The 57,671-nt window shown below is 69.2% G+C and carries 42 protein-coding genes (1 of these 42 running past the window's edge); 22 read left to right on the forward strand and 20 right to left on the reverse strand.

Annotation, left to right across the window (positions count from 1 at the left end; all coding sequences use genetic code 11):
• Positions 1-216: 216 nt before the first annotated feature.
• A protein-coding gene (locus JFB92_RS11715; protein WP_199038514.1) for an IS3 family transposase occupies positions 217-1,382 on the forward strand; the annotation gives its coding sequence in 2 pieces (ribosomal slippage) (positions 217-475 and positions 475-1,382; 1,167 coding nt in all).
• A 530-nt stretch (positions 1,383-1,912) separates the two neighbouring features.
• On the opposite strand, the gene JFB92_RS11720 is transcribed toward JFB92_RS11715, so the two are convergent.
• The 6 genes from JFB92_RS11720 to JFB92_RS11745 are packed head-to-tail and all read right to left on the reverse strand — an operon-like array spanning position 1,913 to position 7,958.
• Positions 1,913-3,697: an ABC transporter substrate-binding protein gene (locus JFB92_RS11720; RefSeq protein WP_199038372.1), complete on the reverse strand. Its 1,785-nt coding sequence runs from the start codon at positions 3,695-3,697 to the stop codon at positions 1,913-1,915.
• The gene (locus tag JFB92_RS11725; protein ID WP_199038374.1) at positions 3,694-3,882 is read right to left on the reverse strand and encodes a hypothetical protein; all 189 of its coding nucleotides are present in this window, start codon (positions 3,880-3,882) and stop codon (positions 3,694-3,696) included. The genes JFB92_RS11720 and JFB92_RS11725 overlap by 4 nt, the downstream gene beginning before the upstream one ends.
• Positions 3,870-4,922 carry an ABC transporter ATP-binding protein gene (locus JFB92_RS11730; protein WP_199038376.1) on the reverse strand — a complete coding sequence of 351 codons (1,053 nt, stop codon included), beginning with the start codon at positions 4,920-4,922 and terminating at the stop codon, positions 3,870-3,872. The genes JFB92_RS11725 and JFB92_RS11730 overlap by 13 nt, the downstream gene beginning before the upstream one ends.
• Positions 4,915-5,979, reverse strand: coding sequence for an ABC transporter ATP-binding protein (locus JFB92_RS26585; protein WP_199038379.1), 1,065 nt, complete (start codon positions 5,977-5,979; stop codon positions 4,915-4,917). The genes JFB92_RS11730 and JFB92_RS26585 overlap by 8 nt, the downstream gene beginning before the upstream one ends.
• 4 nt (positions 5,980-5,983) lie before the next feature.
• A complete protein-coding gene (locus JFB92_RS11740; protein WP_199038382.1) occupies positions 5,984-6,862 on the reverse strand; it encodes an ABC transporter permease in 879 nt (292 codons plus the stop codon).
• 1 nt (position 6,863) lies between these two features.
• Positions 6,864-7,958 carry an ABC transporter permease gene (locus tag JFB92_RS11745; RefSeq protein ID WP_199038385.1) on the reverse strand — a complete coding sequence of 365 codons (1,095 nt, stop codon included), beginning with the start codon at positions 7,956-7,958 and terminating at the stop codon, positions 6,864-6,866.
• Between the two features lie 252 nt (positions 7,959-8,210).
• On the opposite strand from JFB92_RS11745, the gene JFB92_RS11750 reads away from it, so the two are divergent.
• From JFB92_RS11750 to JFB92_RS11775, 6 genes are all read left to right on the forward strand, one after another.
• Positions 8,211-9,434, forward strand: coding sequence for an NADP-dependent isocitrate dehydrogenase (locus tag JFB92_RS11750; RefSeq protein WP_199038388.1), 1,224 nt, complete (start codon positions 8,211-8,213; stop codon positions 9,432-9,434).
• Positions 9,435-9,614: 180 nt separating this feature from the next.
• A complete protein-coding gene (locus JFB92_RS11755; RefSeq protein WP_199038391.1) occupies positions 9,615-10,355 on the forward strand; it encodes a phosphocholine cytidylyltransferase family protein in 741 nt (246 codons plus the stop codon).
• Positions 10,355-11,404 (forward strand): iron-containing alcohol dehydrogenase family protein, encoded by a 1,050-nt coding sequence (locus JFB92_RS11760; protein ID WP_199038394.1) that lies wholly within the window; start codon positions 10,355-10,357, stop codon positions 11,402-11,404. The genes JFB92_RS11755 and JFB92_RS11760 overlap by 1 nt, the downstream gene beginning before the upstream one ends.
• Positions 11,391-12,833 (forward strand): ABC transporter permease, encoded by a 1,443-nt coding sequence (locus JFB92_RS25510; protein WP_233163000.1) that lies wholly within the window; start codon positions 11,391-11,393, stop codon positions 12,831-12,833. The genes JFB92_RS11760 and JFB92_RS25510 overlap by 14 nt, the downstream gene beginning before the upstream one ends.
• Positions 12,834-13,043: 210 nt before the next feature.
• Entirely contained in the window at positions 13,044-15,299 is a 2,256-nt protein-coding gene (locus JFB92_RS11770; RefSeq protein ID WP_199038397.1) for an acyltransferase family protein, read from the forward strand.
• Between the two features lie 92 nt (positions 15,300-15,391).
• Positions 15,392-16,027 (forward strand): hypothetical protein, encoded by a 636-nt coding sequence (locus JFB92_RS11775; protein ID WP_199038401.1) that lies wholly within the window; start codon positions 15,392-15,394, stop codon positions 16,025-16,027.
• A gap of 22 nt (positions 16,028-16,049) precedes the next feature.
• Here JFB92_RS11775 and JFB92_RS11780 read toward each other — a convergent pair whose 3' ends face one another.
• The 3 genes from JFB92_RS11780 to JFB92_RS11790 all read right to left on the reverse strand — a co-directional run bounded on the left by JFB92_RS11780 (position 16,050) and on the right by JFB92_RS11790 (position 20,978).
• Positions 16,050-17,573, reverse strand: a complete 1,524-nt coding sequence (locus JFB92_RS11780) for a glycosyltransferase family protein (protein ID WP_199038404.1) — start codon at positions 17,571-17,573, stop codon at positions 16,050-16,052.
• Positions 17,573-19,588: a glycosyltransferase family 2 protein gene (locus JFB92_RS11785; protein WP_199038407.1), complete on the reverse strand. Its 2,016-nt coding sequence runs from the start codon at positions 19,586-19,588 to the stop codon at positions 17,573-17,575. Before JFB92_RS11785 ends, JFB92_RS11780 begins: the two co-directional genes overlap by 1 nt.
• 271 nt (positions 19,589-19,859) lie before the next feature.
• Positions 19,860-20,978: a glycosyltransferase gene (locus tag JFB92_RS11790; protein ID WP_199038410.1), complete on the reverse strand. Its 1,119-nt coding sequence runs from the start codon at positions 20,976-20,978 to the stop codon at positions 19,860-19,862.
• Between the two features lie 392 nt (positions 20,979-21,370).
• Between JFB92_RS11790 and JFB92_RS11795 the strand changes: the two genes are divergently transcribed.
• The 3 genes from JFB92_RS11795 to JFB92_RS11805 all read left to right on the forward strand — a co-directional run bounded on the left by JFB92_RS11795 (position 21,371) and on the right by JFB92_RS11805 (position 30,416).
• Positions 21,371-25,699, forward strand: a complete 4,329-nt coding sequence (locus tag JFB92_RS11795) for an alginate lyase family protein (protein WP_199038413.1) — start codon at positions 21,371-21,373, stop codon at positions 25,697-25,699.
• A 233-nt stretch (positions 25,700-25,932) separates the two neighbouring features.
• Positions 25,933-27,462, forward strand: a complete 1,530-nt coding sequence (locus tag JFB92_RS11800; RefSeq protein ID WP_199038417.1) for a glycosyltransferase — start codon at positions 25,933-25,935, stop codon at positions 27,460-27,462.
• The gene (locus tag JFB92_RS11805) at positions 27,459-30,416 is read left to right on the forward strand and encodes a DUF6395 domain-containing protein (protein ID WP_199038421.1); all 2,958 of its coding nucleotides are present in this window, start codon (positions 27,459-27,461) and stop codon (positions 30,414-30,416) included. The genes JFB92_RS11800 and JFB92_RS11805 overlap by 4 nt, the downstream gene beginning before the upstream one ends.
• On the opposite strand, the gene JFB92_RS11810 is transcribed toward JFB92_RS11805, so the two are convergent.
• From JFB92_RS11810 to glnII, 3 genes are all read right to left on the reverse strand, one after another.
• Positions 30,397-32,034 (reverse strand): asparagine synthase-related protein, encoded by a 1,638-nt coding sequence (locus JFB92_RS11810; protein ID WP_199038423.1) that lies wholly within the window; start codon positions 32,032-32,034, stop codon positions 30,397-30,399. The two genes, JFB92_RS11805 and JFB92_RS11810, sit on opposite strands and share 20 nt — an antisense overlap.
• A complete protein-coding gene (locus JFB92_RS11815) occupies positions 32,031-32,726 on the reverse strand; it encodes a hypothetical protein (protein WP_199038426.1) in 696 nt (231 codons plus the stop codon). Before JFB92_RS11815 ends, JFB92_RS11810 begins: the two co-directional genes overlap by 4 nt.
• A gap of 96 nt (positions 32,727-32,822) precedes the next feature.
• Complete coding sequence (gene glnII, locus JFB92_RS11820) at positions 32,823-33,839, reverse strand: glutamine synthetase GlnII (RefSeq protein ID WP_199038429.1); 1,017 nt, start codon at positions 33,837-33,839, stop codon at positions 32,823-32,825.
• Between the two features lie 265 nt (positions 33,840-34,104).
• Between glnII and JFB92_RS11825 the strand changes: the two genes are divergently transcribed.
• The 5 genes from JFB92_RS11825 (at position 34,105) to JFB92_RS11845 (ending at position 37,745) form a co-directional block, all read left to right on the forward strand.
• Positions 34,105-35,106 (forward strand): hypothetical protein, encoded by a 1,002-nt coding sequence (locus tag JFB92_RS11825; protein WP_199038432.1) that lies wholly within the window; start codon positions 34,105-34,107, stop codon positions 35,104-35,106.
• Positions 35,107-35,312: 206 nt separating this feature from the next.
• Positions 35,313-35,693, forward strand: coding sequence for a hypothetical protein (locus JFB92_RS11830; RefSeq protein ID WP_199038437.1), 381 nt, complete (start codon positions 35,313-35,315; stop codon positions 35,691-35,693).
• Between the two features lie 69 nt (positions 35,694-35,762).
• Complete coding sequence (locus JFB92_RS11835; RefSeq protein ID WP_199038440.1) at positions 35,763-36,431, forward strand: hypothetical protein; 669 nt, start codon at positions 35,763-35,765, stop codon at positions 36,429-36,431.
• Between the two features lie 74 nt (positions 36,432-36,505).
• The gene (locus tag JFB92_RS11840) at positions 36,506-37,210 is read left to right on the forward strand and encodes a hypothetical protein (protein ID WP_199038442.1); all 705 of its coding nucleotides are present in this window, start codon (positions 36,506-36,508) and stop codon (positions 37,208-37,210) included.
• 40 nt (positions 37,211-37,250) lie between these two features.
• Positions 37,251-37,745, forward strand: coding sequence for a hypothetical protein (locus JFB92_RS11845; protein WP_199038445.1), 495 nt, complete (start codon positions 37,251-37,253; stop codon positions 37,743-37,745).
• Between the two features lie 65 nt (positions 37,746-37,810).
• On the opposite strand, the gene JFB92_RS11850 is transcribed toward JFB92_RS11845, so the two are convergent.
• On the reverse strand, positions 37,811-40,087 hold the full coding sequence (locus JFB92_RS11850) for a glycosyl hydrolase family 95 catalytic domain-containing protein (RefSeq protein ID WP_199038448.1): 2,277 nt from the start codon (positions 40,085-40,087) through the stop codon (positions 37,811-37,813).
• A gap of 157 nt (positions 40,088-40,244) precedes the next feature.
• Here JFB92_RS11850 and JFB92_RS26590 point away from each other — a divergent pair, with 157 nt between their 5' ends.
• Positions 40,245-40,952 carry a hypothetical protein gene (locus JFB92_RS26590; RefSeq protein WP_199038451.1) on the forward strand — a complete coding sequence of 236 codons (708 nt, stop codon included), beginning with the start codon at positions 40,245-40,247 and terminating at the stop codon, positions 40,950-40,952.
• A 349-nt stretch (positions 40,953-41,301) separates the two neighbouring features.
• Complete coding sequence (locus JFB92_RS11860; RefSeq protein WP_199038454.1) at positions 41,302-42,633, forward strand: NCS2 family permease; 1,332 nt, start codon at positions 41,302-41,304, stop codon at positions 42,631-42,633.
• Positions 42,634-42,675: 42 nt separating this feature from the next.
• Here JFB92_RS11860 and JFB92_RS11865 read toward each other — a convergent pair whose 3' ends face one another.
• The 3 genes from JFB92_RS11865 to JFB92_RS11875 form a co-directional block, all read right to left on the reverse strand.
• Positions 42,676-43,833, reverse strand: a complete 1,158-nt coding sequence (locus JFB92_RS11865; protein ID WP_199038457.1) for a radical SAM protein — start codon at positions 43,831-43,833, stop codon at positions 42,676-42,678.
• 420 nt (positions 43,834-44,253) lie between these two features.
• On the reverse strand, positions 44,254-45,408 hold the full coding sequence (locus tag JFB92_RS11870; protein WP_199038460.1) for an ABC transporter permease: 1,155 nt from the start codon (positions 45,406-45,408) through the stop codon (positions 44,254-44,256).
• Positions 45,409-45,434: 26 nt separating this feature from the next.
• Positions 45,435-46,304, reverse strand: a complete 870-nt coding sequence (locus JFB92_RS11875; protein WP_199038463.1) for an ABC transporter ATP-binding protein — start codon at positions 46,302-46,304, stop codon at positions 45,435-45,437.
• 307 nt (positions 46,305-46,611) lie between these two features.
• Between JFB92_RS11875 and JFB92_RS11880 the strand changes: the two genes are divergently transcribed.
• The 5 genes from JFB92_RS11880 (at position 46,612) to JFB92_RS11900 (ending at position 52,498) form a co-directional block, all read left to right on the forward strand.
• Positions 46,612-47,868, forward strand: coding sequence for an ABC transporter substrate-binding protein (locus tag JFB92_RS11880; RefSeq protein WP_199038467.1), 1,257 nt, complete (start codon positions 46,612-46,614; stop codon positions 47,866-47,868).
• A gap of 3 nt (positions 47,869-47,871) precedes the next feature.
• The gene (locus JFB92_RS11885; protein WP_199038470.1) at positions 47,872-48,813 is read left to right on the forward strand and encodes a carbohydrate ABC transporter permease; all 942 of its coding nucleotides are present in this window, start codon (positions 47,872-47,874) and stop codon (positions 48,811-48,813) included.
• 86 nt (positions 48,814-48,899) lie between these two features.
• The gene (locus JFB92_RS11890; protein ID WP_372451627.1) at positions 48,900-49,697 is read left to right on the forward strand and encodes a carbohydrate ABC transporter permease; all 798 of its coding nucleotides are present in this window, start codon (positions 48,900-48,902) and stop codon (positions 49,695-49,697) included.
• Positions 49,678-51,333 carry a hypothetical protein gene (locus tag JFB92_RS11895; protein WP_199038476.1) on the forward strand — a complete coding sequence of 552 codons (1,656 nt, stop codon included), beginning with the start codon at positions 49,678-49,680 and terminating at the stop codon, positions 51,331-51,333. Before JFB92_RS11890 ends, JFB92_RS11895 begins: the two co-directional genes overlap by 20 nt.
• A complete protein-coding gene (locus tag JFB92_RS11900; RefSeq protein ID WP_199038479.1) occupies positions 51,326-52,498 on the forward strand; it encodes an ROK family transcriptional regulator in 1,173 nt (390 codons plus the stop codon). The genes JFB92_RS11895 and JFB92_RS11900 overlap by 8 nt, the downstream gene beginning before the upstream one ends.
• Before the next feature lie 349 nt (positions 52,499-52,847).
• On the opposite strand, the gene xynC is transcribed toward JFB92_RS11900, so the two are convergent.
• The 4 genes from xynC to JFB92_RS11920 form a co-directional block, all read right to left on the reverse strand.
• Positions 52,848-54,425 (reverse strand): glucuronoarabinoxylan endo-1,4-beta-xylanase XynC, encoded by a 1,578-nt coding sequence (gene xynC, locus JFB92_RS11905; RefSeq protein ID WP_199038482.1) that lies wholly within the window; start codon positions 54,423-54,425, stop codon positions 52,848-52,850.
• Between the two features lie 422 nt (positions 54,426-54,847).
• A complete protein-coding gene (locus JFB92_RS26595) occupies positions 54,848-55,534 on the reverse strand; it encodes a response regulator (RefSeq protein WP_199038486.1) in 687 nt (228 codons plus the stop codon).
• Between the two features lie 13 nt (positions 55,535-55,547).
• Positions 55,548-56,786, reverse strand: coding sequence for a sensor histidine kinase (locus JFB92_RS26155; RefSeq protein WP_199038489.1), 1,239 nt, complete (start codon positions 56,784-56,786; stop codon positions 55,548-55,550).
• Positions 56,787-57,005: 219 nt separating this feature from the next.
• Positions 57,006-57,671: the 3' portion of a phosphoglyceromutase gene (locus JFB92_RS11920; RefSeq protein ID WP_199038492.1), read on the reverse strand. Its footprint extends 87 nt past the window's final position; the window shows 666 of its 753 coding nt (coding positions 88-753); its start codon lies off the right edge, out of view; the stop codon is at positions 57,006-57,008.

Genomic DNA, 57,671 nt, shown 5'->3' on the forward strand with positions numbered 1-57,671 from the left:
CCTTGGACACGCTCGCCCCGTAGACCTCGGCCAGGTGCGCCTGGAGGTCGGCATAGGTCGCGTGCTGGCAGTACTGGGCGACCAGGTGGGGGCTTGATCCCTTGGTGTTGACACCCTGATCTCCCGGGCCGGTAGGGTCCGGGGTGCAAGGAGTGTTCAGTGACTTCGAAGTATCACCGTCGGTTCCCTGAGGAGTTCAAGGCCGAAGCGGTCAGGATGTACCTCGACGACCCCGCCACGACCTACGCCGCGGTCGCGAAAAATCTGGGCGTCTCATCCGAGACGTTGCGCAACTGGGTGAAGCAGGCCCGCAAGCAGCAAGGCGAATCACCCCAGTACCAGGCGCCGAACAGCGAGAACGAGGGCCTCGTAGGCTACGACGCCGTGATCGCCGAAGAGAACCGCCGCCTCCGCGCCGAGCTGGACAAGGTCAAAGCCGAGCGGGACATCCTGCGCAAAGCCGCGAAATATTTCGCGGGCGAGACGAACTGGTGAGCCGTTTCCAGTTCGTCCACGAGCACCGCACGCGCTGGAGCGTCAAACGGCTCTGCGCTGCCCTGGAATTCTCCAGGCAGGGCTACTACCAGTGGAGGGACCGCGCCCCGGCCAGGGCGGCGAAAACCGCCTCGGACGCGGCCGCGACAGTGCGGATCAAGGCGTTCCATGCCCGCAGCAAGGGCACGTACGGGTCGCCGCGGATCACCGTCGACCTGCGCGAGGCCGGCGAGAAGATCAACCGCAAACGGGTCGCCCGTTTGATGCGCCTCGCCGGAATCGAGGGCGTGCGCTTGCGCCGCAAGCGCCCTGCCCCGCCACCCAAAGACGACGACGCAGCCGCCGTACCCGACCACATCAAACGCGAGTTCACCGCCGAGGAGCCCAACACGCGCTACGTCGGTGACATCACCTATCTCCCGATCGGGGACGGCTCGTTCCTATACCTGGCCACGGTCATCGACTTGTTCAGCCGCCGCCTGGTCGGGTGGGCGATCGCCGACCATATGCGGACCGATCTGGTCGAGACCGCGCTGCGCCGTGCCCACGTCATCCGCGGCTCCATCAAGGGCGCGCTGATGCACACTGACCGCGGCTCGCAGTACGTGTCCGTCCAGTTCGCCAAGTGCTGCAACGAACTCGGGGTGCTGCAGTCCCGGGCCCGGGTCGGCTCCTCGGCTGACAACGCCCTCGCGGAGTCGTTCAACGCCAGCCTCAAACGCGAAGTCCTGCAAGGACGCCCGACCTTCACCAACGCTTTGGAGGCCCGCTTCCAGGTCGAAGCCTGGATCACCGACTACAACACGATCCGGAGACACTCGTCTCTCGGCCAGATCTCACCCATCGACTACGAACAGCGGCACGCTAGCCTCGCTCTCGCCGCATAAGACGGTGTCAACACCAAAGGTGTAAGCCCCGGTTCACCTTCCCTGCCATGCCCTGCACCTCCTCGGTTTCGATCGTCCGATCTGTTTCGGTCCGGTTGTTCTACATCAATGGTGGCAGCTGAACCGGGCTTTGCCATCACCCACAGGGTTGGAGAGTACTCATGTTCGGCGCCCGGTCGCCCTGCGTCTCAGGCGATACGGGCTCGGCGCCGTGCGTGCTTGACATGCGGCGAGCCGCATTCGCAGCAACCCGGGGTCACTTGGCCCGAGGACCGACGCCGACCTCGACCATCCACTCACCTCACCGTCGCCGCCCGCCTGAAGTAGGGTCCAGCTCGGCCCGGCCCCGGAATCAGATCCAGGAGTCATTCCGCCCCGTCTCCGCTCATCGGATGAACCGGCGCGGGCCGGTCACCACCAGAGAAATGCCGCAGGAGGCAGAAGAGAAGGAGGTCCCCGGCCCAAACGGGCCGGGGACCTCCTTCTTCGCTGCCGCGCTCGACCCGCCTCGGTCATGCGCGGCTCGTCATTCAGGCCGGTTCGATGTTGCCTTCCAGGATCTGGACCATGACCGGGTTGTCGAAGTAGATGTCGTTGAGCTCGTACTGGCCCGGGTCGACCTCGCTCACTCGGACGCCTTCGATCGCGTAGCTGACGCGCTGGTTGAGGAACAGCGGCAGTCGCGGCAGGGTCTCGTTGAACACGATCCCGAGCTGCCGGTTGGCGTCGGCCTGCTCCTCCTCGGTGCCCTGCTGCGATTGCAGGTACAGGTCGTCGATGTTGACCGTGCCGAGCGCGTCCGACTCGTACTCGCCGGTCGGGACGCCCATGCCGGGGGCGTCCTCGGTGCCGCTGTTGTCGGTGAACCAGTTCATCTGCCACGAGCCCCAGGCGTAGGGCACGAACGGGTTCGCCCACTGGCGGACGGCGATGTCGAAGTCTCCTGCGCCCCAGGCGCCCCACTGGTTGCCGTCGTCGGGCATGTTCCGGTAGGTGACGTTGATGCCGAACTCGGAGAGCTGGCTCGTTGCCTGCTCACCGGTCAGCGAGAAGTCCGTCCAGCCCTCGACCCCGACGATCTCGTACTCGGCCGGGTCGCCGTTCGGCTTGTGCCAGCCGTCGTCCTCATTGGTCCAGCCGGCCTCTTCCAGCAGGGTGGCCGCCTGGTCGTGGTCGGCCGTGAAGTACTCGAGGTCGGCGTCGTCGAACAGGCCCTCCGCGTGGGGGTCGGGCAGGCCCGAGTAGGTGGCCGGGACGTAGTAGCCGCCCGAGCCCTTGGCGATCTCCCCGATGATCTCGGTGTCGAAGATGTACATGAAGGCCCGCCTCACCCGCGGGTCGGCGAACTCCTCGAAGCGGTTCTGGTTGAGCATCAGGCCGATGCCGTCGAAACCGGGAGTGGAGATCTCCTTCAGCCCCTCGACGTCCGAGAGGGTCTCCCGGTCGGTCGCGCCCAGGACCTGCGTGGAGTAGTCGACCTCCTGGTTGAGCAGCATCTGCACGCTCTCGGGGTTGCCGCCCTGCTGGACCTCGATCGTGTCGAACCGGACCTGGTCGGCGAACAGGCCCTTGTCGTGGACGCTGAAGGTCACGACCGTCTCGCCGATCTCCTCGAACTTGTAGGCGCCGCAGGTGATGAAGTCCTCGTCGAGGAAGTCCTCGGCGGCGATCTGCTCGGAGAGCGAGGACTGCTCGTCGTCGCCCTGCACGACCCCGGCCGCGACCAGGTCGGCCGCCTGGTCCATCCAGTCGCCGTAGCGTGCCCGCGGCAGCACCTGCGTCTTCAGCGCGCCGTGCTCCACGCCGGGGAAGGTCGAGGAGTACTCCACGGTCACGGTCGTCTCGTCGGAGGCGGTGACGGCCGTCATCTGGTCCCAGCCGACCGTGCCCTGAGCGGCGTTGAGCTTCTGCAGCAGGATCGAGCCGGCGACGTCCTCGGCGGTCACCGGGTTGCCGTCAGTCCACTCCAGGCCCCCGCGCAGCGCGATCGTGAGCATGTCCCCGTCCCAGTCGATCGACTCGGCCAGCTGCGGGATCCACTCGTTGGTGGACCAGTCCAGGATCGCCGGGCGGGGGATGAACAGCTCCGCGACCGGCGCGGCCGTCAGCAGCGCGCCGTTGTTGATGGCGGCGTTGTAGGTCTCCGAGGTCGTGTCGAAGGGGTAGACGTAGACGAACTTGCCGTCCCCGCCCTCCCCTTCGGAGCTGTCGGCCTGGCAGGCGCCCAGCACTCCGGCGGCCGCGACGCCTCCGGCACCGATGCCGACGGTCTGCATGAGCCGGCGCCGGCTCAGCTCGAAATTGTGAGAGGTCATTGCCTCTTCCTTTCCGTGTAAAGGGCAACTAGAGAGATGAGCACGAGGAACACCGCGATCCCGGCCGTGAATACGGTCACGGCCGACTCGGCGCTCCCCGAGGGGAGGTAGAGCAGGAGCAGGACGGCGCTCAGACCCAGGAACACCCCGAACCCGAGACCGAACCTGGCCATCAGCCCGACCATGAGGCCACCTGCCCGCCTCCGTCGCGGCGAGCCGGGACGCCGCGACCTCCGGTCCGGCCCTGGTCGCGGGCGACCACATGGCAGGCCAGACGCCGCCCGTGCAGCGGCTGGAGCGGCGGGAACCGGCCGTCGCACAGGCCCGGTTCGTACAGCGGGCAGCGCGGATGGAACGTGCAGCCGGACGGCAGGTCCGTCAGGCTGGGGATGTCGGCCTCCCGGAGCTCGTCCACGGCCCGGTTGGCTCTGGCCAGGTCGGGGTCGGGTTCGCAGACGGCGCCGATGAGCGCCTTGGTGTAGGGGTGCTGCGGGTCGCCGATGACCTGCGGGGTCGGGCCGTGCTCGACGACCTTGCCCAGGTACATGACCGCGATCTCGCCCTCCCAGGCGAAGTACTTGGCCACCGCCAGGTCGTGGGTGATGAACAGGAACCCGACGTCGAGTTCGTCGCGGAGCCGCCCGAGGGTGTTGAGCAGGCTGACCCGGATCGACACGTCCAGCATGGAGGTCGACTCGTCGCAGATGAGCACCTCGGGGGTCATCGCCAGGGAGCGGGCGACGTTGACCCGCTGGCGCTGCCCGCCGGAGAGCTGGTGCGGATACGAGTCCAGGTACGACTCCGGCGGCGTGAGGTCGACCAGCCGCAGCAGCTCGGCGGCCTTGTCCCGGGACTCGGCCTTGGAGGAGACCTTCCGGTGGCGCCGCAGTCCCGCCGTCAGCGTCGAGTAGACGGTGCGGGTCGGGTTGAGCGCCGCGTAGGGGTCCTGGTGGATGTACTGGACGGCCCGCCGGAACTCCTGGCGCTCGGCCGCGCTCATCGCGGCGGTGTCCTTGCCGCGGAAGGCGACCGTGCCGCCGGTGGGCCGGGTGAGTCCGGCGGCGGCGCGGGCGGTGGTGGTCTTGCCGCACCCGGACTCGCCGACCAGGCACAGCACCTTGCCGGGGCCGACCTCGAGGTCGACGCCGCCGACGGCGGGCACCTTGCCCCTCTTGGTGTCGAAGACCTGCTCCAGGCCGGAGAGCTTGAGGATCGGATCAGACATCGCTGGTCTCCTTCCCCGACTCGGGGGATCGCGCGGGCCGGGCCAGGCCGACCCGCTCGTGGTGGAGGCACGCCGCGGCGTGCGTCATGCCCTGGGGCCGTTCGGCCAGGACGTCGAGCGCGACCGGGTCGAGCTTGCATTCGGCGGTCGCGAATGCGCACCTGGGATGGAAGGCGCAGCCGCCCGGCATGGCCTTGAGGCTCGGCGGGTAGCCGGGGATCGACTCCAGGGCGGGCCGGTCGCCGGCCACGGGCATGACCGCGTTGATCAGCCCGGCCGTGTAGGGATGCTTCGGGCCCTTGAAGATGTCGCGGGCCGAGCCGGTCTCGACCACGCGCCCGGCGTACATCGTGGCGACCCGGTCGGCCAGCTCGGCGGCCAGGCCCAGGTCGTGGGTGATGAACACCATCGTGAAACCGAACCGCTGCCGCAGCTCGTGGAGCTGCTGGACGATCTGCCGCTGGGTCAGCAGGTCCAGGGCGGTGGTGGGCTCGTCGAGGACGAGCACCTGCGGGTCGAGCGCGATCGCCAGGGCGATCAGGGCGCGCTGCTTCATCCCGCCCGACAGCTCGTGCGGGAACGACGGCAGCACCCGGTCGGGGTCGAGCCTGACCGTCTCCAGCAGCTCGCCGGCCCTGGCCTCGACCGCGCGCTTGGTCCAGCGCTTGCCGTCGGCGTGGTCTCTGAGGGTGTCGGCGAAGTGGTCGACGATCCGGGCGACGGGGTTGAAGGCGTTCATCGCGCCCTGGAAGACCATGGCGGCCTCGTTCCAGCGGAAGCGCCGCAGCGGTTCCTTGCCCATGGTCAGCAGGTCGGCGTGGGTCCCGTCCTTGAGCCGGTACCGCAGGCTCCCGGAGGTGATCTCGCCGAGCTTCGGCAGCAGCCGCAGCAGGCCCAGGCCGAGGGTGGTCTTGCCGCAGCCGGACTCGCCGACCAGCGCCAGCGACTGGCCCTGGTACAGGTCGAGGTCCACTCCGGAGACGGCGGTGACCTTCTCCTTGCGGCCGGTGCGGTAGGCGATCTCGAGGTCGCGCACGCTGAGAATCGGGTCGGTCACGGTCTCACCTTTCGCGGAGCCTGGGGTTGAGGGCCTGGTCGAGTCCGCGGCCCATGGTGACCAGTCCGATCGTGAACAGCACGATCATGATCAGCGGGGCCAGGACGTAGGGCAGGGCGTCGGAGTTGAGGTAGTAGTTCTCCTGCCAGGACTTGTGGATCATCAGGCCCCAGTTGGGGGTGCCCGAGGGCATCAGGCCCAGGACGTAGAGGCCGACGATGGCGTAGATGGCCTGGTTGACCGAGATGACGAAGTTGACGAAGATGAACCCGGCCATGTTCGGCAGGATCTCCCGGAGGACGATCCGGGGGGCCCCGAGGTCCTGGAGCCTGGCGGCCTCGACGAACTCGCGCTCCTTGAGGCTCATGACCTGGGCCCGGATGGACCGGAACAGGAAGGCCCACATGGTCGAGCCGACCACGACGGCGATGCCCCAGGGCGGGATGTCCTCGAAGAAGGCCACGACGGCGAGCATGAGCAGGAACTGCGGGATGGTGACGGTGACGTCGGTGAGCTGCAGCAGGGCCGAGTCGAGGCGGCCGCGGAAGTAGCCGGCGGCCGAGCCGAGGGTCACGGCCACGATCACGGCCATGGAGGCGGCCAGGGCGCCCACCCAGATCGGTTCGGCCCCGGAGTTGACCAGGATCGTGAAGGTGTCCTTGCCCTCGTTCTGGGTGCCGAGCCAGTGCTCCGCCGATGGCGGCTGCCAGATCCGCGTGATGTCGGTGGGGTTGTGCTGGTCGATCAGGAGCGGTCCGACGAAGGAGAACAGGACGATCGCCAGCACCAGGACGGTCCCGGCGAAGCCGGCGGGGGAGCGGGTCAGGCCGGTCCAGATCTGGGAGGCCAGTCCCTGGCCTCGGGCGGTGGTGGGTGCGGTCATCTCAGGCCTCCTCGTCGGCGGACTTGATTCGGGGGTCGACCTTGACCAGCACCAGGTCGACGATGAGGCTGGCGATGACCACCGAGGTCGCCAGGATCACCACGGCCGCCTGGACGACGGGGTAGTCCTGCTCGATGATGGCCTTCATGAGCATCTGGCCGACGCCCGGATAGTTGAGGATCTGCTCGATGACGATCGAGCCGCCAACGAGGGTGCCCAGCTGGAGGGCGATCTGGGGGATGATCGGCAGCAGCGCGTTGCGGCCCACGTAGGCGCGGCTGATGCGGCCGGGCTTGAGGCCGCGGGCGCGGGCGACGGTCACGTAGTCCTCGGTGAGGACTTCGGTGGTGGCGGCCTTCATGTTGAGCATGAACGAGCCGGTGGCGGTGAACGCGAAGGCGATGATCGGCAGGATCGCGTGGTAGAGGGCGTCTCCGAGGAAGACGAGGTTGAAGCCCGGCTCGACCCCGGCGGTGATGCGGCCGCGCATCTGGAGGAACGGCAGAACCGACAGGACGGTGTAGCCGATCACGACCACGGCGGCGATGAGGATGTAGTTGGGGACGCCGGTCAGGAAGGAGCCGATCGAGGTCATGACGTGGTCGAAGGCCGATCCGCGGCGGTAGGCCATGATCATGCCGACCGACAGGCCGACGACGATGGCGATGGTGACTCCGGCGCCGACGGCGAACAGCGTCCAGGGCAGGTACTCCATGACGTGCTCGAAAACGGTCTTGCTGGGGTTGGTCAGGGAGTTGCCCAGGTCGAAGGTCACCAGTCCGCGCAGGTATTCGAGGTACTGGGACCACAGCGGCGCGTCGGGGTCGTAGCTGATGATGCTCTCGGCGGTCGCCAGCGCCTGGGCGCGGGTCATACCCGCGCTCGAGAGGCGGCCGGCCATGATCTCGATCGGGTCGCCCGGCATGAACCGCATGAGCAGGAAGACGATGGTCGAGACCAGCCAGATCACGAACACCGACTGGCGGATGCGGCGGAAGGCGTAAGAAGTCCAGACCCGACCGAGCAGGCGAGTGCGGGTGGACTGGCTTCGGGCACCGCTCGCCGTCTCCGGAGGGGGAGAGGTGGACGTGCTCACCTGGGGACTCCTCAGTAACTGGAAAGAATGTTTCTAGTTAAAGAACTTACCTGTGGCCGACATCGCATGCCAGCCCTGAGACGGAATCGTTATGCGTCGGGCCCGGCGCCCCGCCCGGCCACGGGTGCTGTGACGATCGCCTCCGGGTCCGGTCTGTCCGCGGCCGAGCTCACCCAGTACGCTCGTACTGTTAGTGCGTTGAAGCCATCCGCAACCGGCGCCACGCGCGGCGCGAGGAGAGGTATCAGTCCCATGGCCAAGATCAGAGTCCAGGGCCCGGTCGTCGAGCTCGACGGCGACGAGATGACCCGCATCATCTGGCAGAAGATCAAAGACGAACTCATCCACCCCTACTTGGACGTGGACCTGAAGTACTACGACCTCTCCATCCAGCACCGCGACGCCACCGACGACCAGGTCACCGTCGACGCCGCGAACGCGATCGCCGAGCACCACGTCGGCGTCAAGTGCGCCACCATCACCCCCGACGAGGCCCGCGTCGAGGAGTTCGGCCTCAAGAAGATGTGGCGCAGCCCCAACGGCACCATCCGAAACATCCTCGGCGGCGTGGTCTTCCGCGAGCCGATCATCATGGACAACGTCCCGCGCCTGGTCCCCGGCTGGACCAAGCCGATCATCATCGGCCGCCACGCCCACGGCGACCAGTACAAGGCCACCGACTTCAAGGTCGACCGCCCCGGCACGCTGACGGTCACCTTCACCCCCGAGGACGGCTCCGAGCCGATGGAGTTCGAGGTCGCCCGCTACCCCGAGGGCGGCGGCGTGGCCATGAGCATGTACAACTTCAAGAAGTCCATCGAGGACTTCGCCCGCGCCTCGTTCCGCTACGGCCTGAACCGGAACTACCCGGTCTACATGTCCACCAAGAACACCATCCTCAAAGCCTACGACGGGATGTTCAAGGACGTCTTCCAGGAGGTCTTCGACGCCGAGTTCAAGGCCGACTTCGAGGCCGCGGGCCTGACCTACGAGCACCGCCTCATCGACGACATGGTCGCCGCCGCGCTCAAGTGGGAGGGCGGCTACGTGTGGGCCTGCAAGAACTACGACGGCGACGTCCAGTCCGACACCGTCGCCCAGGGCTTCGGCTCCCTCGGCCTGATGACCTCGGTCCTGATGACCCCCGACGGCAAGACCGTCGAGGCCGAGGCCGCCCACGGCACCGTCACCCGCCACTACCGCCAGCACCAGGCCGGCAAGCCGACCTCGACCAACCCGATCGCCTCGATCTTCGCCTGGACCCGGGGCCTGGCCCACCGCGGCAAGCTCGACTCGACCCCCGAGGTCACCGCCTTCGCCGACAGCCTGGAGAAGGTCGTCATCGACACCGTCCAGGGCGGCCGGATGACCAAGGACCTGGCCCTGCTGGTCGGTCCCGAGCAGGAATGGCAGACCACCGACGAGTTCCTCGACACCCTCTCGGAGAACCTCGCCAAGAAGGTGGCCTCGTCCTGAAGCGGCCGTAACTCGACCGGGGGACGGTCGTTAAGCAGGTAGCGGTACGCGTAAGCGCACCGTCCCTTCCCAGTTGGAGGCCCCAGCCGACGTGCCACACGGCACACTCGGCCGGGGCCTCCCCCCTTGGAGGGCCTGTAAACTGGGCGCGCCAGCTGAGACGAGCGGAAGGCCAAGCCAGTGAGAGGTGTCATCCTCGCCGCCGGACAAGGGCAGCGCCTGCGCCCCGACACCGACGACCTGCCCAAGACCCTGCTGCCGCTGAACGAGACCGAGACCATCCTCGACACCATCGTGTCCGGGCTCGCCGAGGTCGCCGTCACCGACATCGCCGTGACCGTCGGCCACGCCGCCGACCGCATCCGCGAGCGGGCCGGCGAGCTCGAGTCCCGCTACGGCGTCGACATCACGATCGTCGACAACGACCGCCCGCACTGGAACAACGCCTACTCCCTGTGGACGGCCCGTGACCACTACGCCGAGGGCGCCCTGCTGGTCAACGGCGACACTGTCCACCCGGCCGACGTCGAACGCAGCCTCCTGGCCGCCGCGGCCGAGACCTCGCGGCTCCTGCTCGCCCTCGACGACGCCAAGGAACTCACCGACGAGGCTATGAAGGTCCGCATCGGCGAGACCGGCGTCGAACGGATCCACAAAGAGCAGCCGGTCGAGACCGCCGCCGGGGAGTACATCGGCGTCAGCCTCATCCCCGAGGCCGTCGCGGACGACCTCACCAAGGCCCTCGAGGACACCTACGGGCGCGACCCGAACCTCTACTACGAGGACGCCTACCAGATCCTGGCCGAGCGCGGCCAGGTCGACTGCGTGTCCGTGGGCGGCGCGGTCTGGACCGAGGTCGACGACCACGCCGACTGGGACGCGGCCAAGGCCATCGCCGCCGACCGGGACCAGGAGCGGTAGTGCCGCTCCTCGCCCGCACCGTCCTGGCGCCCCTGGCCGTCGAAGTCGCCGCCGGGGCCCTCGGCCGGCTCCCCGAGCTGCTGTACGACACCCGCATCTCCTCGGGCGGGCGCGTCTCGGTGGCCCTCGGACCCGGCCTCGGCACCGAGATCGCCACCCGGCTCTCCCTGCCCGACGCCACCGTCCACACCATCAAGCCCGGCACCCTCGCCAGCGCCCGCGACCTGGCCTCGCGCCTGCGAGACGACCGCGTCGACGCCCTGGTCGGCATCGGCGGCGGCCGCCTGATCGACACCGCCAAGTACGCCGCGACCGAACTGGGCCTGCCCATGGTCGCCGTCGCCACCAGCCTCGCCCACGACGGCCTGGCCTCCCCGGTGGCCTCCCTCGAACGCGAGGGCGCCAGCATCTCCTACGGCGTCCACACGCCCCTGGCCGTCCTCGCCGACCTCGACTACATCGCGCGCGCCCCCGCCGCGCAGCTGCGCTCGGGCGTCGGCGACGCCCTCACCAACCTCTCGGCCACCGCCGACTGGCAGCTGTCCCACGAGGTCAACGGCGAAGCGATCGACGGCCTGGCCCTGGCCATCGCCCGCACCGGCGCCGAAGCGGTGCTGCGTCACCCCGGCTCGATCGCCGACGAGGACTTCCTGGCCACCCTCGCGAACGCGCTCGTCCAAGGCGGCCTGGCGATGGGCATGGCCGGGTCCTCCCGGCCCTGCTCGGGCGGGTGCCACGAGATCGCGCACGCCCTCCAGGCCCTCCACCCCGGCTCTGTCACGCACGGCGAGCAGGGCGCGTTCGGCGCCCTCGTCTGCACCTGGCTGCGCGGCGACCGGAGACTGTTCGGCGACCTGGCCGCGGCCATGGCCCGGCACGGCCTGCCGCGGACGGCCGAAGAGCTCGGTCTCGGCGTCCCCGAGCTCGTCAGGGCCGTCGACTACGCTCCGAGGACCCGGCCGGGCCGTTATACGATTCTCGAACATCGTGAACTGGATTCGGTGGCGATAGAACGCCACCTCACGGAGATGATGCATGAGCTCGATTAGCCCGTACCCCGAGGGAGTCTCCGGAGGAAACCCCGGAGATCGAGACGGGGACCGACCGGAGGCCCCGAACCCGGCCGAATACGGCTCCGGGTCCACCGGTTCCCCGGACGGCCACCCGCCGGGGGCCACGAGCTCAGGCTCGGCGGCGTTCGCCGCCCCGCCCCCGGGCGCGCAGCCGGCCTACGGCGGCCCCGCCCCGCAGCCCGGCCAGGCCGCCCCCGGATACGGCGCGCCGCCGCCGAACCCCGGCTACGGCCAGCCGAACCCCGGCTACGGGCAGCAGCCCCAGAGCCCGCCGCCCGGATACCCGCAGGCACCGCCGCCGCCAGCCCCCACGCCGCCGGCGGCACCCGCCGGACCGCCGTACCCGGGCCAGTCCCCCCAGCGGCCACCGCAGCCGCCGCAGGGCCCGCAGCAGCAGGTGCCGACCGCGCCGTACGCGTCCGGTCCCGAGCCGGTCCGCGACATGCCGATGGCCGGGCGCAGCCCGATCCGCCGCAACATCGACGACACCGCCGAACTCCCGGCGTTCCTCGACTCGGCGATGAGCGACGAGAGCCCGAACCGCGACCTCAAGGTGCCCGAGCGGAAGGGCGCGACCCGCAAGTTCCCCCTGACCACCGGCTTCACCGCGCTGCTGCGCCACCGCCACGCCATGTCGGTCCTGGTCCGCCGCGACCTGGCGGTGAAGTACCAGGCGACGGCCATGGGCTACCTGTGGTCGCTGATCGAGCCGCTGGGCCTGGCGCTGATCTACTGGCTGATCTTCGGCGTGATCTTCGGCCGCAGCTCCGACCTCCCGCCCGGTGTCGGGTTCGCCCTCTACATCATCCCCGGCGTCTTCGCCTGGCAGTGGTTCTCCTCGGCCATGAACGAGGGCGCCAAGTCCCTGGGCGGGCAGTCCAGCCTCATCACGGTCATGAAGGTGCCCAGAGAGGTCTTCCCGCTCTCGAAGGTCTTCGCCCGCTTCGCCGAGTACGCCGCCGGCTTCCCGATCGTGCTCCTGATCGCGATCCTGTTCGGCGGGACGTTCAACTGGAACCTGCTCTGGCTGTTCCCGACCATCCTGCTGCAGGCGGTCATGCTCACCGGCGTCGTATTCATGCTCTCGGCGGGGAACGTGCTCTACAAGGACGTGCAGCGGTTCCTGTCGCTGTTCATGCGAGTGCTGTTCTACAGCTCGGCCATCATCTACCCGCTGAGCCGAGTCTCCGACGCCATGGAGCACCACCACCTCGAATGGGTCTACACGGCCTTCACCTACAGCCCCCTGGTGGTGCTGTTCCAGCTGCACCGCGCGGTGTGGATCCCGGAACTCGCCCCCGGTTGGGACCAGATCGCCGGCGCGTTCGGATTCTCGATCATCCTGATGTTCTTCGGCCGCTGGATCTTCTACCGGCTCGAACCGCGGGTCCTCAAGGCCCTCTAAGGAACCGGGCCCACAAGGTGTCTCGGGCCATGGCGTCGCGGGCGAAGCGCGCCGTCGTGGCCCGAACTCGGTACGATGGCAGACACGGCTCGACTTGCGGCTCAAGCTGCACCGCCGCCCCTCGGCGCGTGTACCGCGGGTCGGCGCCCGGCGCGACGCGGCAGGCCGCGCGCTCCTCCCGACGCCCCAGTTGATGGAGATAGTTGCTTTATGACCGCCCCCGAGCCCCCGAGGCCCCGATCCAGGACCGCTTCGGGGACCGGCGTCGACGAGGAGACCCTGCACCTGCCCCTGGCCGCCCCGGGGGCCACCGCCAGGCCGACCGCGCCCAGCCCCTACCCGCCGCGCGCCCCGTTCCAGCCGCCCCCGGCGCCCTCGGCCGCGCCCCGCCCTCCCCGGCAGATGCTCGAACGCTGGGAGGGCACCGGGTTCCGGCCCGACATCCAGGGCCTGCGGGCCGTGGCCGTCATGCTGGTCCTGCTGTCCCACGCGGGCTTCGCGTTCGCCTCCGGCGGCTACGTCGGCGTCGACGTCTTCTTCGTCATCTCCGGCTTCCTCATCACCTCCCTGCTGGTCAAGGAGCTGTTCGACACCGGCAGGATCTCGCTGGCCGGGTTCTTCTCCCGCCGCGCCCGCCGCATCCTCCCGGCGGCCACCGTCGTCACCATCGCCACCGTCGTCGGCGTGTGGCTGTGGTTCCCGATCACCCGCTTCGAAGAGGTCATGCGCGACGCGTTCACCGTCGTGACCTACGTGGTGAACTACCGGTTCGTCGTCGAGAGCAACGAGTACCTCAACGCCGACCAGATGCCCTCGCCGTTCCAGCAGTACTGGTCCCTGGCCGTCGAGGAGCAGTTCTACCTGATCTGGCCGCTGCTCCTGCTGGCCCTGCTGATCTGGTGCAAACGCGTCCCGCGCAAAGCCCTGAACGCCGCGATCGCGCTGACCGTCGCGGTCTTCGTGCTGTCCCTGATCGCCTCGGTCCTGGTCACCGAGTCCAGCCGCCCCACCGCCTATTACGCCACCCACACGCGCGCCTGGGAACTGGCCGGCGGCGCCCTCCTGGCACTGACGCTGCCGACCTGGAAGAAGATCCCGCAGGCGGTAGCCTTTCTCCTCGGCCTCGCGGGACTGGCCGCGATCGCGGCGGCCGCCTACACCTACGACGACCAGACCGCCTTCCCCGGTTACACCGCCCTGCTGCCGGTGGCCGGCACCATGCTGCTCATCGTCGCCGGCACGGGGAAGGGCGCCAACCACATCTCGGCCCTGCTGTCGACCGGCCCGTTCCAGTTCGTCGGCAAGCTCTCCTACAGCCTCTACCTGTGGCACTGGCCGGTCCTGATCCTCGCCCCCCTCGCCCTGGGCATCGAGTCGTCCCTACTGCTCAACGTGATCCTCCTGGCCGGCACCTTCGCCCTGGCCCAACTGTCCTACCAATACATAGAAACCCCGATCCGCACCGCGAAACCCCTGAAGACCAACCACTTCTGGGGCCTGGCCACCGGCGTAGCGTGCTCGCTCCTCGCCATCGCCACTGTCATCACCGTCACGGTCACCGTCTCCCGGTCCCCGGACGCGACCGGGCCGGTCGACCTTGCCGACGTCCAGGAGGCCGAGGACCTCTCCGCGATCGAACTGGCCTTGAGCGACGGGCTCGAAATCCAGAAGGTCCCGGACGACCTGACGCCGCCGCTGGCAGGCGTCGCGGACGATGTGCCGCGGATCTATTCGGACGGCTGCCATCTCGACTTCGGCGACGTCGAACTATCGGACGGCTGCGTCTACGGCGACCCGGATTCCGAGACGGAAGTGGTGCTCGTCGGCGACTCGCACGCGGCGCAATGGTTCCCGGCCCTCGACACGATCGCGTCCGAGCAGGGCTGGAAGCTCCTCAACTACACCAAGAGCGGGTGCACTCCGGTCTCCGTGCGCACCGACAACGATGACGGCAGCGGCGAATACACCGAATGCTGGGAGTGGAAGCAGGTCGTCTTCGACGAGATCGACCGAATCCGTCCGGACCTAGTGGTCCTGAGCAGCTCCAACGCTTCAATCATCAGCGGGCTCGACAAAGACGAGGGGACGGACGAATGGCGGCGCGGTTGGGTCGACACGCTCGACCGCGTGAGCGCCAGGTCCGAGTCGGTGACCGTGCTGACCGACACTCCGCGGGCCTCCGGCACCGGTGCTCCGGACTGCCTGGCGCTGAATCCGGACGACGTCCAACACTGTCTCGAGACCCACCCCTATACCGCCGAGCATGCTGAGCGGCGTCAGGCCGTCCTCAACGCGCTGGAGCAGACCGGAGTCGAGGCCGTCCGCACTTCCAAGTGGTTCTGCGTCGATGGAGGCTGTCCACTGATCGTGGACGACCTCCTGCTGTATCGGGACACCCATCACATCACGACGCCCTATGCCAGGTCGCTGTCGAATGTCCTGTTCGAGGCGTTGCCCGACATCTGAGTTTCGCCTCCGATCCGAATCTGAGCGTTCCTCGCGACGTGTGGGGCGCTGCTAGTATGGGGCCCGTGCCCAAGTTGGAGAGGACCAGTCAGATGCGATGGCTGACGACCATTGCCGCCGCCGTGCTCCTCGTCGGTGCCGCGTGCTCCAGCGGTGAAGAAGAGGGCTCGGTCGAGGGCGATGCCGCAGAGGAGACGACTGAGGTGGTCGAACCCGCTCCGAGTCCCACGGCACACCTGGCGGTCACCGAGCCCTTCGAACTGGCTCTTCAGCCGCCCGATGGGTTCACGGCCGACGATGCCGAACGCGATGTGCTCGTCGCCGACGAGCACATCACCTACAACTTCGCGCTCGATGACAGCCATGCCGACTCCAGGATCACCGTCACGTCCTACCTCCTCCCGGAAGAATCCGAAGCAGAGGACTACGAGGCCCAGGCGGCACTGATCGTCGAGTACGACAACCGCCGCGGAAACACCATCTCGGACGTCAAGCACACTCCGACTCTGGTCCACGGTTACTCAGGCCTGTACCGGTTCGCCAAGTACGAGGTCGATGGCGAGGAGATCAGCCAGCAGAACCACTACCTGTTCGCCGGTCAGCACCTCATCCAGATCACCTGCCAATGGAACTTCGACTTCGACCAGGTCTACCAGGGCTGCAAGGACCTCACCGAGGTGTTCCCGTATCCGGACGAATGGCCGCTGCCATACCGCACCGACGCCTGACCACGACGGGGAGCACCCACCCTCACAAGGACAGACCTGCCGAACGCAGCCGTTCACAGTGGGCTTCGAACCCGAATCGCCGGTGCGCGGCCTCGATGCCCCTCTTCTGCTGAGTCAGGTAGGACTGTGGATCATCGGCGAGGCCGAGGATGACCTCCCGCACCATTTCGGGCTCGGCGTACACGGCGCCGTCTCCGAATACCGGTTCGAACACCGGAGGCAGCACGGTCGGGACTCCCGCAGCCATGGCTTCCGCCGGAGCCCGTCCGAACGCCTCCAGCAGTGTCGAGTTCGGGAAGTAGACATAGAAGTCCAATTCGGTGAGGAAGTCGTCGACGGCCAGCGAATCGAACTCAAGGGACCGCCAGTTCGACGGCAGGCGGCCGAGGACTCGCGCCGCGGCTTTCGTCCCGCCCAACACCGAGATCTCGAACCTCGGGTCCTCCGGGTAGCAGCTTCGCAGGTCCGCAGCCAGTTCCGGCCATTTCGACAAGTGATCCCGCGAATGGCGCCCGATGCGGATCGGCGTTCCCGCAGGAGCGCTCGAACGGCGCGAGAGCCTGGAGAGATCGAGCGCCGGGTACCAGAACTCGTCAGCGAGGTCGACGGAGCCGAGCTCGTCGGCATGGTGGTCGAGGAGGGCCTGGCGCACCAACGGCCCGACCGCCGTCCACCGGTGCTCGCCGATCCATCCGAAGAGGTTCTCGTGCACGGTAGTCACGTCCCAGGTCGGCTTGCGTCCCGCCACCGCGTCGTAATAGGTCATCGGGGCCTGGTTGATCACCAGAATCTTCTCGCCCGCCTCGATCGACGGCAGGTCCTCCCGCATCCGCATCGCGAACGGCGGGAACCGCATGATCATCAGATCGCACGAGACTCGCTCGCGGGGACGGATGAATCGCACGCACTCTCCGTCGACCAGTTCGGCGATCTTGCCGTTGACCGGCCGGGAGACGTTGGCGGAGTACAAGGGGTGATGGAGCAGGCCCACCGTGAGACCAGCCTTGGTCAGCAGCTGGATCTCGTTCGCATTGCTGCTGGTGGTACCTCCGGGCAGGTTGAGGTTCGACGCCAGTACCACGTCGAACCGCGTCCGGCCGGGCGCGGCATCGGCCGCGGGCGGACGGATCGAGCCCATCGTCTGCGCCGCGTATTCGCGGACGGAGGGCGCTAGTTCGGGGTCAGCGACGGTGCGTTCGAGTAGCTCCCGGGGACCGCTCACGAAGCCTTGCTCGATGCGGTCCGCGGCCTCTCGGACCGAGGCCATCTTCTGCTCGCGTCGCTCTCTCGGCCACTGGCCTTCGACCGATCGGCGCGGTAGCAGCACACGCGCGTTCCGGATGTCGTAGTCCCGGGCGCGGCGGCACAGCAGTAGGACGACGAGCGCCGACTGCCCGCACAAGATCAGCCCCATCGCGGGCAGGTAGACCCGCGGCGGGGCGGTGAGCGCCAGCAGCACCGCCGTCGCCGCGGCGACCGTGATGGCGGCATAGGCCAGCGTGAGCCTCGGCGAGGACTTCAGCATCTGCCGAAGGGAACGGATCATCAAGCGGACTTTCTGTCGAGAGCGACCATCAAGCGCCGATAGCCGCGCGAGGAGTACAGCAGACTGAGCCCCAGCAGGCTTGCATGGGCCAGTGCGAATATGGCGGCCGACGGGCCGATCAGTGCCCAGGAGACGGCCGCTAGCAGGGCCGCTGAGCCCGACAGCGCGGCCGCGGCACGCTTGCGGCGTCCGGGGAGGAAGCGCTTCAGCCTCTGCCGCGGCTCGAGGTGCGGAAGTCGCCGCGCGTTCGCTGCCGGTTCCGGAACGGTCGCGGGTTCGATACAGGGAACGGCGTCGACCTCGTCCGAAAGGATGTCGACCGAGCCGCTCACAGTGAGGCAGTACTCCGACTCCCGGCCTTCCCACAGCGACGCCTCCGCCACGGTCAGACGGTCGGTCTCGACCGGATCCAGGAGGGTCACGAATGCGATGCGGTGTTCCTGCAAGGCGTCGATGACAGCGGGGTGGATCGGACGGATCTCCGTGCACGGGCGGTGCAGCGACTCGAGATGCAGCAGCCCCACCGTTCGGCCGCCCGCAGCGGCGGCGGTGGCGCGATCGAGGATCGCCGTCAACCGTGCGGACTCGGCGCGGCAGTCGGCGACCAGGATTTCGTCGAACCGTCGCGGCGCCTCACCGTTGCCACGTACGAGCGCCGGAGCGAAGAACGGCCGTTCGGGGGCGGCGGCAGGCACGAACGGGTCGGTCTTCCTGGCCCGTATCCGTCGATGCCACTGCTTCTGAGCGGACTGGTACGCCCACCGTGAAGGGTGGAGCCAGCCCATGCCGAACTCAGACGACGTGAGCGTCTCCTCGGACAGGCGCACCAGCGTGAGCGATTCGTCGCGGAGCCGTGCGATGGCCCGGTTGCCGAAGACCGCGGCGAATCGCATGCGGAACTCGGTGTCCGCGCCCTTGCGCACCGAGTCGAAGTACCCCATGCGCTTGCGCACGGGCCAGGCGCGGAACATGATCGACGTCGACCGTGGACCGGTCACCGACCTGGTCGATCTGGTGACCGTGAGGTCGGGGAGCACGCGAACCGCGTTCGACACTGACATCACCAGCGACTCGTCCCGCAGTAGCGGCTTCGACTGACGTTCGAGCCAGCGCGGATGCGCCCAGTCGTCGGAGTCGAGACCGGTGACGATCGATCCTGCGCATTCGGCGAGCGCCCGGTTGCGGGCACCGTAGGTGCCTACGTTTCGGGGAAGGATCAGCAGGCGGACTCGGGGGTCGAGTGCGGTGACCTCGGCCAGCACGGGATGGAACTCCGGTTCCGAGCAGTCGTCGACCAGGAGAAGCTCCCAGTTGATCCAGCTCTGGGCGATCACGGAGCGGACGGCGGTTTCGAGTTCGGGGCCTGGGCGGTGGCAGGTCATGATGATCGAGATCTTCACGTTCGATTTCACGGGTCGGACCGGCCCGGCGGTGAGCCGGTCCAGGTACGCCCCCTCGGCCTCGCCGTCGAGTGCGAGGCCGGACATACCGGTCAACTCCGCGAACTTCGCCAGCCACGCCGAGGAGTCGCCTCCCAGACCGGGATGGGCCGCGTCCGCCTCGATCGCCAGCCGCTCGACCGGGGGGAGGCGGTGAAGTTCGTCGGCAAGCCGGTCCACGTTCCCGACGCGTCTGAGTTCGCTGCGGGCGTACCAGGCCAGGTGCTCAGGATCCAGCGGCCCGGCGGCATGCCGGGCGGCCATGGCGTAGAGCGACCGGCAGGATTCGTGATCGCCGTGGGAGTGCAGCACCCCCGCTAGGGCGGAGGCGTAGTCGGGGTCGAATCCTTCGGGAGTATCTGTGCCGCCGCCGCGGGCCGCCGCTATCAGCTCCTCGACGCTGAGGCCGGGGGCGGCGATCCGGGCGATCGCCTCGACCGCCAGCGGGGAACACGTACGCAGCGCAGTCCGGAACGCGACGGTCGCGCCGCTCTGCCTCATGACGTCGACGAGCGAGTCTGGGCAGTGGCGATCCGCAGTGGCGGCGGTGTGCGCGAGTACGGTTTCCGGGGGCATCCGGGATTCCTTGTCTTCGATCTTTGATTGGACGCGGCAGGTCCGCTTTCCTTCCAAAGGCATCGTCGACGATGCCCTGACGAGTTGCAACCGACCGGAGTGACCGCGCGACGAGCGGCTGCGGCTCCTCGTGAGTCCTGGTCGAGCTCGCACCACCGGTGGGGAGGCGGACCGGGGAGCAGCGCCCGAAGCCAGGGCGGCCACTCATTCTAACGCGAAGCAGCCAACCTGCAGATGCCTCAACCGGTGACGTGCGCCCAGGCGATGGCACTCACTCTGATACACGTTCCTCGGACGGCCGGGGTTGCCCGGGCGAACGCACGATGACCCGGTGCAACTCCTTTCGCTCGGCGTGGAGTTCGGCGATCCGTTCGCGCATCCGGGAAGCCTCTTCATCATCGGTGTACGCGCGCCGCTTCAGCGCGCGGCGTAGCTCGACAATCTCTCGCTCCAGGTCCGAACCGCGGTCGGTCAAGTAGTGGGTGGTGTCGGCGGGTTCTGGTTCAGGCGTGTTCTTGAGAAGCTCGGCGCCTTCGAGTGAGATCCCGAACCGCTGCAGAAGAGCTTCATCGAACTCGAACGCGTGGGTGTGGGTGTACGCCCGGTTCCTTCGGTTGCTGCCTTCGCGGTGCTGGTCGGAGATCCACGTATGTGCGTACAGCCACCACATGGTGTCGTCGTCGATGGTCCGGATGCGCGCCCCGGTAGGGGCGAGCTGCGACGCCAGTTTCATATGATTCTTATCATAGACGGTTCTGAACTCGGAAGCCATCTCGAGCAGCGACAGGCCCATCGACGGGCTGGGATGGAACGACCGGTAGCCCTTCAGTTCGGAGGGAACCCAATTGCAGCCGAGAACCGGCGCGAACACCGTATTGCGTTGCTCATCGAGATCGAGGACCGCCCGCGATTCCCGCTGCAGCTTCGCGATCATGTCGCGGTGAATCGCGTCATCATCGTCCAAGCGTGTGGTCAGCACCCATTTCGCGCCGCGTTTCGATGCCAGCTTTCCGACCCATTTCATGACTTCTCCCTTGAAGTCACGTTTCAATTCGACTTCGACCAGGCGAATGTACGACCGGTCGGCAATCATGTCGTCCAGGTGTTTTCTCGCCAGTTTCGGCATGTCGCGGTCGATCACGATCATCCACACGAAATTCTTCGAGGTCTGCGCATCAAGCGAGGCGAGCGTGACCCGTTCAAGCAGTAGTTGGCGGTACTCGAACCAGGCCTCATCGAACACCCCGATGCCATGCCGCGTCGCGACGACGTGCAGCAGCTCGGGGACCTCGTGCCGCGATACGTCTGCCGAGGAGGAGGACGCCGCCCGCGGCAGGCGCGCAGACCGGCGCCGGAGCAGTCGCGACGGAATGATTCGGGGCAAACGCATGAGATTCCATTCTCGGGCGGGGAGGCGGGGCGCTCCACGGCACTGGTGAACTCTGTGAGCGTAGGATACCGGGGATCCGAGGGAGGCCGCCGACCTACCGACCGGTCGCGGCCGTCGTGCGCGCCCCATGCGCGAATTCGTCGAGTCCACTGTCTTCCTGCGGAGCTGATACGATTTTCGGGCCCAGCGGCGCCGTGCTGATACCCCGTTTCGACGCAGTTCTGTCCAGGAGTCACCCACCCTGGCCGATCTGTGTCAGGCGTCGGGTTTCCGCCTACCGGGATAGCGACCGCGCCCGGAGTCCCCCGGTGCAGTGCCGTCAACCATTCGCACAACGTACATATCTACCCTTGAACGGAATTTCGATGAGCATCCCCCGGAGACTCATGTCAATGCGCCGGCGTGATTTCGCAGCGGTCTGGACGATCGGCGCCGCGCTCCTCGCCGCAGCGGTCTGGGCTCTGCCGGCACGGTACGCCACGGCATTGGCTCTCTTCGCTGGGCTCCTGATGGTGCTGATGGTGTTCCTCGTCTTCGACCGGCGCCTTCGGCAGTCCGAGCGGACCGTGGTCGCGACGGACCCCAGGGTGCATCGCAGGCTCCGTACCATCCAGAGTGCGATCTGGGGCCGCAAGAGGCAGCTGGTCAAGTTGGGTGAGCAAGTGCACCGTTTGAAACGGTCCCAGGAGCGAATGGAACGGCGACTCAAGAAGGTGGCACCTCCGCCCCGGGACGATGGGGCGCTCGACGAGCATTTCGCGGGTCTCACGCGGCGAATCGACACCGTCGACCAGCACCAGAGGATCCTTTCGCAGGAGGTCGTCGAGCTCGGGACGCGGTTGTGGGAACGGCTGAGCGCCCTCGAGGTGGACCGCAGGGCCGAACGGATCCGTCGTGAGTCCGGGCTTGAACTCGTGCCACTGGAGGCCGAGATCGCCCTCGTGCGGGACTCGATCCTGTTCGACGCGGAATGGTACGGCGCGCAGCTAGCCGAGACGGTTCCGGACGGTGCCACGCACTATGTGACCGTCGGAGCCGCCCTCGGCCTGAGTCCCCACCCGCTGTTCGACCCCGACTGGTACCTCGAACGCAACCCGGCGGCACTGGTGCGGCACCGCTCTCCGCTCGGACACCTGCTCTCCGGGGCCGCCGATGTCGACCCCGACGTCCATCCCGCGTTCGACTCCGACTGGTATTCGACGACCTACCTCGACGGCGAGTCGGTGCCCGCGATCCTCCATTACCTTGAGACCGGAGACCGGGCCGGCCACGACCCGAACCGGCTGTTCGACACCGCCTGGTACCGTGCCACGCACGGCTGCGGGAACCGGAGTGCGCTCGCGCACTACCTGGCGGAGCGCGACGCGGGAGCGCTCAGGCCGCATCCGCTGTTCGACCCCGAAGTGATCGAGCAGGCGATCCCGAGTGGACGGCGCGATCTCCTCTCGCGGGCCGTGACCAGGCAGCGGGAGATGGAGTGCGCGGGCTGGCCGCAGCCGCGGCACCCCTCCGAGGAGGACTGGCAATGGTACAACCTGGCGACGGGGAAGTACCGGCAGCCGGACACGTTCGCCCTCTACCGGATCATCGGCAACGACCTGCCGCCCCGACACCGGGCCGACCAGACGTTGTCGAACCTCGAGTTCGTGCTCAAGCACGAGCCGGACTTCGACGACTGCCGCAAGATCTGGGTGCTCAACCGCATCGTCGACGCCGAACAGGAGCGGCGCATCAAGAACCTGCTCGAACGGTACTCGGCCGACTACGAGGTCATTCCGTTCGACCTGGACGAGTATCGCCGCATCGGTTGGAACTTCGAACGGCTCGGTCCGGAGCCGATGTTCACCAAGCAGTTCCAGAATCGCTATACGGGGTCGGCGTACGAGAAGGCCGTCGAGCACGTCTACCACGACAAGAACCTCTATGTGATGAACAACAACGGGGCCAGGAACTTCGCCGTCCGCCACGGCCGCGGTACCGCGAAGTGGATACTGCCCTGGGACGGCAACTGCTTCCTGACCGCCGAAGCCTGGTCGGACCTGCGCCAGGCCGTCGCGGAGCGTTCGCACCTGCGCTACTTCGTCGTTCCTATGGCCCGTATGACTGAACCGAATCAGGCGCTGCTCGACGGCGGCGGCGACATCCAAGCCGTCGACGAACCACAGATCCTGTTCCGGGACGACGCCGGCGCCGAGTTCCATCCCGAGTTCCGCTACGGACACCGGCCGAAGGTAGAGCTGCTGCGACGGCTCGGCATCCCGGGCGACTGGGACCGGTTCACGTCCATGCCATGGGATCTGCCCTTCACTCTCGACGAATCCGAACAGCACGCCTGGGGGCAGGCGTCGAAGGTCTACCGGCTCTATTCCGGATCAGTGGCCCAGGAGCTGAACAGCTCCGAGCGCCGTCGCAGCCGTCACGAGGCGATCCTGTCCTTCATCGACAGCATCGACGAGTGCGCCTCGCGGAAGCTGTTTCGGCACCAGGCCCCGATGTCGATCGACGAGACCACGCTGCGTGAGCAGATCCGGGCATACCAGGCGGGCGACCAGGCGCTGTCAGCGATCGTTGGCGAGCTCGTAGCGAGCGCTCAACGCGCGCTGGACGAACCGATCGCGACCGTCCTGGTGAAGTCGACCCTTCCGCCGAGCGGGGATCCGCACGACTACTGGGTGCCGGCGGACCATTGGTTCCCGGACCCGGGAAGCGACGACGGCCTGCCCTATGTCCTGGACGAGTCTCGGCACGTGCCCGGAGTCAGTCCCGAGGACCCCGAATGCGATCGGTACGACCGCGCGGCGCTTCACCGCATGATCGAGAACGTGTACGTCTGCACGCTCGCCGGACTGTTCTCCGGCGAGGAACGCTTCGGCATACGCGCCGCCGAGCAGGTCCGGGCCTGGTTCCTGGTGCCCGAGACCAGAATGAACCCGCACCTCGACTATGCGCGGACGAGGCTTGGGCACAACGGTGACCTCGGCTACAGTCCGTCCATTCTCGAAACCAAGGGCTTCTATCACCTGCTCGACGCGATCCGACTGCTCACCGGCGATAACCACCTGGGCAGCGCCGATTCGGACGGTCTGGCCGAGTGGTTCGGGCGGTTCAGGACCTGGCTCGAGGATAGTCCGCAGGGGCGCAACGCGTGCGGCCGAGCCGATGAATGCGGACTGTGGTACGACGTCCAGGTCGCGGCGATCGACGCATACCTCAACGACGTCCCGGGACTCCAGGCGACGATGCGTCGCGCCTGCGAACGCGTCGGTCGGCAGTTCGCCCCTGAGAACGGTGCGATGTCGGCTGACCTTCGGAAGGACGGCGGCTTGCGGCAGTGCACCGAGAGCCTGGCGGGGTGGTCGGTCCTGAGCGGCATCGCCGCCCGCCTCGGCCTGGATCTGACAGGGTTCGAGCATCCATCCGGCGCGAGTCTCGCGGCAGGTATCGAATGGCTGCTCACCGGCCCTGGTCGGTCGCTGAAGTCCGTGCAGCGCGGCGAATCGGACTCGGATCGGCTCCGGGCGATCGAGTACCGGTTCGGTCGACTCTCATTGGACGAGGCGGCGAAGGCGCGGCAGGTCTTCCAGATCGAGAGCGGACTGCGGCCGTACTGGGTGCTCGGGGACCCGACTGTCGCCGCGATCCCCGCCACGGGAGTCGGCACCCTTTCGGCGGTCGGCCCTAGCGGCAGTTCGGCGGCCGAGCTCTCGGAGCAGAACGCCGCCGAGTTCGTGCACGTCATCGCCACCAGACACGGCATCGGCGTCTTCGACGAGGACTGGTTCGAATACCGCCAGCAGATGTTCGAAGCACTCACACTCGCCTCGATGAAGGCGCAGTCGAACCAGGGATTCGTCTGGCTGATCGGCATCGACCGCGACATGCCGGAACCGGCCAGGCGGCGTCTGGAGGCCCTAACCGCCGACTGGTCGAACATCGAGTTGTTGGAAGTGGAACTGAAACGCGATTTCCGTCCCGAACTGGCCCGCTGGGTCCGGAAGGAAGCGCGCCGAAGAGGCGTCGAGTGGGCGATAACCACCCGGATCGACGACGATGACGTGATGCACGTCGACTTGATCGACAACCTGCAGCGAGAGGCGGAGAACTTCCTCGCCTCGGGAGGAGACGGCCCGGCGGCTCTGGCGGCCGTGTCGGGATGCCGTTGGATACCCAGGGAACGCCTGGCTCGCCGGGTGTTCCACCACAGTCTCGGCCTAGGACTGTCCACGGTCGAACATGTCGACCGCATTTCGACTGTGTACAAGTACAACCATATGACCATAATGGGATCTATTGCCGATGAGGGTGGTTATGTCGGCTGCATCGGCGGCGACACTCCATGGTGGATGTACTCGATCTCCAGAATCTCGGACCAGCAGTCGGTCAACCCCGACCGGTACGGAAAGCTCGCCGAGCATCGGAAGGCGTTCGACGTCGACGACGGCCTTCTTCGGCTCTTCGGGGTGGAACCGCTCGCACTGGATTCGTTCGCGCGGGTGCCGGAACCGGTCCTGACCAGCATTCCTGAGCAACTGACCAAGCGCGGCCTCGAAATCGAAGAGGACATCCACCGGCTCCGCACCGAGTTGAAGCAGGACGAACCCCTTTCCGAGGAACAGCAGCTACGGATCGGGGAGGAGATCACCAGGCTTCGAAGGCAGCGCCGGGAGATGCACCAGGGACTGGTGGAACTGAGTGACGGTCGTGCCGAGGCCGAGGACTGACTCGGTGGCGGCGGCTCCCGCATCCGCAGCGCCTTCCGCGCCGACGGAGCGAGTCTCCGCATGTCCGCCCGAAATCCTCAGTCCAGGCCCCTGTTCTCCGGGGCCTGAGGGCGGCGATGGTCGGCCCGCGGCCATCGCGGTGTCGGTGGGGGTTCGGGGTGGTGGTGCGCGCTGGGTTCGGTCGGGATGTCCTGGTAGGGTCCTGGAGACTTTCTAATTCGGACCCTCTCTTGATGGCAAATACCATGGAATCGCCCGTTTCGGTCATTCGCGACAATGACCACTCGACGCTCTCGCCGCCTCGCATCGGGGAGTGGGAGCCGCACTTGAGCGCCAGCGTGGTGATCCCCGCCCATGGCTCGCAAGACAAGCTCGATCTCGTCCTCGCGGCCCTTTCGGTCCAGAGCTATCCGGCCTCGCTCACCGAGGTCCTGGTGGTCGACGACGGCAGCAGCCCGCCGCTGCGCCTGCCCGAAATCCGCCCCGAGCACTGCCGCGTCCTCACCGTCGGCGACGGCGCCTGGGGCTCGGCCGCCGGCACCAACGCCGGAGCCGCGGCCGCAGACGGGGACGTGATCGTCCGGCTCGACGCCGACATGCTCGCCTGGCGCGAGCACCTCGAGTCCCAGATGCGCTGGCACCACCTCGCCGACTACCTGGTCGTCCTGGGGCACAAGCGCTTCGTCGACTACCGGCCGGACCTGCTCACCACCGAGGGAGTCCGCGACACCGTCGCCGCCGGCAAGGCCGAGACCCTGTTCGACGCCGCCGAATCCAAGCCCCAGTGGATCGAGAAGGTCATCGACGCCACCGACGGCCTCGCCGCCGCCCCCTGGCGCAGCGTCGCCAACGTCTTCGTCGGCGCCTCGGCCTCGGTCCACCGGAACCTGTTCGACCGCGCCGGCGGCTTCGACCAGACCATGCCGCTGGGCAGCGACACCGACTTCGGGCACCGCCTCGCCCAGCGCGGGGCCGCGTTCGTCCCCGACACCGGCAGCTCCAGCTGGCACCTCGGCCTCCCGCAGATCAAGACCCGCGCGACCGACGGCAACCGCTACCGCCGCGCGTTCTTCCTCCAGCGCCTGCCCGCGCACCGCAGCCGCCGCCAGAGCCCCCTCGCGCACTTCGAAGTGCCGTACGTCGACATCGCCGTCGACGTCGACCGCATCGACCTCGACCACATCGACTCACGGATCCGACCCCTCCTCGACGGCGCCCGCACCGACATCCGCATCACCCTCGTGGCGCCCTGGCCCGAACCGGACCTCCAACGCGCCGTGGTCGCCGACACCGAGCTCGAAGGCAAGATCGTCCAGGACTACTACGCCGGCGAGCCGCGCATCCGATTCGCCGCCACCGCGCCGACCCCCCACCCCTCCACCCCCTACCGTCTCGAACTCCCGCTCGACTACCCCGCGACCGCCGACACCGTCTCCCGGCTCCTCAAAGCCGCCGACCAGAACAACGCCGGCATGGTCGAACTGCCCGCGCCAGGCGCCACCGCCCGGCTCGTGCGCATCGCGGCCGCCGCCCGCGCCGACCACCTCGGCGTCCCCGCCGACCAGGTCGCCGCGACCGTGCGGCTCGAACCCGAAGACCCCGCTGGCCCGCGACCTCGGCGCCACCCCGGCGAGGTGGCGCGCCTCGCCACCGCCCACAAGGAACGAGGGCGGCAATCCAAGCGCGCCGCCTCCCTGGCCCGCCACGCCCGATTCTCACCCACCTGGCTCCTCCACCGCCTCAAACGGATGATCCGAAGATGAAGACCACTCTCACCGCACTCCCCGAGCCCGACGCCGTCACCGTCCGATTCGAATTCGAACCCGAACCGGACGACCGCACCGAGATCCCCGGCGAGACGATGATCGGCCGTACCGCCGTCTTCCGACTCCCCGCCGAATTCGACCTCACCGCCACCCACCCCGACATCCTCGCCCTGGCCGTCCTGCTGTCATGCCGGCCCTGGACCGGGCCCCGACTCGTCCTCGACCGGCCCGTCAGCCCCCGATTCGCCGCGGCCGTCGACGAACACCTGGGCATCGCCCTCGAACCGGTCGACCCCGACCTGGCCCCCCGCGCCCGCCCCGACGGCCCCCGCCCCGGCCTGGCCTACTCCGGCGGCGTCGACTCGGTCGCGGCCGCCGCGCTCCTGCCCGGCGAACCGCGCCTGTACTACCTCGACCGGACCCTCTCCGAAGACGGCCGGGCCGCCATCGACAAGACCGCGGCCCACCGCTCCTGCGACGACATCGAACAGCGCGGCCTGAGCGTCCGCCGCGTCCCCAGCGACGTCGAATACCTGCGCCGCCCCACCGGAGCGCCCGTCAACCTCCCCACCGACCTCGGCTTCGCGCTCCCGGCCGTGCTCTGCGCCGACCTCGACGGCCTCGACGCCCTGGTCACCGGCATCCTCGCCTCGAGCGTCTTCGGCCTCAACGCGAGCCGCTTCACCGCGCCCGGCCCCGGCGGCGAACTGTCGCGCTGGCGGGAGGTCACCGCCGCCGCCTCGCTCCCGTTCCAGCCGGTCACGGCCGGACTCAGCGAGGCCGCCACGTCGCTCATCGCCGACCGGGCATGGGACGGCCGGGTCCTGGCCCAGTCCTGCCACATCGGCGGCGCCGGGACGCCCTGCTACGCGTGCCGCAACTGCTACCGCAAGACCATCGTCGAGGCCGCCCTCACCGGCGACTGGCCAGAACCCGAGCGGGTCGAGACCCTGCTGCGCAACGGCCAGGCCCTCGCCGACCTCACCGCCGTCCCCATCCCGCTCGAATGCTCCCTGGTGTTCGCGATGAGCCGCTACGACGGCGACGACCCGCTCCTGCGCCTGCTGCGCGAGCGCGTGAGCCGCGACGGACTCGACGCCGACTGGATGACCAGCCACTACGGGCCCGCGCTCGACCTGCTCGACGACCGCTACCGCGACGCGGTCGCCGAGCGGATATCCCGCCACGTCGAGCCGATGACCGAAGCGCAGGTGTCCGCCGTCGAGTCCTGGGACCTCACCGGCGAGCGCGCCTTCCGCACCACCTGGCGCGAATCGGACGCGTTCATCGAGCGGCTCACCGCGACCGGGCCGGTGGTCGGGAAGCGCCGCGGCGTCAAGGGCGACTTCCGGCCCTACCGGCTCGGCCCGAAGACCGGGCGCGGCGGGGCCGAGTGCCGCCGCAACGACTGGTCCCCGCTGGAGCCTGCCGCGCTCGGGGAACTGGAGCCGCGACTGACGGCCTCGGTGGTCGTACCGGCCTACGGCGGCCAGGAGAAGCTCGACCTCGTGCTCGCCGCCCTGGCCGAGCAGTCCTATCCCTCCGAGCTGACCGAGGTCGTCGTCGTCGACGACCGGAGCGAGCCGCCCCTGCGCCTGCCCGAGCTGCGACCGGCCTCGACCAGGATCGTCCGGACGGACGGCGCCGCCTGGGGCGCGGCCAACGCCGTCGCCGTAGGCGCGGCCGCCTCCGACGGCGAGGTCATCGTCCGACTCGACGCCGACACCGTCCCCTACCGGCGCCACCTCGAGTCGCACATGCGCTGGCACCACCTGGCCGACAATCTGTTCATCCTGGGCCACAAGCGGTTCGTCGAATACGAGGCGGGAGCGCTCACCCCCGAGCGGGTCGGCAGCGAAGTCGCCGCCGACCGCGCCGAGGGCCTGTTCGACCCCGCCACCGCCCAGGAGGCCAAGAACGTCAAGTTCCTGGCGAGCACGAAGAGGCTCCGCACCGCCCACTGGAGCCGACTGCACTCGGTCATGGAGGGCATCACCGTCTCCACCGACCGCAGCCTGTTCACCGCCGCCGGAGGCATGGACCCCGACATGGTCCGCGGCCAGGACGTCGAGTTCGCCTACCGGGTCGGCCTGGCCGGCGGCGTGTTCATCCCCGACGACGGGGCCTCGGCCTGGCACCTGGGCATACCCGAGGGCTGGCGGAACCCCGGCAACGGCAAGCGGGTCCGCAAGGCCCTCAACGGCCAGCGCATCCCCGAGTCGATCCACCGCGACGGCGGCCGGGGCCGGTCGTGGGCGGTGCCGCTGGTCGACGTCGTCGTCGACGTCGAGGACGCCTCCTACGAAGAGGTAATGGACGCGGTCATGCCGCTGCTGGACGGCTTCTGCCGGGACATCCGGGTGACCCTGGTCGGCGGATGGTCCGGCCCGAGCCTCGGCCGCGAGCCCACGCTGGACCACCCCCGTCTCGACCTCAAACTCGTGCACGAGACCCTTCGCGCCGATCCCCGGGTGCGCTTCACCACTTGGGAGTACCGGCGCGCCGACCCGTCGGTGCCGTGGCGGCTGGTGCTGTCCCCCCGCTTCCCGACCACGCCCTACACCATTGAGTCCCTGCTGGAGATCGCCGACCGCGAACAGGCCGGACTGGTGGTGGCGCGCCACGAGAAGGAGCGGATCCGCCTGGAGCGCCGCTCGATGTTCGCGCGGGCGGTGTGGCTCGGCGCCAAGAGCAACGACATCGACAAGACGGTCGAGCGGCTCTCGAAGGCGGTCCGCTTCCCTGCGCCGCCGTCGATGGTGCTGGGGCCCGACACCCCGAGACCGGCCTCGCGCGGTGTCTGGCGGGCGCGGGAAGCGCTCCTGGAACTGGCCGACCCGGCCAAGGCCAGGGCCGACCAGTTGGCCTGGCACGCCAGGTTCTCCCCGACGTGGTGGCTCGCCCGCGTCCGGCGGCGGCTGCGCCGAGTGCTCACGGCTCGTCGATCGTGAGCCGATCCTGGTGCCGCTCAAGCCAGTGCCCGAACAGTCCCGCCCACGACAGCGTGCGCATCCCGCCCATGCCGGAGGCCAGCAGCGCCAGCGCGTCGGGGTCCTTGACCGCCCGCCGCGCCGTCGGCGTCAACAGCGCCATCAGCGGTTCCGCCGCTCGCACATAGGACGCGACCGTCCGCAGGCTCTCCGGGCTGGTCTGGCGGCGTCCGCGCCGTGCGCCGAGGCGGGCGCCGTCGTTGGTCGACGGCAGGGCGGCCACATCGGGGTCGGCCGCGTACAGCATGCGCCGGTAGAAGACGCCGCCGAGCTTCTCGGCGGTCGGCACCCGGATCGCCAGGCGCAGCACCTCGGGGTGGGCGAACGGGAACCGGACGTCCAGTTCGGGTCCGAGCAGCCACCGGCCGGAGGCGGCCACCGCCCGCGCGGTGCGCACGTGGAGCACGCCCAGCATCGCTCCGGCCCGGTGGCCGATGAACGGGGCCACCGCCTCGCCCAGTCTGGACCGGGCGGCCTCGGCGAACCGGTCTCGGACCGCCGGCAGCAGCATCCGGTCGGTCCTCAGGCGGCGCTGTTCGAGGGCCTTCCACAGCAGGTACTCGCGGCGGGCCCCGTCGGTCTCGTCGGCGAGCTTCCCACCGACCAGTGAGCTTTTGAACATCACGTCGCCGGCCAGCCCGTCGACGAGGGTCCGCTCGTGTCGGTGGAGGTTACGGGCCAGCGGCATCATCCAGGTGTGCAGGCCGGTCTGGAACTCCATGCGGTCCCGCACGGCCGCGTGCTCCTCGACCCAGGCATCAGGGCCCGGGACGAGGGTGCGGTGTTTCACGCCGAGCGCCTCGGCCACGGGACCGGCGTACCGCATGTCGCGGTCGTGGCCGTCGTCGCCGCTGGTCGTCCAGGCCCTGACCTGGTCGATCCGTTGTTTCGCCAAGATGCCGAGCAGCCGTGAGTCCCAGCCGCCGCTGAGCGTCACGGCCCCCTCGGGGGCGGCCGGGATCGCCTCGGCCACGGCGGCCGCCACCTCGCCCGGGGAGGGCTCGCCGTCGCCTGCGTCGGCGAGCCAGGCCGGTTCGAACGACTCGCTCGCCACACGGCCGTCGTCGACGACGAGCGCGCCGGCCGCGCGCAGCCGTTTGACCTCGCGGAACGGCGTGTCGTCGGCGGCGGGCGCGTGGAAGGCCAGGGTCGCCGCCCAGGCGTCCCAACCGATGTGCAGCGGCGCGTCGTCGAGGCCGAGCAGGCCCCCGATGCGGGAGGCGAAGTAGACCGCGCCGTCGAGTTCGCGGTAGTACACGTCGTTCAGGCCGAGCGCGTCGGTGTGCAGCAGGGGGACCGGTTCGGTCTGGAGTCCGGCGGCCAGGCGCCGCTCGGCGGCGTCCTGCCAGGCGGTCGGGCCCGAGCCCGGCGCGAGGGGGCTCCAATGCAGTCCCCGGCGCGGGCCCGCCTCCCAGGTCTCGGCCGCGCCGGTGGTGTAGAGGACGGCGCCGGGGCCTTCGAACGCGGCGGACAGGCCCTCCGGGGCGTCGGCGAGGAGCCGCCTGATCCGCTCGGGGTCGGCCGGGCCGAGGGCGCCGCAGCAGTAGGGCCTGGCACGGTAGTCGATCGGCTCGTTCACCGCGGACCTCCTCCGGTGAGGCGCCGCAGGCGCCGCTTGAGAGTGCGCATCGCTCGGTCTCGCACCGGCTCCTCGGCCAGTCGCCGCCAGTGCCGGGCCCGCTCCTGCGCGTGCGCGAGCCGCCCTTCCAGGTCGTGGACGGCCAGGCGCAGTGACGCCAGTTCGCGGTGGAGGCCGGTGACGTCCGGCCGCTCGACCCAGTCGAAGGCCCAGTCGGTCCCGTCGATCCAGCGGGTGCCCTCGCGCCGGTCGACGGCGTCGAAGAGTTCCTCGCCGTCCCGCAGGTCCCCGGCGGCGGCGTCGAGGGCGTCGAGGCGCTCCAGCCGGGCGAAGTGCATGTCGCTGTTCTTGACGCAGGCCAGGAACAGGATGCCGAGGCGGTCGCGTTCGGCCTCGCGGATCAGGCGGTCGAGGGCGCCGACGCGGAGCATCAACTCCGGCGGCTGGTGCAGGCGGTACGGCGGGGTGGGGTCGGGCGGCGAGTCGCCGAACGCGACCCGCCGGTCGTCGGCGAAGGCGCGGCGCAGCCGCTCGCCGCGCGGCCCGTCGGGCGGCGCCACGGCCACCCGGACCGGTGCCTTGGAAGCGCCGAGGGCGCTGTATACGGACGGTTTCACCTTGGTCGGCGGCGAGCGGTCGAAGTCGATGACGACCTCGACGACGGCCGATCCGTTTCCGAGGGGGCTGGACACGGTTCCGATCGTAACGCCCGGGTCCGTCCTCTCAGAACGGCGGGCGGGACGCCGTCCGGCGTCCCGCCCGCTCGCGATGTCCGGTGCTGTCGGCTGCTAGACCAGGCCCTTGTTCTCCAGGGCTTCGCACACGGTGGAGACCATGAGCCCGGCGACGACGTAGGGGTCGCAGTTCGCGTTCGGGCGGCGGTCCTCCAGGTAGCCCTTCTTGTCGCGCTCGACCTGCCACGGGATGCGGATCGAGGCGCCGCGGTCGGAGACGCCGTAGGAGAACTCGGTGTAGTGGGCGGTCTCGTGCTGGCCGGTGAGGCGCTCGTCGATGCCGTGGCCGTAGCCGGCGATGTGCTCGTCGGTCTTGGTGCCCAGGGCCTCGCAGGCGGCGATGATCGGCTCGTAGTCGTCGCGCATGGCCTTGGTGGAGAAGTTGGTGTGGCACCCGGCGCCGTTCCAGTCGCCCTTGGCGGGCTTGGCTTCGAGGGTGGCGGCGACGCCGAACTCCTCGGCGGTGCGGTACAGCAGCCAGCGGGCCAGCCACAGCGAGTCGGCGACGTCCAGCGTCGAGGCCGGGCCGACCTGGAACTCCCATTGGCCGGGCATGACCTCGGCGTTGATGCCCGACAGCGGCAGACCCGCGGCCAGGCAGTTGTCGAGGTGCTTCTCCACGATCTCGCGGCCGAAGATCTCGTCGGCGCCCACGCCGCAGTAGTAGCCGCCCTGCGGGGCCGGGTAGCCGCCCTCGGGGAAGCCGAGCGGGCGCGAGCCGACCATGAAGGTGTACTCCTGCTCGAGGCCGAACAGGGGCTCCTGCGAGGCGTACTTCTCGGCGACCTCGGCCGCGGCCGCGCGCGTGTTGGTCGGGTGCGGGGTGAAGTCGGTGTCGAGGACCTCGCACAGCACCAGCAGGTTCTCGCCCCCGCGGATGGGGTCGGGCACGATCTTGACCGGGCGCAGCACGCAGTCAGAGGAGTTGCCCTCGGCCTGGTTCGTGCTGGAGCCGTCGAAGCCCCAGATCGGCGGCTCCGCCGTTCCGTCGGTGAGGATCTTGGTCTTGGAACGCAGCTTGGCGGTCGGCTCGGTGCCGTCGAGCCAGATGTACTCGGCCTTGATTGCCATCAGCTAGGAGCCCTCTCTCGTGGTGCCGTGTCAATGGCTGCCACGCTCCCAAGGACCCGTTGCCCGCTCGTTGAGCGTCTGTAAACACTCTGTTAACCGCGCCCGCGGGCCGGCGGCGGCGTCGCCGCTGCGGACGCGAGTCCCCATCGTCCATTTTCCGGGCAGAAAATCTGGTTCACCCCGTATCCCCGATTCCGACAGTTTCGTTCTTCTAGGTGCGAGCGGCCATCCGCTCGCGATCAGGTTCAGAGCGTTGGAGGAGACGATGGGACTCATCATGCGGGGCGGCGACATCGTTCGCCGGCTCGGCGTGCCCCGGCTCCTCCTCGGCGCCGCGCTCGGCGTGTTCGGCCTCCTGTTCTTGGGGGCCTGGGGCACGGCGACCGCGGCCTGGGCGCAAGACGAGACCGCCGAGGCGGAGGGCCTTGCCGCGTTGACCGATCCGCTCACCGCAGAGGTGTCCGACATGTCGCGCCTGGCCGCGCGACTCGTCCCGCACAACCAGTTGGGACAGGGGACATCCGCGGACGAGGGGACGGCTTCGGGGCTGGTGTCGGGCCTGACCGAACCGGTGGCCGAGTTGACCGCCGAGCCCGCGGAGATCGTGCCGCTGAGCGACGCCGCAGCCGGCCTAGTGAACGGCGAGTCTGTAGGAGACAGTGCCGCTGGAGTAGTGACACCGCTGGTAACCCTGGCCGACCGGACGGTTTCGGCCGCCCAGAGTCCGGCCGACGCGGTGTCCGGTGTCTATGAGACCGTCGCGCCCGCGACCGACGAGGTCGAAGTGGTGGCGCGGCTGGTGACCGATGGCCTCGGGACGTGGAGCGACGAGACGACGCCCGGGAGCGTCCTCGCCCACGGCCTAGGACAGCCGAGCTTCACCGCCCTCCAGACGGACACGGTCCCCACCGAAGTGGCGGCGGCACTCCCCGGAGTGCGAAACGACCGGTCGGCCGCCCACTTCGAGTGCTCCGCCGCCGAAATCGGCGCGCGGGGGACCGACGAGCCGGAAGCGGCCGGGCGGTACGCGCCGGTCGACGGCGCCGCGCGGCATTGGCCCCCGAAGGGGCCGAAGCTGCCTGACCTGAACCTCATCCCCGGTGGAGCCACAGGCTCTTCCGCCGGTATCAGTGTGGACGGCGGACAATCCGCCGTCGACGTCTCCCCGTTCACGGCGGCCGAGCAGGTGTCGCTCGCCCGTGCACTGGCCGGGGAAGTGGGGCGGCCGTTGGACCGCACCGCCGAGCTGTCCGTCGCCCCTGACTAGAGCCTCCGCGCGTCGGCGCGGGGAACGCGGGCGCACAGCGCCCAGATCCCACCGGTTGCAGTGCCCGAGGCACGTCCTCGGCCATGCCCGAAGCGCCGGCGCGCGGCCGGGCCCACACCGGCCGGGCCTGTCAAGCCGGGCCGAATCAAGAGGAAATCCGCCCGAAACCCTCGGGCGCAAACAACCAGAAGGAAACGATTCGCATCATGCGCAAGGTTCTCACCGTCGCCGCTGCCGCCGCGGGCGTCGCCGCTCTCGGCGCCGCCTCCCCGGCCCTCGCCTCCGGCAACAACTCCGGCGTCACCGCCGGAGCGGTCAGCCTGCTCAACATCGACGCCTCCAGCGCGGCGCACTGGCAGATCTGCGGCCAGAACGTCTTCGCCCAGTCGTTCGACCAGAACTGCGACAACCGCGACCACATCGGCCCCGGCCCGCAGTCGGGCGTGACCGCCGGTGACGTCTCCGGCGGCAACCTGGACATCTCGAGCGCGGCGCACTGGCAGATCTGCGGACAGAACATCGCCGTCTCGCCGTCGCTGAACCAGATGTGCAAGAACTACGACCACCTGTCCGAAGACGCGCAGTAACGAACGCTACGGGGGCGGGGCCGCCCTGACGGCTCCCGTCCCCACCATCGAATCAGAAACGGGGAATCCATGAAGAAGGCAACTTCCGTCGCGTTCGCGGCCGCCGCCGGCGTCGCCGCCCTCGGCGCCGCCGCCGCTCCGGCCATGGCCGAGAGCTCGGGCGTCCAGGCCGGCGACCTGTCGCTGGTCAACATCGACGCCTCCCGCGCGGCGCACTGGCAGATCTGCGGCCAGAACGTCTGCGCCCAGTCGTTCAACCAGAACTGCGACAACCGCGACCACCTCGGCAAGGGCCCCCAGTCGGGCATCGACGCCGGCGACCTGTCCCTGGGCAACCTGGACATCTCGGACGCGGCCCACTGGCAGATCTGCGGCCAGAACGTCTTCGCCCAGTCGTTCAACCAGAACTGCGACAACCGCGACCACATCGGCAAGGGCCCCCAGTCGGGCATCGACGCCGGCGACCTGTCCCTGGGCAACCTGGACATCTCGGACGCGGCCCACTGGCAGATCTGCGGCCAGAACGTCTTCGCCCAGTCGTTCGACCAGAACTGCGACAACCGCGACCACATCGGCCAGGGCCCCCAGTCGGGCATCGACGCCGGCGACCTGTCCCTGGGCAACCTGGACATCTCGGACGCGGCCCACTGGCAGATCTGCGGCCAGAACGTCGGCGTCGCGCCGTCGCTCGCCCAGCAGTGCCTCAACTACGACCACATGCCCAACACCGCCCAGTAGGCGGCCCGGGGCGGGCCGACCCGCGCGGACGGCCCGCCCACGCACATTCATTCCAGAAGGGGACTAGAGGACTCATGCACAAGACCACTGCCGCCGCCGCGCTCGCCGCGGCCGGCGTCGCCGCCCTCGGAGCAGCCGCTCCGGCCATGGCCCAGAACTCCGGCGTCCAGGCCGGCGACCTGTCGCTGGTCAACATCGACGCCTCGGACGCGCTGCACTGGCAGATCTGCGGCCAGAACGTCTTCGCCCACTCGTTCGACCAGAACTGCGACAACCGCGACCACATCGGCACCGGCCCCCAGTCGGGCATCGACGCCGGCGACCTGTCGCTGGTCAACATCGACGCCTCGGACGCGCTGCACTGGCAGATCTGCGGCCAGAACGTCTTCGCCCAATCGTTCGACCAGAACTGCGACAACCGCGACCACATCGGCCCCGGCCCGCAGTCCGGCGTGACCGCCGGCGACGTCTCCGGCGGCAACCTGGACATCTCCAGCTTCGCCCACTGGCAGATCTGCGGCCAGAACGTCTTCGCCCACTCGTTCGACCAGAACTGCGACAACCGCGACCACATCGGCCCCGGCCCGCAGTCCGGCGAGACCGCCGGCGACGTCTCCGGCGGTAACCTGGACATCTCCAGCTTCGCCCACTGGCAGATCTGCGGCCAGAACGTGGCCGTGGCGCCGTCGCTGAACCAGATGTGCCAGAACCAGGACCACATCAACGAGCCCGGCAACGGGACCGTGCCGCCCAAGGGCGTCGACCAGGGCGACTACTGAGACCGACGGGTTTCGGTCACGCACCGAAGGTAAACCAGTAATGCGACACACGAAGATTCTCGCGGCCTCTGCCGCGGCCGCCGCCGCAGCGGTCATCCCGAGCGGAGCGGCCGCGGCCTCCACACCGGACTGGCTGACGCTCGCCAACATCGAGTCCGACCAGCCCTCGCTGCTGCCGATGGTGTGCGGCGAGGACGACTCCGGGACCGTGCTCGATCCGGCCTGCGAGGGCCTGCTCGGCACCGAGCAGGACCGGGCCGCGGCCGATCTCGGAGAGCAGCTGCCGGACGCACCCGGAGGATACGGCCGGACGCTGGCCAACGTCGACCTGCGCGACTTCGCCAAATGGCAGGTCTGCGGGATCGCGGTCGGCGCGACCGGTGAAGGCTACGACTGCGACAACTCCATCACCGGAGAACGCGAGCCGGCTGGCCCCGGCGACGCGTACTCGCTGGTCAACGCCGACACCACCGGCTCCTTCGATTGGCGCGTCTGCGGCGTCTCCGCGTTCGAGGAGGCCAGCGGGTCCTGCTGACCCGAACGGTTTCCGTTCATACCCAACGGCCGGGACCTCCCACGAGGTCCCGGCCGCCCCTGCGTCTACAGCCGCCACACCTCGCCGGCGCGCAGCGCCACCCGGTCGCCCGCGGGCCGATCCGGTTCGGCGACCCACACCTCGGTGTCGGCCGCGGCCTCCAGCTCCAGCCGCTCCAATTGCCCCTCGCGCCAGCTCAAGCGCTTGACGGTGACCGCCCCGCGGCAGCGCAGCCCCGACACCTCGCCGTCCGGCCAGGCCGCCGGCAGGGACGGCAGCGGCTCGATCAGCGGCACCCCCTCGAAGACCCGGTGCGACTGCACCAGCATCTCGGCGACCGCGGCCGTGGTGCCGAAGTTCCCGTCGATCTGGAACGGCGGGTGCGCGCACAGCAGCGAGGCGTACACCCCGCCGTCCGCGTACGTCGCCTCCGCGTCCCTGCGGCGGAAGCCCACCGGCGTGAGGAACTCGCCCAGCAGCCGGTGCGCGCGGTCCCCGTCGCGCAGCCGCGCCCACAGCGCGGTCTTCCACGCCAGCGACCAGCCGGTGCCCGCGTCGCCGCGGACCTCCAGGGACCGCTCCGCGGCCTCGAGCAGCTCCGGCGAACCGGTCAGCGAATCACCGGGGAAGACCCCGTACAGGTGCGAGACGTGCCGGTGGTCGACCTCGGCCTCCTCGCGCTCGACCGCCCACTCCAAGATCCGGCCGTCCGAGCCGATCCTCACCTCCGACAGACGCGGCAGCGCCTCCTTGACCTCGCTGACGACGGCCAGTTCGGGACCGTGGACGGTCTCGGCGACCACATCGGCGGCCTCCAGGACGAACTCGAACAGCTCGCGCACCAGCGTCGCGTCCATGGCGGTGGTCTCGTCGGCAGCCGCGGTGCCCTCGGGCGTGACGAACTGGTTCTCCGGGCTCGTGGCCGGGCTGGTCACCAGGCGCCCGTCCGAGCCCTCCGAGAGCCGGTCGAGCACGAAACGGGCCGCGCCCAGCACGATCGGGAAGCGGTCGGCCAGGAACTCCTCGTCGCGGGAGAACCGCCAGTGCTCGGCCAGGTGCATGCACAGCCACACCCCGCCCATCGGCCAGTTCTGCCACTGCGTCTCGAAGTCGCACGGCGTGGTCAGCCGCCAGAAGTCGGTGTTGTGGTGGCAGCACCAGCCGCGCGCCCCGTAGAGGGCCCGGGCGGTCTCGACCCCGGACTCGGCCAGGTCGGACACCAGGTCGAACAGCGGCTCGCCGAACTCCGGCATCCCGCAGGTCTCGGCCGGCCAGTAGTTCATCTCGACGTTGATGTTGGTGGTGTAGTCGCAGCTCCACGGCGGCTGGACCTGGTCGTTCCAGATCCCCTGGAGGTTCGCCGGCTGCGTGCCCGGACGCGAGGACGCCGCCAGCAGGTAGCGGCCGAACTGGAAGGCCAGCACCGGCAGGTGCTCGTCGCCCTCCCCGGCCGCGCGCCGGTGCAGCCGCTCGTCGAGCGTCCCCTCCGGGGCCCGGCCGAGCCGCAGGTCCACCCGGTCCATGACCTCGCGGTGGGAGGCGACGTGCTCGTCCCGGATCGCCTCCCAGCCGGCCTCGGCCGCCCGGTCCGATTCGCGCTCCACATCCTCGGCCAGGCCGTCGAGGCCGGCACCGGAGCGCATCGCCACGAAGACGGTGACCTCGCGGCAGCCGGAGAAGCGGTGCCCGTCCCCGGACCGGGCCAGGTCGCCGTCGCAGCGCAGCCGGGCCCGCATCGCCAGGGCCCGCACGCCCTCGGTCGTGGAGTAGTCCGGCTCGTCGATCGGGTTGCTCCGCGAGGGCAGCCCCGCCGGGGCGTGCCCGGTGAGGGCCAGCTCCTCGGCTCCCGCCCGGAGGGCGCCGCCCTCGTGCGGCCAGTCGAAGGCCAACGTCAGAGCGAACGGGTCGGCCGCGCTCCACCGCAGCGCGATCACCCCGTAGCGGACCGAGACCACCGCTTCCATGGTGACCGGACCGCGGCGGACGGCCGCGGTGCCGTCGCGCAGGTCCAGTTCGCCGGAGACGAAGTCGTCGTCGCCGGTGTGGGAGAAACGCAGCGTCCCGGCAGGCTGGTACGCCTTGGTGCTCTCGCCCTGCATGGCCCGCAGCATCCGGTCGGCCGCGTGCAGCTCGCCGCGCCGTATCGCCTCGGCCGCTTCGGCGGCGACGGCGCCGACACCCTGGGGGACCTGCCAGTCGCCCGTGCCCGCCCAGAACCCGTCCTCGTTCAGGCCGATCTCTCGGTCGCCGATCATCGCGCCGACGCGCCCGTTGCCCAACGGCATCCCCTCGTGCCAGGCCCGCGGGGGGCGGCGGGAGACCAGTTTCAGCTCTTCCGACATGCGTCCAGGATTCCATCCGGGGCGCCCCGGGCACGGCGGACCCGACCGTTACCCGATCGCAATGCAACTTCGCCGCCGGCTCGCGCGTTGAGGTACTGCCCGAAGACGAATCCGGCTCGTTCGTCGCTCAGATCCCAGAAGACGGAGTAGCAAGCAAGTGGAACTCAAGCAACACTTCACCAGGCTCGGCGCCCTGGCCGCGGCAGGAGCGGTCGGCACTGCGGCGGCTCTTGCCTTCGCGACTTCGGCGCAAGCTGCCGCCCAGACCATCGAGATCAACGACGGCAACGTCCCCACCACGGCCGGAGGCTACGAAGACCAGTCTTGCGACCAGGTTCCCGGCGGTCCGCTGGACGGCCAGGACGGCTGGGTGTTCGTCCTCCCGGCGTCGGCCGGAGCCGAAGGCAACTTCATTTCGGTCACCGCCACGTTCACCGACGGAGACGGCGCGGAGCAGATCCTCACCACCGATGGCGTCGACGGCGATGTGGTCGACGGCCAAGGCGACAACAAGGCCTACATCATCACCCCGGCCGGCTGGGAGCTCATCCACGCCGAAGCCGAAGTCGAGGACCCGAACGAAGGCGCCTTCTTCAATCTGACCCACGCCTGCCCGGGCGAGGAGCCCGACGACCAGACCACGCCTCCGGGCGACGAGACCACCACACCGGGCGAGGAGACCACCTCCCCCGGCGGTGACGAGACCAGCCCCGGCGAGACCTCGACCTCCCCGGCCGGCGGCGACACGCTGCCGACCACCGGTGCTCCGCTGACGATCGCGCTGGTCACGGCCGCCGCGCTCGCCGCCGCGGGCGCCGCGGTCTTCGTCCTGATGCACCGCCGCCGGGCCGCTCAAGACTGGTAGCCCCACCGGGTCCCGGCCGTTATCTAAACGTTATGCAACCGCTAGAAGCGCTCCCGCGTTTAGCAGTTGTCCCGAGCCGGGACCCGACGACTACCGCCCGCTGCTTGACGGTGCGGTCCTCGCCGCGCCCCTGGAATCCTGCCACCGGGGGCGCGGCCCCGACGCCCCGGAACCGTCCCCCTTGGTTCCGGGGCGTCATACTGCGCACACCCCGCGCCCGCCTTCCTTCGCCATTCCGCCTCCGGCACGGTAAATTACCCGCAGGTTCAGCGCCGAATCCGAACCCTTGAGTCCGCGAGGTGCCAGCTGCCCGGCATCCGAGCACCGTATCCATGGAGATGCCCACCACATGGCAACTGAAGAAAAAGCCCGACCCGCCGCGGGCGCCTTCGACCGGTTCTTCCACCTCAGTGAGAACCGCACCACCTGGAAACGCGAGATCCTCGCGGGCACCACCACGTTCCTGGCGATGGCCTACATCCTGGCGGTCAACCCGATCATCCTCGGCGACGCCGGTATGCCCGCCGGCGGCGTCTTCGCGGCCACCGCCGTCGCCGCCGCCACCGGATGCCTGGTCATGGGCCTGTGGGCGCGGTACCCGATCGCCCAGGCCCCCGGCATGGGCCTCAACGCCTTCTTCGCCTACACCGTCGTGCTCACCATGGGCATCGACTGGCAGGTCGCCCTCGCCGGCACCTTCATCTCCGGCGCGCTGTTCTTCGTCCTGGCCGTCACCGGCGTCCGCGAGATGATCGTCAACGCCATCCCCAACCAGATGAAACTCGCCACCGGCGCCGGCATCGGCCTGTTCATCGCCTTCATCGGCCTCCAGAAAGCCGGCATCGTCACAGACGACACGGCCACCCTGGTCACCCTCGGCGACTTCCGCTCAGGCCCCACCCTCCTGGCCCTGTTCGGCCTGGTCGCGACCGTCGTCTTCCTCGTCCTCGGCTGGAAGGGCGCGGTCTTCTACGGATTGATCGCCACCACCGCGCTCGGCGTCGCCACCGGCGTCACCAACGAGGCCGCCGACCTGACCCCCGACTTCGCCTCCACGTTCGGCCAGGGCATCACGCACCTGCCCGAGGCATTCACCGGCCAGATGATCGTGGTCATCCTGACCATGCTCTTCGTCGACTTCTTCGACACCTCCGGCACCCTGTTCGCCGTCGCCGGACAGGCCGGAATGCTCAAGGACGGGAAACTGCCGCGCGCCGGACGCGCCATGGCCTCCGACTCGATCGCCACGATGGCCGGGGCCGTGTTCGGCACCTCGACGACCACCTCCTACATCGAGTCGTCCTCCGGTGTGGCCGTGGGCGGCCGGACGGGCCTGACCGCGGTGACCACCGGGGCGTGGTTCCTGATCTCCCTGGTGGCCTTCCCCGTGGTGGCCATCGTCGCCGGCACCGACGCGATCATCGCCCCGGCCCTGATCGTGGTCGGCGTGCTCATGGCCAAGCAGCTCGGCGGCATCGAATGGGACCGGCTCGAGTTCGCCGTCCCGGCGTTCCTGACCCTCGTCGCGATGCCGCTGACCTATTCGATCGCCAACGGCATCGCCCTGGGCCTGGTGTTCTACCCCCTGGTCATGATCACCAAGGGACGCTGGCGGGAAGTCCACCCGATCATGTACGGGCTGCTTCTGGTCTTCGTCGGCTACTTCTTCTTCCTCCACTAGCGGCCGAGGCCGGGCCGGCGCCACCGCGCCGGCCCGGCCCGTTCACCTCCGGCGGCCGGGCGAGGCGAGCCGGGCCCGCGAATCGCGGGCATGCAGCTGCCCGCACGCGGCGTCGACGTCTGCACCGCCCTGCCTGCGCCGCATCGCCCGCACGCCCCGATCCCGCAGGCCGCGCACGAACGCGCGCGTCCGCTCCTCGGTCGGGGACCGGAAACGCGGGTCGGCGCCGAAGGCCCGGTTGTACGGGATGACGCTGACCGGCACCAGGTCGGGGCGCGGCCGCTCGGCCACCAGGCGGGCCAGCGCCTCGACGTGCCCGCGGGTGTCGTTGACGCCGTCGATGAGCGCGTACGCCAGGAACACCCGCCGTCCCGAGGCGGCCACGTGCCGGTCGACCACGGCCAGGTTCTCGCCGAGGCTGAACCGCCGCTCCAACGGCACCAGTTCGGCGCGCTGGTCGGGGAACGGCGAATGCACCGACAAGGTGATCGTCACCTCCGGGTGCTCGGCGACCAGCCGGGCCAGGTTCGGGGCGAACCCGACTGTGGAGACGGTGATCCGCCGCGGCGACAGGCCCCCGATCGCCGGGTCGGCCAGCATGCCGAGGCCCGCGAACAGGTGCGGGTTGGCCAGGGCCTCGCCCATGCCCATGAACGCGATGCTGCGCACCGGCGGCGCCCCGGGCCCGCGCCAGCGTCCGTCGAAGACCTGCCCGAGGATCTCGTCGGCGGTCAGGTTGCGCTCCAGACCCATCGCGCCGGTGGCGCAGAAGGTGCAGCCCAGCCCGCAACCGGCCTGGGAGGACACGCACAGCGAGGCCCAGCCGTCCCGGTAGCGGGCCCGGACGGTCTCGAACCGGACTGATCCGGTCGTCTCGAACAGGACCTTGTCGACCGCTTCGCCGCCGGACGCGGCGACCGGTTCGAGCCCGAACAGGGACGGGCCGAGCTCGTCGGCCAGCCTGCGCCGCAGGCCGGCCGGCAGCTGGTGCATGTGCTCGAAGCGGGTGCGTCCGCGCTCGCGGACGCCGTGGAGGATCGCGGTCAGCCGCCAGGGCGGCTCACCGGACTGCTCGATGAGGCGGGCGACCGCCTCGATGCGGGTGCCGGGCGGAGGGTTGGCCAGGCCGACCGGGCTCCGGCGCCTGCGGGCCGGGGCGGGGTTCTCGGGTGCTCGACCGCGATGTTGTCGACGCGTCAATGTTCTGTCCTTCCAGGTGGTTCGTTGCGGTGAAATATGCAGCGACCGGAAGGATCGATGGAGTCGTCTGAGGCGCGCGGGGCACGGCCGTGCCGAAGGGCGGACGGCGAGCGTGCCCGGGTTGCGTCAGAGCGTGGCCGAAACGGCGCGAAGGAAGGCAGGGCTGCCTAGAGTGCCGGGCCCGCGGCCCGGAGCCGAACGCGTCCGCACAGCCGGATCCACCGATCCGAACGGTGGCTCAGGCTCTAGACGCTTCAATGCCCGCCATGGCGACGACGATAGCACCGGGCCGCCTCGCCGTCCGACTCCGCCGGGGTCTGACAGGGATGGCCGGGAGCGCGCGCTCGCGGCCATCCCTGTCAGACCTTCGAACTACTCTTTCAACAAGGGGGCCCTCAGGGACCACCTGCTTCGGCGTTCCTAGGCGGCCCGGCGCAGCGCCTCGGTGAGCTTGAGGCGCGAACCGGTGTAGAGCACACTGCGGCTGTAGAGCTTGGCGCCCAGGGCCAGCGCCCCGGCGGCCGCGGCCAGCAGCAGCGCGATCGCCACGGCGATCTCCCAGAACGGCACCGGTTCGATCGCCATGCGGGTCGGCATCGCGATCGCCGAGAACGGCGGCACGATCGACAGCACCTGCGCGAACGTGGTGCCCGGGGCGTTCAGCAGGAAGATCGACCCGACGTAGCTGAGCGTCAGCGACATCACCAGCGGGGTGAGCACCGACCCGGCGTCCTCCTGCCTCGAGACCAGCGAGCCCACGCCGCCGGCGAGCGTGCCGAACAGCGCGAACGCGATCAGCCACCACCCGATGGAGGACAGCGCGGCCGAGGTCGTGCCCTCGGGCAGGTCCGGCAGCAGCCCGGTCGCCGCCGCCACGCCCAGGCCGACCGCGACGATCGCGACCAGGTTCACCAGCGCGACCGCGCCCAGGCCGACGACCTTGCCGCCCAGCAACTGCCACGGCTTGAGGCTGGTCAGCAGGATCTCGACGATCCGGCTCGACTTCTCCTCGACCACGCCCATCGCGATGTACTGCACCGGCATCATCAGCATCATGAACATCAGGATCGAGATGATCAGGCCCGTGAAGTAGCCGATCACGGAGTCCGACTCGCTGTCGGAGAGGTTGACCGTCTCCAACGGCCGGGTCGTCAGCGCCTGTTGGATCTCGGTGTCGCTCAGCCCGGCGTCGGACAGGTTGCCGTGGACCGCGGCGGCCTGCCAGGCCGATTCGAGCACCGTCTGCAGCTCGGTGCCGACCCGCCCGTCGACGTAGAGGTCGCCGTCGGCCACCGCGGCCTCGACGTCGCCGTCCTCGACGGCCTGCTCGGCATCGGCGGCCGAGTCGAAGACGGTTACCTCGTAGCCGCCGATCGCCTCGAGCTGCCCCTCCATGGTGGAGGCGGCGGCACCGGCCAGGCCGACCTCGGTGTCCGAGTCGCCGCCGTCGAGGATGGTCGGCAGCGCCGCCAGCACACCGGCTATGACGACGGTGATGGCCAGGCTGATGAGATTGGACTTGGAGAGCCCGCGCACGCGGATCTCGCGGCCGGCCACCAGGAGCAGGCCGCGCATTCTCGAACTCTCAGGGGACCGGGCGCTCATTGGGCGACCGCCTCTCGGAAGATCTCGGCGATGGTCGGCTGGTCGTAGGCGAAGTGGGCGACGCGCCCGGCGCTCATGGCGACGTGGAGCACCGCCTGGTCGTCGGCGTCCTCGACCAGGTAGTCGTCGCCGTCGCGGGTGACTGTCCCCGGCAGGTCGGCGATCAGGTCCCGCGGGGCGTCGACCCGGACGCGCAGCCGCTTGGTCTCGCGGGCCTTGAGCTCCTCCACGCCTCCGGCGGCGATGACCGTACCGGCGGCGATGATCACCACCGAGTCGCAGAGCCGCTCGATCAGGTCGAGCTGGTGGCTGGAGAAGATCACCGGCACGCCCCGGGCGGCGCGCTCCTTGAGCGCGGTGCCCATGACGTCGACGGCGATCGGGTCGAGCCCTGAGAACGGCTCGTCGAGGACCATCGCCTCGGGGTCGTGCACGAGCGAGACGGCCAACTGGACGCGCTGCTGGTTGCCCAGCGACAGGTCCTGGACGTGGTCGCCGGCCCGGTCGGTCAGGGCCAGCTGCTCCAGCAGCTCGCCGGTGGCGCGCTTGGCCGCGGCGCGGTCCATGCCGTGCAGCTCTCCGAAGTAGGCGATCTGCTCGGCGACCTTCATCTTCGGGTACAGGCCCCGCTCCTCGGGCATGTAGCCGAAGCGGTTGCGCTGGGCGGCACCGAGGGGCGAGCCCTGGTAGAGGACCTCGCCGGAGTCGGAGGCGAGGACGCCCATCGCGATGCGCATCGTGGTCGTCTTGCCCGCGCCGTTGGCGCCGACGAACCCCACCACCTCGCCCGGTTGAGCAGACAGGGACACCCCGTCGAGGGCGACCTTGTCTCCGAACCGTTTGCGGAGCTCCTTGATTTCAAGCATGTGTTCACCCTAAAGCGGGAACCGGTCGCGCACGTCCCCCGCCCGGATGATCAGGGGACCGACCGGATCCTTCGCGGGTACGACTCACGTCTCGTCCGGGTCGGCGCGGTGGCCGGGGGCCGAGACCGGACCGGTCGCATTCCGTGATCGAACTGTGAGCGAACCCGGCTGGTAAGCGCTTGACAGGTTACTTATCACACTGATAGAAAAGTAGCTCACAACACAAACCGGCCGCTCAAACACCCGCAAGTGCCCGCGGGCGAGCGGCCGTTCACTATCCGACCCCAGACCCTGAGAAGAGACGACCATGAAACGACGACTGATCCTCGCCGCCGGATCGGCGGTGGTGCCCCTGAGCGCCTGCGGCGTCCTCGGAGGCGACGACGGCTCCGACGACGACACCCTGCGCTTCTGGCTCTCCGGCGACGCCAACCAAGGCGGCGGCTTCCAGCACATGGCCGACAAGTACGAAGAGGAGACGGGGATCAAAGTCGAGATCGACGACGTCCCCTACGACGACTTCAACACCCGGCTGCGCAACGCCGCCCAGGCCGACGGACTGCCCGACCTGGCCCGCGTCACCGCGATCGACCCGATCTGGATGAACCAGCTCCAAGACCTCTCCGGGATCGCCTCCGAACACGGCATCATGGACAACCTCCTGGTCGAGAACGCCGACGGCGAAATCCCCACCCTGCCGACCGACCTCACCGCCGTCGGACTGTTCATCAACAAGAGCCTGTTCGACTCCGCCGGCGTGGCCTACCCGACCAGCCCCGACCAGATCTGGACCTGGGACGAATTCATCGACGCCCTCAGGCAGGTCCAAGACGACACCGGAGCCCGCTACGGCCTGGTCATGGACGGCTCCTCCCACCGCCTGCGCGCCATGATGTACCAGTTCGGCAGCGACGGCTACCTCCTCGACGACGACTGCGCGTACACCACCGACGAGGCGGCCACCACCGCCGCCATGGAACTCTTCCACGACATCAACGACGACCAGGTCATGCCCCGCTCGGTGTGGGTCTCCGGCGACGACCCGAACGCCCTGTTCAAGAGCGGCCAGGTCGCCGCCTACTACTCCGGCTCCTGGCAGGTCGCCGACTTCCAGGAGAACATCGCCGACTTCGAATGGGCCTCGGTCTACATGCCCGCCCAAGAACGCCGCGCCACCAACCTCGGCGGCGGCCTCATGGTCGTCTACAAAGGATCCAAGGCCGAACGGGCATACGACTTCGTCAACTGGCTCTACACCCCCGAGAACTACACCGAGATCTCCGAAGTCTCCGGCTTCCTGCCCGTGATGACGGGCCTCGACATCGACTACGGCGACTCCCAGACGAGCTTCGACCTCTACAACGACGAGATCGCCGCCTCCGATCCCATCTCGGGCCACCAGATCACCTCCCAGCTCGAGATGGTCTACGCCGAGCAGACCCAGTCCTCCGACAGCGACCCCATCGCCGACGAGGCCAAGAAGCTCGCCAACGACGAACAGGACGTCCCCGCGACGATCCAGAACACCCTCGACCTGCTCAACGAAGCCACCAGCTGCGAGTAAACCTTGACCGTCACCACCGCCGCGAACGACGAGCGCCGCACCGAGCCCCCCGCCCCGAGGCGGCGCGGTGCGGCCTCCAGGCGAGTCCAGTACCGCGCCGCACCGCTCATCCTCGGCGGCACCAGCATCGTCCTGTTCCTCGTATTCTTCGTCTGGCCCGGCAGCCTGGGCCTGATCTACTCCTTCACCGACTACACCGGCATCGGCGACTTCCAATTCGTCGGCACCGAAAACTACGAGAAACTCTTCAGCGACCCCACCTTCTACCAGGCCCTGACCCGCACCCTCCTGTTCGCCGCACTCAGCGTCCCGCTGATGTACGTCGTCTCCCTGACCATCGCCACACTCCTGGTCAGCAACTACACCAAAGGCAAGACCGCCGCCAAGATCATCTTCTTCTTCCCGTGGCTGATCTCCCCGATCGTCGCCGGCGTCATCTGGCGGTGGATGTTCGGCGAAAGCTTCGGCTTCGTCAACTACGTCATCACCACACTCGGCGCCGACCCCCTCGCCTGGCAGACCGACGCCGACCTCGCCCTCATGGTCGTCGTCATGGCCGCCACCTGGGGCGGGACCGCATTCAACATGCTGCTGTTCATCGCCGCGCTCAAGAACGTCCCGCGCTCCTACTACGAGGCCGCCGAAATCGACGGCGCGGGCGGCTGGCAGCGGTTCCGCCACATCACCCTCCCGTCGATCGCGCCGACCTCCTTCATGGTCGTCCTCCTCTCCTCCCTCGGCGCGATGAAGGAGTTCGCAATGGTCCAATCCCTCAACGGCGGCGGACCCGGGACCTCCAACACGTTCCTCATCCAGTACATCTACGAGACCGGCTTCGAACGGGCCGACATCGGCTACGCCAGCGCCGTCTCCATGATCCTGCTGGTCATCCTGATGTCCATCGCGCTGCTCCAGCTGTGGATCAACCGGAGGCGAACCGCATGAGCGCCCTGACCAAGACGCGCCCGGGCGCGGCGGCCCCCAAGTCCCGCAGAGCCCGCAAGATCCAGAACTCCGCCAGCATCGTCCCCATGTCCACCTTCATGTGGGCCCTGGCCGCGCTGTACGCGTTCCCGCTGGTGTGGTTCCTGCTCAGCTCCTTCAAACCCGGCAGCGAACTGTTCCGGTACCCGCTGACGATCCTGCCCGAGAACCCCACCGTCGCCGGATTCGAGCAGGCATGGGACCGGTTCGACTTCCTCCTGTACTTCTCCAACACCCTGATCGTGGCCGTCTCCACCACCGTCCTGACCGTCATCGCCAGCGCCATGACCGGCTACGCGCTGGCGAAATACCAGCAGTACCGGTGGGTGAAGATCTTCTTCATCTGCATCCTGGCCACCACCATGCTGCCCACCGAGGTGATCCTGTCGCCGACGTTCATCGTCATCCGCGACCTCGGCCTCTACAACTCCCTGGCCGGCCTGGTCGTGCCCTCGATCCTCACCGCCACCGGCGTGTTCATGTTCCGGCAGTACTTCGTGTCCATCCCCGACGACATCATCGAGGCCGCCCGCATCGACGGCGCCCGCGAAGTCGGCATCTTCTTCCGGATCATGCTGCCGATGTCCAGGCCGATCATCATGACCCTGGCCATCTTCTCGTTCCAATGGCGCTGGAACGACTACATCTGGCCGCTCATCGTCGTCGGCGACGAAAGCAAGTTCACCCTCCAGATCGCGCTGCGCAGCATCGTCGGGGCCGAGAACATCGACTGGCCCCTCCTGCTGGCCGCGTCCGCGATGTCCCTGCTGCCGCTGATCCTGCTGTTCGTGGTCTTCCAGCGGTACGTCATGAACGAGGATCTCAATGCCGGACTCAAGGACTGACCGACGATTCACCGCGCTGGTCACCGAAGCGGCGGACGACCGAGCCGACCAGGTGCTCGACGGCATCGAGGAGCTGACCGCCCCCGCGGTGCACCACCGCACGGTCATGGCCGCGGCCAAGGCGCTCATCGCCTGCCGCGGCCACGAGCGGTCGAGGCACCACGGCTCGATCGAGGCCGCCTCGGGCGCGCTGCGGCTGATCGACCACCTGGCCTCCATGCAAGGGGCCGACGGCCTCTTCGACGGCGAGAACCTCGCCTCCCCGCCCGACACGGCCTTCACGATCAACGACCTGTGCGACGCCTACGGCCTCCTCGAACAGTCCGGGGAGTCCGCGGCGGCCGCGAAGCGGCTCGAGCGGATAGCGGCATCCGCCAAAGAGTCCCTGCTGCGCGGCGGCGTCCACACCCCCAACCACCGCTGGGAACTGAGCGCCGCCCTGGCCCGCATGCACCGGCACTGGCCCGACCAGCGCCTGGTGGAACGGGTCGACCAATGGCTGGCCGAGGGCATCGACATCGCCCCCGACGGCATGTACTCCGAACGCAGCGCCAACTACGCGCTGCACGTCTCCAACCCGTCCCTGACCGCCATCGGCACCGCACTCGACCGCCCCGAACTGCTCGACGACGTCGTCCGCAACCTGGAAGCGATCGCCGCGACGACCCTGCCCGACGGCACCGTCGAAACCGTCCACTCCAGGCGGCAGGACCAGCGCGGCACGATCGACCTGGCCGGATTCCTCATGCAGTTCCGGCGCTTCGCGATCCGGCGCGACCGCGGCGACTTCGCCGGAATCGTCGCCGAGATCCTGACCGGGCCCCTGGCCGACCCGACCGGCGCCCTCACCGAGATCCTGCTCGAACCGGCCCTGGCCGCACCCCTGCCGCCGCCCGAACCGCGGAAGCCGGTACGCAGGCTGTTCCCGTCCGCGGGCCTGGCCGTGGCGCGCGAGGACCGCTTCTACGCCTGCGTCTACGGCGGCTCGGACTACGCCGAACACGGCCGCATCCGCTCCGGCCTGGCGACCAACCCGACCTTCCTGCGGCTGGCCGGGGGAGCGGCCGTACTCGAATCGGCCCGACTTACCAGGGACTTCTTCGGCCTCGGCCCGTTCCGCGCCGACGGCCTGACCGAAGAGGACGGTGCGTACACGCTGCGCGAACGGGTGAGCGCGGCCTACTACCAGCCGCTGGGGCCCGAACACCGCCGCGCCGACGGCCGCTACGCGCTGACCGACGAGGGCCGCTTCTCGGCCGCGATGGACTTCGACCACCGCCCGACCACGGAGGTCGCGCTCGACACCGAGCTGCGGATCGAACTGGGCCGCCACTCGGCCCGGATCGAATGCGAATCCGACGGCCGCGTCAGCCAGGCGATCGAACTGACCTTCCGCCCCGGCGGCCGCCTGGCCGACGACGGCCGCTCCTACCGCCACGGCGGCGACGCGATCGAGATCGATACCTCCGGTTCCGAACCCCGCCCGGCCGGCCCCGGCGCCTACCATCCGGGTGAGGACTACACGCACCTGTCCGGGACCGACGCAGTCGACGGGCCCAAGGTCCGCATTCCACTGAGCCCGAGCGGGCGTACCGTGGTGACGCTGCGTCATACAGAACGGAGAGAACGTGACTGAGCGGCGGACCGCCACCACCAACATGGTCTCGCAGGTCAACCTCGCGGCGATCACCGAGACCCTGCTGGAGCGGGGTCCGCTGTCCCGCAAGCAGATCGGCGAGTTCACCGGCCTCAGTCCCGCCACCGTCAACCGGCTCACCGCCCAACTCCTCGAACACGGGGTCATCGTCCGCGCCGGGCTCGAACCGTCCGACGGCGGACGGCCCTCCCACCTGCTGCGCTACGCCGGCGAGACCAGGCTCGCCGGGGCCGTGAAAGTCAACGCCACCACCGTGACCGGCATCCTCATGGACCTCACCGGGCGAATCCTCCACCGCCGCACCGCCGAAACCGGCCCTCGAGGCGAAGACCGCCTCGAAGCCTGCCTGGCCGCGGCCGAGGAACTCCCGGCCGAGGCCGCACGACGCGGCAAACCGTTCCTGGCCCTCGGCGCATCGATCCCCGGCTTCGTCCGGGCTACCGACGGCGCGGTCCTGCAGGCCGCCGAACTCGGATGGAACGACATCCCGCTCGGCCGCCTCATGGCCGACCGCCTGAACGCGCCGGTCCTCGTCGAGAACGACGCCAACGCGATCGCCTACGCCGAATGGGCCCGAGGCGCCGGCCAGGGCAGCAAGACCTTGGCCGCCATCGAACTGGGCGCCGGCATAGGCGCCGGAATCGTCTCCGAAGGCCGCCTCCACCGCGGCGCCCGCTCAGTGGCCGGAGAAATCGGATTCCTGCTGACCGGCAGATCCTCACTGTCGCTCGAATTCGGTGACGTGGGCGACCTCGAATCCCAACTGGGCGCGCGCACCCTCGAAGACCGCGCCGCCCGCTGCGGATGGACCCTCGAGTCCGGCCCGGTGTGCCCCTGGATCATCCGCCAGGCCCGCACCGAGCCCGAAGCGGCCGTGAAGCAACTGGCCCACGACCTGTTCGACATGGTGGCGCTGGGGATCGCTGCTCTGTCCAGTGTGCTCGATCCGGACCTGGTGGTGCTGTGCGGCGGACTGAGTGCCGAACCGGATTTCGTCCACGGGCAATTGAACGAGCGCCTGACCGGCAGGGTGCCGCTGCTGCCGCGGCTCGCGACGACCGCGCTCGGTGATGACGCCGCGTTGGTCGGCGCGGCCGAGTTGGCGGTGCGGCATTCGCAAGGGTTCGCCTACGCACCGGGCTGATCCGATGATCGTGAGGGTGCGGGCGGGCGGCTGGGTGCCGCCCGCCCGCGATCTACCCGCGGGTCCCTCGCAGGAGCCGCGCGCGGGGCGCCCCGCGCGCGGACTTGTGATGGTGGCTCCCGGGACATCTCCTCCGTCCTCGCCACCGATCCTGCGAGAGGGCAATTCAGCTCGTGTGCCAGGACCGAACCAACTTGCCGTTTTTTCCATATGACATTGACACGCACCACGCAAGCCCGCAAGAGAAACTTCTGCGCCTGTGGATAACTGGTGAGGTCCACTCGCGACTGTGGATCGGCCTGTGGACAACTTGCGGCTGCGGGGAGGAGAAGGTAATCTGCGCGGCCGGTCAGCAGTCGAATTCGAAGCTCACTGCCGGTCCGGAGGCGATGAATCCGAAGACCTCGCGGCTCTGGCCCGCCTCTATTCGGCCGTTCCAGCCCGCGTCCGAGGCGTTCACAGTCGAACCCGACTGCGACCACTCCGCATTCCACAAGCTGCTGATCTGCTGGCTTCCCGGCCAGTCCCAGCTCACGTCCCAGCCGTCGATGGCCTGGCTGCCCGCGGTCAGCGTGACGCTCCCCTGCCAGCCCGAGCCCCAGTCGTTGGCCACGTCGACTCGGCCCCGGCACTCGCCGCTGCCGTCATCGTCGCCGTTCTGGTCGGTCACGAAGGTGGTGATGCTCTGTCCGGGCAGGGTGGCGGTGAACGAGCCGTCGGCGAGGTCGATCGGGGCCTGGGGTTGGAGGTTCTGGTTCGCGTCGGTCAGCCAGGGGCGCACGATGGAGGCGGTGGAGTCCTGGATGGTGAACGGCAGGTTCGCCGACGAGGACCCCTTGTTGACCGCGACGATGGTGATCGCGGTGTCCTCACCCTGGTAGGCCGAGGTGTAGACGTTCGACAGCGGGTTGGCGGTCGCGGCGATTCGGACGGCTCCGGGGCGGATGAACTTGGAGAAGTGGGCCATGTTCGCTCCGCGCTTGCTGATCTGCCCGTCCTCGCGCATCGGGCCGTAGTAGCGGCGGATGTACCACCACACATAAGCCTGGAACTGGCCGTCGACCAGCGCGCGGTGGAGGTGCTCGCCCACATCGAGCGCCTGGGGCCACAGGTCGGCGTCGTCGCTTGAGTTGGGGTGGTAGACCTCGGTCATCCACAGCTCTTTGCCGCCGCCGTTCTGCTCGAACAGCGGGTAGTCGAAGTCGGAGAACTGGGTGCCGTAGAGGTGGGCCCCGAGGATGTCGAGGTTGGCCAGCGCGGCCGGGTCGTTGAGTATCGGGTCGGAGATGTTCTTGCGGTACTGGAACGATTCGGGTGCGATGACCCTGGTGTTGATCGATCCGGCGTTCTCGCGCATGAACCGGAGCATCTCCTCGGGCGTCCACCACGTCCAGTCGTGCGCGTAGTCGGGCTCGTTCTGCACCGAGATGCCGTACAGGTTGACCGCGTTGTCGGCCATGTGGTCGGTGAAGTCGTTGAGGTGCCGGGCGTAGGCGTCGTACTGGTCGTACCGGAGCCGCCGGTCGCCGCCGACGGTTTCGACCATGCCGTCGGGGGGATTCCACGGCGAGGCGATGACCTTGGCGCCCAGCTCTCCGGCTCGCTGGGCCGTGGCCACCTCGCCGCTCCAGCGGGAGGGGTCCTCGTGGACGGGCAGGCGCAGGATCGAGAAGCCCAGTTGGCCGTCGTCGTTGCCGAAGGCGGTCTCGCGTTGGGCGGCGGTGAGGTCGCCGATCCAGACGGTGTGGTTCATGCCCCCGAAGCCCTGGATCGTCTGCCGCCGCGCTCCCGGATCGACGACCACACCCGACTGCGCCGACGCCGGCGCGGCGACCGCGATGGCGGGCAGCGCGCTCAGTGCCAGGAAGGACCGCCGACTGAGCGCCCCTCTGCCGGTCGCCTTGGGCTCGTTCCGTTGTGGCGTCATGGTCTCGCTTGCCCTTCCTGTCGAGTGCCGGTCGTACAGGGATCGGAACGCCCGAAAACGCTGCGTGACGTTCAGGAGCTCTCCGGTGGATTCACGAAAGTCAGTCAACGGGAACTATAGACATCTATCAATACATAGTCAACTTTTCGATACGCTGAGCCGACTCGTGGATCCGCCCCCTGCCCTCGGTTTTCAGGGCAGAGGGCGGGCATCGATCGGTGGTGCCTTTGGCCGTGTTCGCGGACGGCCGAGCGGCGGTCGACCCGGTCGGCTGCGGCTTGAGGCGGTCGGTCCGGGCTCGCCTCGGGGCGTGCCACGGTCTCAGGGGCGGCGGGAGTTCAGGCCGCCGTGGGCGCGCTGAGGTCAGTGGTCGTGAGGGCCGTTCGTTGCCGTATGCGTCATGCGGGCGGCTTGGCCTCGCCTCAGGCGTGCGGGTCGAATTTGTATCCCAGGCCGCGGACGGTGACCAGGTGGCGCGGCTTGCCCGGCTCCGGCTCGATCTTGGAGCGCAGCCGCTTGACGTGGACGTCGAGGGTCTTGGTGTCGCCGACGTAGTTGGCCCCCCAGACCCGGTCGATGAGCTGGCCGCGGGTCAGCACGCGCCCGGCGTTGCGCAGGAGCATCTCGAGCAGCTCGAACTCTTTGAGCGGGAGCTGGACGTCGCCGCCGCCGACGGTCACGGTGTGCCGGTCGACGTCCATGCGCACCGGGCCGGCCTCCAGCACGGTGACGATCGGGTCGTCGGGCTCGGCCGAGCGGCGCAGGACCGCGCGGATGCGGGCCACGAGCTCGCGCGAGGAGTAGGGCTTGGTGATGTAGTCGTCGGCCCCCAGTTCGAGGCCCACCACCTTGTCGACCTCGGAGTCGCGGGCGGTCACCATGATGATCGGGACGCCTGAGTTGGCCCGCAGCTCCCGGCAGACCTCGGTCCCGGACTTCTCGGGCAGCATGAGGTCGAGCAGGACCACGTCGGCTCCGGCGCGCTCGTACTCCTTGAGAGCGGCGTTGCCGTCGGCGGCGACGGCCACTTCGAACCCTTCCTTGCGGAGCATGTAGGACAGGGCGTCGGAGAACGACTCCTCGTCTTCAACTACGAGAACGCGGGTCACGGATCAACCTTCCCTAGCACACGGCGTCTTCGGCTGCCTCGATTTCATCCGAGCCCGGTGCCCTGGTGTCGGACGGAATGGAACGAGCAGGCAACATCAAGGTAAACACTGATCCAGATTCGGGCATACTAGTCACTTCTACGCGTCCGCCATGATTCACCGCGACATGTTTGACGATAGCCAATCCCAGGCCGGTCCCGCCGGTGGCCCGGGAACGGGCCGCGTCCACCCGGTAGAACCGCTCGAAGATTCGGTCCAGTTCCTCTGGGGGGATACCGATCCCCTCGTCTCGGACGCCGATGCAGACCGTCAGCGAGCGGGCCACCGGGCCGTTCGGTTTGCACACGGAAGTGGACACCTCGACGGTCGTGTCCTCAGGTGAATACGCGATGGCGTTGCCGACGAGGTTCTTGACGGCGGTCACGAGTTGGGACTCGGTGCCGAGCACCTCCAGGCCCGTCACGCCGGTGGACTTGAGCACGATGCCGTGCTCCTCGGCGGCGATGCGGGTCTGGTCGAACGCCTCGGCGACGATCCGGTCGACCGAGACCGGCTCGGGGTCGGGCAGTTTCTCGGCCCCTTGAAGCCGGGAGAGCTCCAGCAGGTCGGTGACCAGGTGGTTCATGCGCGCCGACTCGTCCTGGATGCGGTCGGCGAAGCGGGCGGAGGCGTCCGGGTCCTCGGCGGCGTCCTTGAGGGCCTCGGCCAGGATCTGCATCGCCCCGACCGGGGTCTTGAGCTCGTGGCTGATATTGGCCACGAAGTCGCGCCTGACCCGTTCGACGCGGTGCAGCTCGGAGATGTCCTGGAGTTCGACCACGGCCACGCCCTCGGGCAGGGGGGTGATGCGGGCCCGGACGGCGGTCGGCTCGCCTACGGCCGGGCTCGGGACCTCCAGTTCGGCGTCGCGGAAGCGGCCCGAGCGGCGGGCCTGCGCCAGCAGGGCGCGCAGGGTCAGCGAGGTGATCTCGGTGTCGTCGACCAGGCCGAGCGCACGCGAGGCGGCGTTGGAGTACAGGACCCGGTTGGCGTCGTCGACCAGGCACACGCCGGTGCGCAGCAGGTCGATCGCGGCCGCCCAGGGGCGGCGGTCCGGGGCCAGCGGAGTGGGGCGGGCGGGGTCGCGGCGGCCTCGGGCGAGCGCGAACGCGGCGGAGGCGCCGAACGCGGCGCCCGCGGCGATCCCCGCGAGCGCGCGGCCGGCGGCGAGCGCCAGCCTCGGGCGGACGGAAGCGGTGTCTTTCTTCGGCACGTCTCCAGCGTAAGCGCGGAATGACCCGCCGTCGAGCGGAGAGGCAATCCGGCGAAGCTTGCGAGCCGGACATGAGCACGGGGGCGAAGCTTGCGAGCCGGACATGAGCACAGCGGCGAAGCTTGCGAGCCGGACATGAGCACGGCGGCGAAGCTTGCGAGCCGCGGAACGGCCCGGTCCCGCCGCCCCCGGTCGTGCTTCGAGGGCGGCGGGGACGTCTTACTTCTTGCCCTGGGCGGCCACGGCCGCGGCGGCCTCGGCGGCGGCCTCGGGGTCGAGGTACTGCCCGCCGGGGACGGTCGGCTTGAGCGTCTCGGCGTCCAGCTCGTAGCGCAGCGGCATGCCGGTGGGGATGTTCAGGCCGGTGATCGCCTCGTCGGAGATCCCGTCGAGGTGCTTGACCAGGGCTCGCAGCGAGTTGCCGTGGGCGGCGACGATGACGGACTTCCCGGCCTTGAGGTCGGGGACGATGCCGTCGTACCAGTAGGGGAGCATCCGCTCCAGGACGTCCTTGAGGCACTCGGTGGCCGGGCGGATCTCGGGGGCCAGGTCGGCGTAGCGCGGGTCGGCCTCCTGGGAGTACTCGGAGCCGGGCTCGATCGCCGGCGGCGGCGTGTCGTAGGAGCGGCGCCAGGTCATGAACTGCTCCTCGCCGAACTCGGCGAGGGTCTCGGCCTTGTCCTTGCCTTGGAGGGCGCCGTAGTGGCGCTCGTTGAGGCGCCAGGAGCGCTTGACGGGGATCCAGGAGCGCTCGGCCTCGGACAGGGCGATCTCGGCGGTGTTGATGGCGCGGCGCAGCAGGGAGGTGTGGACGACGTCGGGCAGCAGCCCGGCCTCGGCCAGCAGGCGCCCGCCGCGGACGGCCTCTTCCTCGCCGGTGGCCGA

The organism is Glycomyces salinus (assembly GCF_016428645.1).
Lineage (GTDB): Bacteria > Actinomycetota > Actinomycetes > Mycobacteriales > Micromonosporaceae > Glycomyces > Glycomyces salinus.

Excerpts from the sequence above, each read along its gene's own strand:
- JFB92_RS11825 (WP_199038432.1), top strand. The coding sequence starts at position 34,105 with ATGGGACTCATCATGCGGGGCGGCGACATCGTTCGCCGGCTCGGCGTG.
- JFB92_RS11750 (WP_199038388.1), top strand. The coding sequence starts at position 8,211 with ATGGCCAAGATCAGAGTCCAGGGCCCGGTCGTCGAGCTCGACGGCGAC.
- JFB92_RS11725 (WP_199038374.1), bottom strand. The coding sequence starts at position 3,882 with ATGGTCGGGCTGATGGCCAGGTTCGGTCTCGGGTTCGGGGTGTTCCTG.
- JFB92_RS11740 (WP_199038382.1), bottom strand. The coding sequence starts at position 6,862 with ATGACCGCACCCACCACCGCCCGAGGCCAGGGACTGGCCTCCCAGATC.
- JFB92_RS11870 (WP_199038460.1), bottom strand. The coding sequence starts at position 45,408 with ATGCGCGGCCTGCTCCTGGTGGCCGGCCGCGAGATCCGCGTGCGCGGG.
- JFB92_RS11850 (WP_199038448.1), bottom strand. The coding sequence starts at position 40,087 with ATGTCGGAAGAGCTGAAACTGGTCTCCCGCCGCCCCCCGCGGGCCTGG.
- JFB92_RS11770 (WP_199038397.1), top strand. The coding sequence starts at position 13,044 with ATGACCGCCCCCGAGCCCCCGAGGCCCCGATCCAGGACCGCTTCGGGG.
- JFB92_RS11860 (WP_199038454.1), top strand. The coding sequence starts at position 41,302 with ATGGCAACTGAAGAAAAAGCCCGACCCGCCGCGGGCGCCTTCGACCGG.
- JFB92_RS11830 (WP_199038437.1), top strand. The coding sequence starts at position 35,313 with ATGCGCAAGGTTCTCACCGTCGCCGCTGCCGCCGCGGGCGTCGCCGCT.
- JFB92_RS11840 (WP_199038442.1), top strand. The coding sequence starts at position 36,506 with ATGCACAAGACCACTGCCGCCGCCGCGCTCGCCGCGGCCGGCGTCGCC.
- JFB92_RS25510 (WP_233163000.1), top strand. The coding sequence starts at position 11,391 with ATGAGCTCGATTAGCCCGTACCCCGAGGGAGTCTCCGGAGGAAACCCC.
- JFB92_RS11785 (WP_199038407.1), bottom strand. The coding sequence starts at position 19,588 with ATGCCCCCGGAAACCGTACTCGCGCACACCGCCGCCACTGCGGATCGC.
- JFB92_RS11890 (WP_372451627.1), top strand. The coding sequence starts at position 48,900 with ATGTCCACCTTCATGTGGGCCCTGGCCGCGCTGTACGCGTTCCCGCTG.
- JFB92_RS11730 (WP_199038376.1), bottom strand. The coding sequence starts at position 4,922 with ATGTCTGATCCGATCCTCAAGCTCTCCGGCCTGGAGCAGGTCTTCGAC.
- JFB92_RS11845 (WP_199038445.1), top strand. The coding sequence starts at position 37,251 with ATGCGACACACGAAGATTCTCGCGGCCTCTGCCGCGGCCGCCGCCGCA.
- JFB92_RS11775 (WP_199038401.1), top strand. The coding sequence starts at position 15,392 with ATGCGATGGCTGACGACCATTGCCGCCGCCGTGCTCCTCGTCGGTGCC.
- JFB92_RS11800 (WP_199038417.1), top strand. The coding sequence starts at position 25,933 with ATGGCAAATACCATGGAATCGCCCGTTTCGGTCATTCGCGACAATGAC.
- xynC (WP_199038482.1), bottom strand. The coding sequence starts at position 54,425 with ATGACGCCACAACGGAACGAGCCCAAGGCGACCGGCAGAGGGGCGCTC.
- JFB92_RS11835 (WP_199038440.1), top strand. The coding sequence starts at position 35,763 with ATGAAGAAGGCAACTTCCGTCGCGTTCGCGGCCGCCGCCGGCGTCGCC.
- JFB92_RS11780 (WP_199038404.1), bottom strand. The coding sequence starts at position 17,573 with ATGATCCGTTCCCTTCGGCAGATGCTGAAGTCCTCGCCGAGGCTCACG.
- JFB92_RS11880 (WP_199038467.1), top strand. The coding sequence starts at position 46,612 with ATGAAACGACGACTGATCCTCGCCGCCGGATCGGCGGTGGTGCCCCTG.
- JFB92_RS11875 (WP_199038463.1), bottom strand. The coding sequence starts at position 46,304 with ATGCTTGAAATCAAGGAGCTCCGCAAACGGTTCGGAGACAAGGTCGCC.
- JFB92_RS11790 (WP_199038410.1), bottom strand. The coding sequence starts at position 20,978 with ATGCGTTTGCCCCGAATCATTCCGTCGCGACTGCTCCGGCGCCGGTCT.
- glnII (WP_199038429.1), bottom strand. The coding sequence starts at position 33,839 with ATGGCAATCAAGGCCGAGTACATCTGGCTCGACGGCACCGAGCCGACC.
- JFB92_RS11805 (WP_199038421.1), top strand. The coding sequence starts at position 27,459 with ATGAAGACCACTCTCACCGCACTCCCCGAGCCCGACGCCGTCACCGTC.
- JFB92_RS11720 (WP_199038372.1), bottom strand. The coding sequence starts at position 3,697 with ATGACCTCTCACAATTTCGAGCTGAGCCGGCGCCGGCTCATGCAGACC.
- JFB92_RS11895 (WP_199038476.1), top strand. The coding sequence starts at position 49,678 with ATGCCGGACTCAAGGACTGACCGACGATTCACCGCGCTGGTCACCGAA.
- JFB92_RS11795 (WP_199038413.1), top strand. The coding sequence starts at position 21,371 with ATGCGCCGGCGTGATTTCGCAGCGGTCTGGACGATCGGCGCCGCGCTC.